Consider the following 56,391-nt stretch of genomic DNA (forward strand, 5'->3'; position numbering starts at 1 on the left):
GAGCGATTATATACTGTCTTGTCCAAATATAATCAGATAAAGTAGCATTCGCTCGTGCATTTTTTAAGTATAAATAGAGTTGTCCAGATATAGAGCTATTTTTGGAAGTTATCTATCTATCAGAGCCGAATATACATATTAATCGCCCAATTCGTAGCACGTACGACCCCTATCTCCTTATCTGGGGCTCGGACGAACCGTAATCCTGGCAACTCTGGCCCAATAGCCGTTGTTATCTGCTATTCAGATCCGGGAACTCGCGGTTGTGATACAGTGCCGACGCTCCATACCGCCCGACACGCTGTGCGGTCCTCAATAACAATCGTACCATCGTTAGTGCACAACAGCAGGGCGAACCGGCCACGTCGCTGTCCGTGTGGACGGTCCGGGACAGGCTCCCGAGAAAGCCTCGCCCGCAAGTCGCGAGCACGGCTCTGTATAGCACTCGCAGCTACGCGAATGCGTGGCGCCCACTGCGAGGACGCCGTATCGGTGCTGCGCCCGTCCTGTGTCGACAGAAAATGATATTCTCGACCAGCGCGACAAGCCGGGCCGACGAGTAGCCGGCGTCGCTGTAGGCGCGTTCGGCAAACTGACCCTGTACCGTTCTCAGCCGGGGAGTTACCCAAAGTGTGCCCGTAGTGCGCTCAGGGACACGTTGATTTATGCTCCGTGACTGCTTCTGTACTAGCATGGACCGCGATACCGTGGAGCCGCGTGTCGATAGCCTTCCTGGCCCACAGAGCAGCGAGTGGGTCGAATACCACCACGAGACCGCCGCACCGAGCACCTACGTGTACGATTTCGTCTGGGACATCACTGCAGACGCAATCGGTCCCTTCTGTACGGACGCGGACGGAAACGTCCTGCTTGATTTCACCAGCCACGTGGCCTCGTCGCCGCTCGGGTACAACAACCCGAAAGTGCTCGACCGTGCCGACGAGTTCGACATGGTCGACCCGCTGAAAATCGCCGGCCAGGACTTCTATGTTAGCACCGGCGGTTCGCCCGACGAGACGTCGCTGCCGGGGCCTTCCCACCTGATGGACAGACTCACCGAGATTACCAGCCAGTACGGCTTCGACACCGTCTTCCTCTCGAACTCCGGCGCAGAGGCCGTCGAAAACGCGATGAAGATCTGCTACGACTACTGTGAGACACCCAAGTACGGCATTACCTTCGACGGCGCGTTCCACGGTCGGACCCTGGGTGCACTCTCGCTGAACCGCTCGAAGTCCGTCTACCGCCGGAAGTTCCCCGAGCTCAGCGGGATCCACGATGTCGAGTACTCGGTGGCCGGCGTCGAGCGCCTCCGGGCGAAGCTCGACGCGGACACCGGCCACATCCCGCCCGAGGAAGTCGCGTTCCTGATTCTGGAGCCGATACAGGGCGAAGGCGGCTATCACATTCCGAGCCCGGAGTTCCTCTCGGCCGTCGACGACCTCTGCCGGGAGCACGACATCCCGATCATCGCCGACGAGATCCAGTCCGGGGTCGGCCGGACGGGCGAGATGTGGGCCGTCGACCACTACGACATCGAACCGGACGTCATCACGAGCGCCAAAGCGCTCCGGGTCGGCGCGACCGTCTCGCGGTCCGAGATTTTCCCGTCCGAGACGTCGCGGCTCTCCTCGACGTGGGGTGCTGGCGACATCCTCGGCTCGATGCGCGGTGCCCTGACCCTCGCCGCTATCGAGGACCACAATCTGCTGGACAACGCCGCCAAGAGGGGGACGTACTTCATCGACGGGCTCCGGGACGTTTCGGCGGACCGACAGATGGTCGAGGACGTGCGTGGCCTCGGTCTGATGACTGCCCTGGAGTTCGATACGGTAGAGCGCCGTGACGCCGTAATGGACACCGCGTTACAGCACGGCCTCCTCACACTCGGCTGTGGCCAGAAATCCCTCCGATTCCTCCCGCCGCTTGACGTCACCGAGCGCGAACTGGAACTCTGTCTCGACATTCTCGATTCGGTGTTTACCGAGGTGACGGAGGTTGGGGCGTCCGTCTGAGGAAGGCGGTGTTATCAGTCGATGCCACCAGTAGCCGCCCGAATTTCGGTTCGTGAACACGTCCCTGAGATACCTCGAAAACACCAGTCCTCGAACAGCTCCGACGACTGAACCGCAACTCATCGACTCCGAGTGTGCCTGGTGGGACTTACTGCCCTATCGAGCCCAATTCAGGTGCACGAATTCACACCTGTTCGATACCCCAGCGAGCGGTCTGTCACCGTCATTATACCAGTGTTCCAGTACTGTTATCTGTCGTCCTTCCGATGTACGCTCATGAGATTCTACGAAGACATCACCGTCGGTGACCGGCGGGAGTTCGGCGAGTTCCGGATCACGAAAGACGAGATCATCGAGTTCGCCCGGAAGTACGACCCGCAACCGTTCCACCTCGACGAGGAGGCCGCGGAGGGTTCGATGTTCGGTGGACTCGTCGCGTCAGGCTGGCAGACGGCCGCCATCTGTATGCGGCTGACGGTGGAGAACATCACCGACGTTGCGACGCTCGGCGGCCTCGGCGTCGACAACCTCCGATGGCACACGCCGCTGCGACCGGGCGATACGGTCCACCTCCGAACCGAAGTCCTCGACAAACGACCCTCGGAAAGCCGTGACGACCGGGGGTACGTCACCAGGCAGGTCGAGGGGGTAACCGACGACGGGACCCGAGTCATCTCGTACGAAGGTATCGAAATCGTCCGTCGGGACATCGGCGCTGATTCGGAAACGCGCCCTAATTCTGTATAGCAGCATATGATTTATCAGTCCGGTAGCCACCATCATCGAAACTGTTGATAGTACAACTATTGGGGACCGTGCTACAGCAGCGAGTAGATTTCAGCTTCGTACACATCCCTGACCCGGGTCCCCCATTCGTGGGTGTACGTATCGATGACGTCCTGTGCCACGTCGCCTCTGAGGTACTTGACGACGCCGCGGTCGCCGGTTCGGTCCCGGAGGTGTGTCGTGAAGAAGTGCCGGAAGTAGTGTGGTGTGACGTTCTCCTCGGCACCCCCGCCGTCCGTGTACCAGCCGAACTCGCGGGCATGCGATTCGACGACGTGATGCACCATGTTCGGCGTGAGGCGCTGTCCCCAGCTGTCGCTTGTCGACACAAACAGCGGCTCCGCCGGCGACTGCGTGTCCGGTCGGATTGCGAGCCAGCGCCGCAGCACGGATGCCAGCTCCGGATCGACCGGGATCGTCGTCTCGCGCTTTCGTTTGTTGGATGCCGTCCGCGCTTCACCGTTGCTCTCCTCGCCACGAGCCGGAGCCGTCGCGACGAACAACGAGTCCGGCCGCCCCTCAAGCCCCGCTCGCACCGGAATCGCCGGTCTGGGACCGGGGGCTTCGAGGTTGAGGTCCCGGACATCGAGGTTACACAGTTCGCCGGCTCGCATGCCCGTCTTCAGCAGGGTCACGACGACAGCCCGCTCTAGCGGGTGCGAGACGGTGTCCACGAACGCACGCATCGACTGAAGGCCTATCTCTCGGCGGGTCGGGTCGGTGTTGATGGACTCGTCCATCTCCTCCATGACCAGTGTCATCGGGTTCGATTCGAACACTCCCACCTGCGTCATGTACGCGAAAAACCGGTGCAGATAGGACGCATACGTCGCGACAGTGCTTTCCTCGACGTTTCCACGTAGACTGTGAACATATGCCATACAGTCTCGGTGTGACGCCTCTCGAACGGGAAGCGGTTGGTGGCCGTCAGCCAGGTAGGATTCGAAGTCCCGGAGGACGCGCTCGTAGGACGCGCGGGTCCGGTCGCTCTTTCCGTGGTATGTGATATCGTCGAGGAAATACCCGACGGGGTCCGATTCGGCGTCCGGCGTGGCTGTATCGGTGCTCATTCGTCTCGAACGTACCCCCCGTGTCGCCCGCTGTACCGCACTTCGTTGTTAGTCTGCAGTTCCCCCAGCGCGTCCTCGAGACGCTCCTCGATATCGTCGGTCAGTTCGGCAAGCAGGTCGTCCCACTCGTAGTAGTCCCCATCAGCAAGGATCTCCTGGACCCTGTCTTTCAGCCCGTCACCCCCAGGGGTAGCGTCCGGAGAATGGGGTTCCTCACTGTCGCTCTCAGGGGCGTCTGACTCGGCAGCTTCGGATGCTGTTGGCTCGAACCCGCTTCGACCCGCCTGGACCATCGACCGGACGAACTCGCTTTGGCTCATATCCAGTTCCTCGGCGTGGGCCTGCCACTGTTCCTTCTGGTAGGCCGGAATATACGTCCGAACCGTCGTTCGCTCGCTGTCACTGGACATACCACACCCTCGGACGCCGGGAACTTCAATGTAGTCCCACACTCAGAGATAAACACACTTATTTGGGTGTATGACCCCCTATTTTACCTCGTTTCCCACCGAAATTGACAACCGAATTTCATCACAGCGACAGACAAGCCCAAGTTCACAAATATAAATCAGGCGCGGATTGCCGTCCCTCATCTGATTGATCCACTCGTCCAGTCAAAGCGAGTGGTACGGTAGCAAAGCACGTGATTGGTCGACAACAGCCGATCCCCCGTTTTGCTCTATCGGGAAACGACTGTGATGGATTCCACTCCCCGTGCCTCGTCTCGTTGCTCCCCGGAGGTCAGCCGAGTGAGACCGACGTTCCGTCACAGTCGCTCAGGTGTCGCTGATTCGGTTCCCTGCATAGCACCTGGAGTCTCCCACAGATCGCACCTGCACCCAGGACACCTCCGCTGCATCGCGCACGTCACTTCCGGGAGCACGCCGATTGCGTTGCCGAACGGAGCGGTCGTCTGCATTCTGAGGTGCTCGCCGCTTCACAGCGTTTTTACGGTGGTCCAGCGCCATCGTGGCCAACCGAATAATGTACCCGCGCCGGCAGCGTCCTATCTTGGAATCAGCACCCTCATCAGATGTCGTCTCCATTTGTCAACCCTGGCAACCGTCGATGTTGCGGTATCAGTCTTGGCGACCGTTGCTATCGGAGCCTTTCAAAAATAGCACTGGCACCGCTCTGTGACGTGGTCGGTCAAACGCAGATAGCCGTTTGAAATCCCCTATCGAGTTGTTCCGTGTTTAGATCAGGAAAAGCCCGCAGTGACGCCCTGTGCTCCCGGCGATATTGCGCCTTCCCGGCCGTTCATATTCGAGATGGCCGCCCCTGACTGTGCGGGATGGACCGACTGCCATCGTCGTAACCGACCCGTCGCTCAGTTCAGCGTGTAAGATGCCGCCAGCAAACAAGTCGTCCCCTCACCGGCCCTGTCACTCCTCTTCGGCACATACCAGCGACAGTGCCACTCTGTGGAGGCCACCTGTGAACACGAGCCCCATGGAGTCTTGGACCGAAACCCTACTGCATTAGCGCCTCCAGTCTGAAGCTATCGGTATGCGCCCTGGACGACACGTACCCTCTCAGGCGGGTGGGTCCGATGGCTAACGACGCTCTCGTCTTCCTGTTCATGATTGCAATCGTGCTCCTGGTCATGGCAGTCGGCCTTATCGGTGGGTTCTATCTGGTGAAATATCTCGTCGAGCGGACGTTCAACTCGTAAGCTCGGTTCCCGGAGTACTCTCTGGCCGCCGATAGTCTGTGGGGCTGACTGGCTGGGGTTTCCGGCCGGGGTTCAAATCTAATTACCGTAGGTAATCATCACGTTACAGCTACTTTGACCCGCCTGGAACGCATAAATCGTATATTGCTATACTAAATCGGAGGTGTCGCTCGCCTATCCGGTACAGGGGTCAGGCAACTCGATTAGCACCAGCCCACAGACTTCGCGCTGGCACGTCGACCGGTTCTTGAGGAGGCTGGGCCGAGCCACGCCTGGCACTCACGGAGACAGTCTCTGCCCGCGAGCCACTCGACCGTCAACACTGGCTCATCGCGAAAACGACGGCTGTCACCAGAAGCCGGCGCTGTATCGCAACCGGCCCGTGGTCCGGTTCTCCCCTGTGAAATCCCTCAATCCCCGTCGTCTCCGGTCGCCACGCCCAGAATCGTCGTCTCGCTGTCGAAATACGTCGGTGCATCGGCGTCGATTTCGAACTCCAGTACCGTCTCGAGGTCACCGGAACCGTCAGCGAGTCGTTCGGCAAGGTCCGTGTACCCCTCCGCGAGCGTTCGGTACTCGTCGATCTCCGCCTGTTTCGCCTGTGCTCGCTCCTGCTTGGCCTCGATGTCGGCGACAGTCGCCTCCGCATCGGTGTCCGGACGGTCGGGATTCCCGGTCAGTGCCGTGCGAGCGTCGGCAGTGTCCTGTTCGATTTCCTCGAGCAGTTCGGAAAGCTCCGCACTGAGCCGGTCCAGATGACCCGCGAGAATCCCGGCCTGGGTCCGACAGTACTCGGCGAGTTCCGCCTGGGAGATATCGCCTGCCTCGTCGCTCATTGAAACAGGTACGTCTCCAGCGCGAAAGTCGGTTTCGGTGACCGCAGCGCCAGCGGGTTACTGTTTTCCTCTTCGCCCAGACTCTGTGATGGCCCACCCGAGAAGACGAACTCGTGTTCGGCTTCAGTCTCGAAGCGGTTCGGGACCTCTCCAAGCGGGTTCGCGTAGCGTCCGGGCACTCGCTGCATCGCCTGGTGGTCACAGGCCGGAGTCTGAGGTCCGAAGCCCGCGTCGTACTCGTGTCCTTCGGGTTCCCCGATAACCGCGCTCGGTTCGAACGCTCCCGCAGGCCCTACGGCACTGGCGTACTGGAGCGTCTGGGCGTATGGGATATGTGCCGCCCCTGACGAAGGGATATGGATACTGTCTCCTTTCGGAACCTCCCGGAACGCCCTGAGACCGTTCACCGCATCGAGACCACGGAGATCGAGCACGGTTACGTCGAAGTCGGCCGGCGCGATATCTGTAGCATATGGGGTGTAGTCGCTCGGTCCGGCCTGTGCGGTGTATTCCCAGACTGGCGACCCGCCCGGACGCACCGATTGCGCGGAGTAGGTTCCACCTAAAAAACCCGGTCCTACATTGCTCCTCCCTAGATTCATACTGCCAACTGTAACCACTCTCGCACAGGTGCCCTCCTAGAGGCCCGACACCGCCAGTTATCGACGCCGAGCTACCAGGTCACGATGTACCGCTGAGTAGGTGGTTATTAACAGGTCCTGCAAGCGACTGGTTCTCCGGGATTTATACATACCCAGCGAGGAACGTCGGATATGACGGAGTTAGTTACGTTCGGTGAGACGATGTTGCGGCTATCGCCGCCCGACGACGAGCGACTGGAGACGGCGAACCAGTACACGGTTCGGGCGGCCGGCGCGGAATCAAACGTCGCCGTCGCCGCGCAGCGGCTCGGGCTCGACGCGGTGTGGGCCTCGAAACTTCCGGATTCACCGGTCGGTCGCCGGGTCACCGGTGAGCTTCAACACCACGGTGTGTCGACCGCCATCGCATGGGACGGTTCGGACAGCGCCCGACAGGGGACCTACTACCTCGAACAGGGTAGCCCGCCGCGGGGCAACGAAGTCATATACGACCGCGGGAACGCCAGTATCACGACCGCCACGCCGTCAGAGCTTCCCACGGATACCATCGCGGACGCTACGGGATTCCACACCTCGGGTATCACACCGGCGCTCTCGGAGACGCTCGAATCGACGACTGCCGACCTCCTCTCGCTCGCACAGGACGCGGGCACGACAACGAGCTTCGACCTGAACTACCGCTCGAAACTCTGGACACCAGCGAAAGCCCGGTCGGTCCTGACCGAACTGTTTCCGGTTGTCGACGTGCTTGTGGTCGCTGAACGCGACGCGAACGTCGTGTTAGACCGGACCGGAGACCCAGAAACGATCGCTCGGGACCTCGCCGCCGAGTACGGGTTCGAAACGACAGTCATCACCCGCGGCAGCGACGGTGCGCTCGCGGTCGCCGACGGGACCGTAACGGAGCAGCCGACGTTCGCATCGACGGACGCGCATCCGGTCGGGACCGGCGACTCCTTCGTCGGCGGCTTTCTCTCGCGGTACCTCTCCGGCGGTACCGTCTCGGACGGACTCGCCTGGGGCGCCGCCACGGCGGCGCTCAAACGGACGATTCCCGGCGACATTGCCGTCGTTTCGCCCGACGAAGTCAGTTCGATTCTCAGCGGCGACACGGAAGCGATTTCACGATAGTTCCGCCGTCCAGCAAGGTTCTTATCCCCTCGCGGGGAACGCCAGAGTATGATTAACTATGAACGCTGTAAATTGCGGATCGCCGGAGATAGAGGGTACGATGCGTAGCGCGAAGATCGTCTGCACTCTCGGTCCCGCCTCGGACTCGGTCGACGACATCGCGTCGCTGGCGACGGCCGGAATGTCCGTTGCCAGACTGAACGCGAGCCACGGCTCGCCGGAACACCGCCGTGAGATGATCGACCGCATCCGTGAGGTAGACGAGGCGGTCGAGGAGCCCGTCGCGGCGATGCTCGACATGCCGGGGCCGGAGGTCCGGACCGCAGCAATCGACGCGCCGATCCAGCTCGCGGAGGGGTCCACGATCCGGTACGTCGTCAGCGACGACGCGACACCGGAGGAAGTCGGCCTCTCACAGTCGATCGCGTCAGTCGAGCCGGGCGACCGGGTGTTGCTCGACGACGGCCGCATCGAGACGACCGTCGAGCGCGTCGAGGGGGAAACAGTGTTTGCGACCGTCGAGAACGGCGGCGAACTGGCCGCCCGCAAGGGCGTCAACGTCCCCGGCGTCGAACTCGGCTTGCCGACGATTACGGAAAACGACGAGCAGGAACTCGACGTGGCCGCCGAGAAGGAACCCGATTTCGTGGCCGCGTCGTTCGTCCGTGACGGCGAGGACATCTACGAGATCAACCAGGCGCTCGAGGAACGCGGCGTCGACATCCCGGTCATCGCCAAGATCGAACGGGCAGGGGCCGTCGAGAACCTCGACTCGATTATCGACGAGGCCTACGGCGTGATGGTCGCCCGCGGCGACCTCGGTGTGGAGTGCCCGCTGGAGGACGTACCGATCATCCAGAAGCGCATCATTCGGCGGTGTCACGAGGCCGGCGTCCCGGTCATCACGGCGACCGAGATGCTGGACTCGATGGTCCACTCCCGGCGGCCGACCCGCGCGGAGGCCTCCGACGTGGCAAACGCAGTCCTTGACGGGACCGATGCCGTGATGCTCTCCGGCGAGACGGCCATCGGTGACCATCCGACTCGCGTCGTCGAGACGATGGACCGGATCATCCGCGACGTGGAAGCAAGCGAGGAGTACGCCGAGTCCCGCGAACAGCGCGTGCCAAACGCCGGCGACACCCGGACGGACGCGCTCGCGCGCTCCGGGCGGTTCCTGGCCCGTGACATCGGCGCGTCGGCTATCGTCGCCGCATCCGAATCCGGCTACACCGCCCTGAAATCGGCCAAGTACCGGCCGTCGATTCCCATCGTCGCGTCGACGCCGAGCGAGCGGGTCCGGCGGAAGCTCGCGCTCTCCTGGGGTATCAGGCCGGTGACGACCAAGTACACCACCGACGGGGCCGATGCAATCATCCAGACGGCGGTCCAGGCGGCCCTCGACACCGAGGCCGCCGAAAGCGGCGATACGGTTGTCGTGCTCTCCGGGATGATGACCGAACTGGACGGAATGAACACCGCGAACATGCTGAAAGTCCACGTCGCCGCGGAGACGGTCGCCAGCGGCCGGTCTATCGTCGACGGCCTGGTGACCGGCCCAGTGCACCGCGTCTCGACGGCCCCACCCCGCGAGTCACCGGGCGACCTGTCGAACGTTCCAGACGGGGCGATACTGGCGGTGCCGGAGGGGTTCGACGGCGAGTTCGTCGGCGACACCAGCCGAATCGGCGGCATCATCGACGCCCACGAGGGCGTCACGAGCTACGCCGCGATCATCGCCCGGGAGCTCTCGATTCCGATGATCTCGAACGCGGACCTCCCCGAGACCGTCTCCGACGGGTCCACCGTCACGCTGGATTCGGAGCGCGGCGTCGTCTACGAGGAGGCCGTCGGCCGGGAGGACATCTCGGGTTCGGAGCGGGACTACTAACCGCAGTAGAATCTGTGTAGTTAAGTATCGGTGGGGCAACCGTTCGACCAGCATGGGCGCTTACGCAGGGGTCGACCTCGGAGCGACACATATTCGGGCTGTTATCGGTGACGAGACAGGTTCGATAGTCACGTCACACAAAACTGAGACACCGCGTGGACCGTCAGGTATCGCGGTCACGGAGTCGGTCCTCGAGGCGATCCGGCAGGCCTGTGACGCCGCCGACATCGCCCCGACGGACGTGGTTGCCGCCGGTATCGGTTCCTTCGGCCCGATGGACCTGGCCGAAGGCGTCGTCGAAAACCCCGCGAACCTCCCCGACTCCATCGACCGGATTCCGCTGACCGGTCCGGTCGAGAATCTCATCGGCAGCGACCGGGTGTGGCTTCACAACGACGCCAACGCCGGCGTCATCGGCGAGCGGTTCTACTCGGACCGAAGCCCCGACGACATGGTGTATCTCACTATCTCCTCCGGGGTCGGCGCCGGGGTCGCCGTCGACGGGAACATCCTGTCGGGCTGGGACGGCAACGCCGGGGAGGTCGGCCACTTGACGATTGACCCCCACGGGTTCATGACCTGTGGCTGCGGGCACGACGGCCACTGGGAAGCGTACTGCTCGGGCGAGAACATCCCGCGGTATGCCACGCAACTGCACCGCGAGGACCCCGTCGACACGGCACTCCCCATCGAGACGGAGGAGTTCTCGGCGGCGGACGTCTTCGAGTACGCCGGCGAAGACGAGTTCGCGTCCCACGTCCTCGACCAGATCTGTCACTGGAACGCTATCGGCGTCGCAAACATGGTCCACGCCTACGCGCCCCTCGTCGTCTACGTCGGCGGGGCCGTTGCGCTCAACAACCCCGAGCAGGTGTTAGACCCGATTCGAGACCGACTCGACGAGATGGTGATGTCGAACATTCCGGACATCCAGTTGACGCAGTTCGGCGACGACGTCGTGGTCCGCGGCGCACTGGCGTCGGCGCTGACCGGCGGAACGGGCGACCCATCACAGCGCAGTTGAAAGGCGTCGAACCGACCGCGCAACGCCGGACTACTGTTTCAGGTCGTACAGCCGCCGGAAGGCCGTCGGCGGGAACCGCGGTTCGACACGGCTCGGCGGGCGTCCCTGGCCGTTGGTGGTCGTCGCCTCGACGCGGTCGACAATGCCGGACTCAGCCATCTCATAGAGGAACCGTTTGACGGTCCCCGCCGAGAGATCGACTGACTGGGCGGACGCGATCGCCTCCGTCGTCGCCGTTACCGAGGAGCGTTCGCTCTCCTCCAGATCGATGAGTTCCCTGAGGACGATCTGCCGGTTCGTCGGCAGGGAGAGGACGATGCCAAGCGAAATACAGGGAACGGGCACCTCCGCGATGGCCGCGTCGACGTTCGCCTGCGTGATGCGGTCCTGGCCACGTTCCTCGGCCATCTCCGCCGCGATAAACAGCGCGGCGAGAGCGTCGTGGGCGTTCCCGTCCGCCCAGTCGGCGATCTGTCTCGCCAGACTGTGGTCGAGTCCCTGCTGGGCCAGCCCGCTCGAAGTTCTGGTCATCAACACGTCGACGAGCATCTGGCGCTGGTAGCGGTCGATGCTGATCGATTCGGCGGTGTACCGCGTCAGCTCGGTCGTCGACGGGTCCTCGCGCCCGATAGCGAGCCAGCTGACGTTGCTCGGCAGGCCGGCAAACAGGTCGACCAGGGCCGGGGCCTGGATGCTCTCCGGCTCGCCGATGTGGTCGACTGCGATGACGATGCCCGTGCGCTGCTCTCGCACCAGTTCGTGGAGGCGAGACCTGAGCGTCTCCGTCCCGATACCGTGTTCCGGCACCGACTCCTCCACGAGCGAATCCAGGACCGCGTGATAAAACGCGAACTCGCTTGCGGTCTCCCGGGCGTTCACGTAGACGAACGACGGAGAGGTCGGCGGCTGTGCACGGGTCGTCGTGTGGATGATCGCCTGTTGTTCTGTCGGGAGCTGTTCCAGATTGGCGAAAAGCGCCGTGATAACCGCGGACTTCCCCGAGCCGTGGGGGCCGTACACGTACGCGTTCGGTGGCAGCTGACCGTCGAACACCGGATCGAGATGGTCCAGGAGCCGTTCGAGAACCGGACCGCGGTCGGCCGGCTCCTCTATGTGGACGACCGGTGAGATGGCCTCGTAGTCCTGAATGAGACGTGGCTCACCGTTCCGGCGTTGCCGACGTTTGATTCTCGCTTCAATATCCATCGTTCAGGGAGATATGTGTACTAGGTTTGGAATCGGAAATATAGAGCTACTGCTTTAGACTAGTCCCAGAGTGGGAACCCAGGAGGAGCCGTCGAAGACACCGACAATCGCCAGGATGGCGATGGTCAGCGTCGCGACGACGATAGCGGCCGCGGGCGGGTCGAAGTGCGTGTCCGAGTGCGCATAGAAGACACGCTGGATGACTTCGCCAGCGATGGCACCGTAGGCGCCGAAGAGGCCGCCGACGATGAGGGCGATGACAGCCGTCATCGTTCCGGTTTCGGGCGTGCCGCCGAAGACGGCCAATGCGGCCGTGCTCGCAGGCAGTGTCATGTGGTGGGTGACCGGAATCTTCTCGACGCCCAGGTTCAGGAACGTCAGGAGCGCGGCGGAGATGCCGAACCCGAGGAACGGACTCCCGGTCTGGATGGCGATCCAGCCACCCAGCAGCCCCGTGACCAGGCCGATCATCGCGACGTTGGCCCACTTGTACTGGTGGGGCAGCCACGGCTCGACCGCCAGACGGTACGACTTGGCCGTTCCCCCGTCGGTCTGGACGTCGCCGCCGTCCGTGGCCATGCGTTTCTCGCCACTTTCGAACGGCGACATGTCGAGAATGTTCCGGCTGCCGGCACCGATAATCGGGTAACCGAAGACGATGCGGTGGGCGAAAGCCGACAGGACGACGCCCATCGCAATCGGGTCCCACGGGAGCGCGAGCCCGCCGGATACCTGACGGACGACCATGCCGAAGATACCGAACAGGCCACCGACCGCGAGGATGTCCGGACGGGTGCCCAGCGCGTAGGCGATGTCCTTCGCCGGGTGGTAGTCGCCGTCGTCGGGCTCGTACATCCCATCACTCTTGGCGGCATACGCCGCTGCCGCAGCACCGCCGGCGAAGGAGACGTGTGGGCCGAACACCGGACCGAACGCGACCGCACCGGTCACGCCGGTCGCGAGGGCCCCGGCTCCGAGCTCGCCGAGCTCGCCAACGATGCTGCCACGGAGAATCGCCACGGCCTGGCCGGCGATGACCATGAAGCCGGTGAAACAGAACGCCGGGAGCGCCCCCAGCGCCGCACCGAACGCACCGCCGGCGAAGGCGGCGATTATCAACAGCAGGAGGTCCGCAACCCCCATACCGAAGACCGGAATCTGCAGGGGAAGACTCTCTATCATGGGTTACTCCTCCTGTGCCCAGTCGCGGGAGCGGTCGACGGCGTCGTCCCAGCGCGAGTACATCTTGTCAGCCTTCTCGGCGTCCATCTCCGGTGAGAACTCCCGGTCGACCTGCCAGTTATCGCGGAGTTCGTCGACGGTGTCCCAGTAGCCGACGGCGAGGCCGGCCGCGTACGCCGACCCAAGGGCGGTGGTCTCGTCGACCTCCGGCCGGGCGATGTCGGTCTGGATGATATCCGACTGGAGCTGACAGAGGAAGTTGTTCTTGACGGCGCCGCCGTCGACCCGCAGCGTCGTCATCTCGACGCCGGAGTCTTCCTCCATCGCTTCCGCGAGGTCGCGGGTCTGGTACGCGATGGATTCCAGGGTCGCACGCACGATGTGCTCTTTGCGGGTGCCGCGGGTCATCCCGACGATGGTCCCGCGTGCGCGGCCGTCCCAGTGGGGCGCGCCCAGCCCGGTGAAGGCCGGCACCATGTACACGCCGTCGGTGGATTCGACTGAGCGGGCCAGTTCCGCCGTCTGTGCGGCGTTGTTGATGAGGTCGACGTCCTCGAGCCATTCGATGGCCGCGCCGGCGATGAAGATGGAGCCTTCCAGCGCGTACTGGACGGGCTCGCCGGACATCTGGAAGCCGACGGTCGTCAGCAGGCCGTTGTCCGAGGCGACTGCCTCGGAACCAGTGTTCATCAGGTAGAACGCGCCGGTGCCGTACGTGTTCTTCGCGTCACCCTTGTCGAAGCAGGTCTGGCCGAACAGCGCGGCCTGCTGGTCGCCCAGCGCGCCCGCGACGGGAATCTCCGCGCCGAGGAAGCCGTCAGGGTCGGTGTGACCGTACAGGCTCTCGTCGGAGGACGGGCGGACCTCCGGAACCATGGACTCCGGCACGCCGAACTCCTCGAGGAGTTCGTCGTCCCACTCCATGTCGTGGATGTTGTACAGCATCGTCCGGGAGGCGTTCGAGACGTCCGTGATGTGGTTGCCGGTGAGTTTCGTGATGAGCCAGGAGTCGATAGTACCCATCCGGAGTTCCCCGTTCTCGGCCCGGTCGCGGAGGTCCTCGCCGCGCGAGCTCTGCATCTTGAGGGGCTCGGCGTTGTCGAGTATCCACTCGGTCTTGGTCGCCGAGAAGTAGGCGTCACATTCCAGCCCGGTCTTCTCGCGGATCCACTCGACCTTGTCCGCTTCCTGGATCTCCTCGACGCGGTCGGTGGTGCGGCGGTCCTGCCAGACCAAGGCGTTGTGTACAGGCCTGCCGGTCTCCTCGTCCCAGACGATCGTCGTTTCACGCTGGTTCGTGATGCCGATCGCTTCCAACTGTTCGGCTTCGAGGCCTGCGTCGGCCAGCCCCTGCGTGACGACTTCCTGCGTGTTCTCCCAGATTTCGACGGGGTCGTGTTCGACCCAGCCCGGTTCGGGATAGATCTGTTCGTGTTTCTCGTAGGCGTTCGCAACGACCTGGCCGCTGTGGTCGAATACCATGAAGCGGGTGCCGGTCGTTCCCTGGTCGATCGAGCCAACGTATGTGTCTGCCATTGTTGTGTTCTCCGTGGCGGAGGTAGCTTGTTTATCAAAGCTACCACCTTGACAGTAAACAACATATTGAACCATTATAAAGATTACTAATGGTGATGTTTAGATAGTAAAGAAGGGATGGAACGGCGCTACCGGCCGGAACCGTAGCGTTCGGACTGTCTTCCGACCCGTTCGTCGAGCCGTTCGAGCGGGGTGGGGACCGAATCGGGGCCGTCCATACTGTCGACGGCGTCCCCGATGACTGTCCGAGCCGCGTCGAACGAGCCGACCTGCGCGCCCCGAGTTGCCGTGGTGTCCCGTGTCTGCATAAGTCGGTCGAACGCCGTCCGTAGTGGGGGTTCCGCTCGAACCAGTCGTCGGCCCGGAGTCGTGGAGTCGTCTCCCCGTGGACCGGGAGATACCCGGTCTTCCGGTGTCACCGCGCTGCTGGGCCGATTCGGTGTGAGGAATTCGGCGATAGCGTCGTGAACCTCCCCGGACATCCTGACCGACCCAGAGCGACGCGCCACGAGTAGTTCACGGACGTGATTCAGCATCCACACCACTTCCGTCGACGAGCTGTTCAGCCCCACTCCGCACGCCAGCGAGGGTTTCCGGGGGCGAATCGGGGACGAGTCCAGCCTCCCTGAACGCGTCGCGGTTGTAGGTCATCACCGGGTTCGCGGCGTTGAACGGCAGCGAGTGGAGTGCCGTCGAAGCGGTAGTAGTCCGTCACCGGGTCGAGCAGCGAGTCGATGTGGGCTGCCGGGAGGAGTTCCCCGACGGAGCATGAAAATGCCCATTCGCGCGCACGCGCGGCGTCGTCCGAATATCTGGGCGATCGCAGGCGGGTCGCCGTTCTCGGCCGCGTTCAGCGTCGCGTCGAGAGTTCCGCGGTAGCTCCCTTTCGACCGCAACGCGAGACTGATACCGTCAGTCTGTGATTCGAACTCGCGGACGGGTTCCGCCAACAGGAGCGCCTTCCCGCCGCCCATCGCGTGCCAGAACTCGACGACGGTTCCGTTCGTGTCAGGGGCCGTCGTTCCGGTCGTGAGTTTGAAGGAATCGAGTGACGCTTCGAGCGACTCGGCCCGCTCGGACAGCGTCGGGGCCTCCGCGAGTTCCGTCGTCTGTTCGGCCGCGGCGGCGGCGACGGCCGTCCGGGCGCTTGTCCCCTCGACGTCGTCGACCATCGAAACGACCTCCTGTGTGGAGTCGACCTGCGTGTCCGTCGCCTCGTCGATCTCCTGAACGCTCGTACCGACCTCTTCGACCATCGAGACGACCGAATCCAGTTCGTCTCGGTTGTGAGCGATTTGACCTCCTCGGCGACGACGGCGGACCCGTCACCGGAGTCCCCCGCTCGGACCGCTTCGACGTTGGCGTTCAGCGCAGCATGTTGGTCTGGTCCGCGATGTCCGTGATGAACCCCACAATCTCCTCGATGTCCGAAAGCAGGTCGTTCAGTTGCCCGACCTTCTCGACGGTCGCTTCGGCGCTGTCGGTCAGCGGTCGAGGGTCGTCGTGGCCGAGGACGCCGACTCCAGGGCGGATTCCGCCGCCAGTTGCTCACACCGAGCTTTCAGCTCCGACCCTTCGGCGTCGCGTCCCGCCTGACCGGCCGCTGGCTATTTCCGGGGTGCCGACGGCGTTTCGCTCTCCGACCCGAGTCTGTCCCGCTCCTCTGTGACGCCGCCGTCGGTGTGTCTTCCGTCGGACCGGTCGTCCTCCGAATCAAGTGGGTTCGATTTACTCATTGTCGCTCCCGTTGGCCGAACGGCCAACGCGTTCTCCGGGAGATTCAACTATCAAAATATATAATAGTTACTGTCGACACGGCACCATTGGTAACTTTCAATTGGTGCAGGATTTCATGCAGTCAGTGGAATAAATATATAATATTTTGGATTTGACCGTATATTTCCGCAGATAGTCAGTTATGTGCAAATCCCAATATGACTTTTCCGCGAGTGATAATGTGTTCCACGTTCACAAGCAACAGCGGGAGTTGCCGGTATTCTTCATGATTACATAGAAAATTTACTGTCCAATCACAATCAACGGTAAAGTGAAGTGTGTGCGCTTCAAACTCACGGAAAGATAGATGGGACCGACACCACACATCGCCGTCATCGGTGGCGGCTCGACTGGGGCGGGCATCGCGCGGGACCTCGCGATGCGCGGGCTCGACGTGACCCTCGTAGAACAGGGGAATCTGACCCACGGGACCACCGGTCGGATGCACGGACTGCTCCACAGCGGCGGGCGGTACGCCGTCTCGGACCAGGCCAGCGCGACCGAGTGTATCGAGGAGAACCGTGTGCTGCGGGACATCGCCAGTCACTGCGTCGAAATGACCGGCGGCCTGTTCGTCAAGCGACCGGAGGACTCAGAGGAGTACTTCCAGAAGAAGCTCAGCGGCTGTGAGGAGTGTGACATTCCGGCCGAGGTCGTCTCGGGTGAGGAAGCCCGCGCGATGGAGCCACACCTGGCGAAAGACATCGACAAGGCCATCAGCCTCCCCGACGGGGCCATCGACCCGTTCCGGCTGGTGGTCGCAAACGCCGCGAGCGCACAGGAGCACGGTGCCCGCATCGAGACACACAGCAAGGTGACCGACCTCCTCGTCGAGGACGGCGAAGTTGTCGGTCTCGAGGTCGAACACGACTCCGGCCCCGGGAAACGCGTCCACGGCACGGCGGGCGGAACCGAACAGATCCGCGCCGATTACGTCGTGAACGCGACCGGGGCCTGGGCCGGTCGCATCGGCGACATGGCCGGACTGGACATCGAGGTCCGCCCCTCCAAGGGCGTCATGACCATCATGAACATCCGCCAGGTCGACACCGTCATCAACCGCTGTCGGCCGAAAGGCGACGCCGACATCGTCGTGCCCCACGAGACGACCGCGATTCTGGGCACGACCGACGAGGAGGTCGAGGACCCCGAGGACTACCCCGAGGAGCAGTGGGAGGTCGACATGATGATCGACACCCTCTCGGAGCTGATTCCCATGCTCGAAGAGGCCCGCACCATCCGTTCGTTCTGGGGCGTCCGTCCGCTGTACGAACCGCCGGACGTCGGCAGTGACGACCCGACGGACATCACGCGGGACTTCTTCCTGCTCGACCACGACGAGCGCGACGACCTGCCCGGCATGACCAGCATCGTCGGCGGGAAGTTCACCACCTACCGGATGATGGGCGAGCAGATCGCAGACCACGTCTGCGGGAAGTTCGGCATCGACGCCGACTGCCGGACCGCCGACGTGCCCCTCCCGGGCAGCGAGGACTTCTCGGTGCTCCGGGACTACATGGAGGAGTTCGGGCTTCGCTCGCCGATCGGCCGCCGGAGCGTCGAGCGGCTCGGCTCCCGGGCCGACGAGGTCCTCAAGACCGACGGGCCGAACCCGACGGTCTGCGAGTGCGAGGGCGTCACCCGCGCCGAGATCCACGACGCCATCGAGGGCTCGGGCTCGGACCTGAACGCCGTCCGCATCCGGACCCGCGCATCGATGGGCAACTGTCAGGGCGGCTTCTGTTGTCACCGGATGGCGAGCGAGCTCCACTCGGAGTACGACGAACCGGTCGTCCGCGAGGCCTGGGACGAACTGCTCCAGGAGCGCTGGAAGGGCCAGCGACACGCCCTCTGGGGCGAGCAGCTCTCCCAGGCGGCGCTGAACTACGCGCTGCATGCCACCACGCAGAACCGCGACCAGGACCCGGCGGACGGCGACCCGGTCGACTTCTCGGCGTTCGACACCGGCCACAGCCAGGCGGGTGGCGTCGGCAGCGCGGACGTAGCGGCCGACGGAGGGACGGATGGCTATTGAGTCGGAGGTGCTCGTCATCGGCGGCGGCCTCGCCGGACTGACCAGCGCGCTGTCCGCCGCCCGCGACGGGGCCGACGTGCGACTGGTCTCGTACAAACAGAGCACGCTCCGGCAGGCGTCGGGCCTGGTGGACGTGCTCGGCTACACACCCGACGGGGACGGTCCGCTGACCGACCCGTACGAGGCGATTCCGTCGCTGCCAGCGGACCATCCGTACCGGAAAGTCGGCGTCGAAACGGTCCGGGACGCCCTGTCGCTGTTCGACGACGCGGTCCCGACCTACGAGGGCGAGCACACGGACACGAACGCGCTCCTGCCGACCCACGGCGGAACTATCAAACCGACCGCCCGCTACCCGGCCGGGGCCAGCGCCGGCCTCGCCAGCGATACGCGGGACACGCTGCTTGTCGGCATCGAGGAGATGGTCGACTTCGACGCCCCGCACGTCGCCGCCCATCTCGACGCTGCGGGCGTCCCCTTTGCCGTCCGCGGCGAGACCATCCGGTTCCCGGGCGACCTGCGCGCGGACGCGAAGGTCACGCGGTACGCCAAACTGCTCGACACCGACAGCGAGGTGGCGGTTCGCGGACGCATGGTTCCGGCCCGCGAGGCCCTCGCCCAGCGCGTGAACCCGCTGCTCGAAGGCGAACAGCGGGTCGGCTTCCCGGCGATTCTCGGCGACGACAACCCCGGCGCTATCCGTGACGCGCTGGGCGAGCACCTCGGGGTCGATGTGTTCGAGGTCCCGATGGGGCCGCCGTCGCTGCCCGGTCTCCGCCTCGAAGACAGGCTGTTCGCGGCGCTGGACGAGGCCGGGGCCAGCATCGAAACCGGCAACCCGGTGGTCGATTTCGAGGGCGAGGACCGTATCGAGCAGGTGTACATCGAGAAGAACGGCGCGAAGATACCAAACAGCGCCGACCAGTACGTCCTCGCGACCGGCGGCTTCGTCGGCAAGGGCGTCGAATCCGACCGCGACGGGGTGTACGAACCGGTGTTCGACTGCCACGTCCCCCACGCCGAGGACCGCTACGACTGGTTCGAGGGCGAACTGTTCGGCGACCACGAGTTCGCCCGCTACGGTGTGGCGACCGACGACGACCTCCGGCCCCTCGACGCGAGCGAGCACAGCGAGTTCGAGAACCTGCGGGCCGCCGGGTCGGTGCTTGGCGGCTACGACTTCGGCGCCGAGAAATCCGGCAGCGGGGTCTCGATCGCAACAGGCTACGCGGCGGGCCAGCGCGCCGCACAGGAGGCACGATGAGTGACGCTGAATCCCCAACAGAGACAGAGTTTGACCCGGTAGGACCGAACACAGGCGAGGAGTTCGAACCAGTCGACGTCTTCCCCGGCAGCGACGACTTCGACCTCCGTCCCGGCGCGGACTCCTGTTACAAATGCTCGACCTGTGACACGAACTGTCCCGTCGCAGAGGTCGACGACGACTTCCCCGGCCCGAAGTTCCAGGGGCCGGAACAGTGGCGGCTCAAGCAGTCTGACGACGACCACGACATCGACGACTCGGTGATGGACTGCTCGAACTGCATGCGCTGTGACAACGCCTGCCCGTCGGGCGTCCCGCTCAGCCAGATGCACAACACCGCTCGCGGGGAGTACGTCAGCGAACAGATGGACAAACTCTCCGTCGAGTACGTCCGCAACCGCATCCTCGCGAACTACCGCACCTCCGCGTTCTTCGCGAGCAAGGTCCCGCGACTGGCCAACTTCGCCATGAACTTCGGGCCGGCCCGCTGGGTCATGGAAAAGACGCTCGGTGTCACCAGCGAGCGCGACTTCCCCGAGTTCGCAACGCGGACCTTCCGGGAGTGGTGGGCCGACCGCGGCGGTCAGGTCCAGTCCAGAGAGAACGCGAGAGCCGCCCGAAAGCGACGTGGCCTCCCCGAGGACGCCGACAAGAAGGTCGCGTACTTCCACGGCTGTTACTCAAACTACAACACGCCGGAGGTCGGCAAGGCCATGGTCCGCGTCTACGAGGACTTCGGCTACGAGGTCGTCGCACCCGAACAGAAGTGCTCGGGGACGCCGATGTTCGCCAACGGCATGCTCGACGACGCCCGCCGCCACGCCGAGACGAACGTCTCGTCGATGTCCGAACTCGTCGACGAGGGGTACCACGCCATCGCCTCCTGTACCTCCTGCTCGATGGCGCTGCGACAGGAGTACCCCGAGCTGTTCGACATCGACGGCATCGACAAGGTCGCCGAGAACACCTTCGAGGCCGTCGAGTATCTGCGCATCCACGAGGACCTCAAGGGCGAGGTGCAGGCGGCCGACGTGGACGGCGAGCTGGCCGAGGAGTTCGCCTACCACGCCCCGTGTCACTCACGGAATCAGGGACTGGACCGCCAGGCCGTCGAGCTGTTCCGCGACCTCGACGGCGTCGAAGTCGAGGACGTGGGCGACTCCTGTTCGGGCATCTCGGGGACCTACGGCTGGAAGGAAGAGAAATACGAGAAATCGATGAAGATCGGCGAGGAGATGTTCGAGCACATGGACCACGCCGAGGGCGAGACCGGCATGACCGAGTGCCCGACCTGCGCGATGCAGATGGAACACGGCAGCGGCTACGAGATCCGACATCCGCTCGAACTGCTGGAAGCCGCGCTGGTGGAGTAACGCTGTCCTACTCGCCGCCGCGGACGAACGTGACCGGACACGGCGCGTTCAGCATGACTTCCTGTGCGGTGGAGCCGAAGACGGCCTTCCCGGTCGGCGAGCGCTTGCGGCCGCCGACGACGACGAGGTCAGCCGCGGTCGTCTCCGCGAGGTCGACGATCTGTTCGCCGTGGTTGCCCACAGCACCGCGGACCTCCGTCGTCAGGCCGGCATCGTCGAACCGGGAGATGAGTTCCCGGACGGTCGTGTGGCGGTCGGCGACCTCGTTCGGGTCGGCTTCGCCGGTCGATTCGAACTCGAGCCTGTCGACGACGCCGTCGTACTGGTCATCGGTGAATACGTGGGCAACGACGACTGTCGCGTCGGCCGGGCCCGCGATATCGAGAACCGCGTCCGCGAGTTCGTCGATTCGGTCGGCGTCGTTCGGTCCAACTGCTAGAAGAACTGTTTCTAGTGCCATACTGGCCCCTCTCCTGGCGGAAGGGTAAATCCTTCGGAAGGTACTACGAGTGTTGTAAGTCGTTTACAACGCCCGGCTATCCGGTGTTTTTCATCCCGGCCGCGATGCCCTGGACGGTCAGCCGCAGGGTCCGGCGCTCGGTTTCGGTCCGGTGGGACTGCTGGAGCAGGCGGACCTGCAACAGGTTCAGCGGGTCGACGTACGGGTTCCGGCGCTCCAGGTTCTCCTCCAGCCAGTCACGCGAGAGCAGGCCGTCCTGGCCGGTGATCTCGAGCACCTTCTCTACCGTCTCCTCGTACTCCTCGACGATGCGCGGGAAGATGCGCTCCCGGAGGTCGGGGTCGGCGAGGTCGGCGTACTCCTCGGCGATCTCGAGGTCGGTTCGGGCGAGCGCCAGCGACGCGTTGTCGAGTTTCGTCCGGAAGAACGGCCAGTTCTCGTACATCTCCTGTAAGGTCTCCATGTCGCCGCCGTCTTCGAGGTAGGCGTCAAGTCCGGTCGAGATGGAGTACCAGCCGGGGATGATACAGCGGGCCTGCGTCCAGGAGAACACCCACGGGATGGCCCGTAGGTCATCGACGCTGCGGTCCTCGCTCCGCGAGGCGGGTCGGGACCCCATGTTGAGGTTCTCGATGACGGTGATCGGCGTCGCCTGGTCGAAGAACTCGACGAAGCCGTCGGTCTCGAGCAGGTCCTGATACTCGGTGCGGGCGGCGTCGGCCGCCGTCTCCATGGCCGCCTCCCACTCCTCGGGAATCTCCTCGACGGGCTCCTCGATGGCGTTTTTCCGCGCCCGGATCTGGGCGTTGAGCATCTGTTCGAGGTTGCGCTCGGCGATGTCGTGGTTGGCGTACTTCTCGGCGATGGCCTCACCCTGCTCGGTGAACTTGATCTGACCGGTCACCGTCTCGTTTGGCAGGGCCAGCATGGCGTCGTTCATCGGGCCGCCACCGCGGGAGATGGAGCCGCCGCGACCGTGGAACAGGCGCATCTCCACGTCGTGGTCGTTCGTAATGTCCGCGAGCCGCTTCTGGTTGTTGTACAGCGACCAGTTGGCGGCGAGGAAGCCGTTCTCCTTGTTCGAGTCGGAGTACCCCAGCATGATCTCCTGGACGTTGTCCCGGGCCTCGAGTGCCTGGGAGTAGGCCTCGTTCTCGAACAGGGTGCCCATGATGCGGCGGGCTCCCGAGAGCGCGTACTCCGATTCCAGCAGCGGGACCACGTCGAACCCGCAGTAGCCGGGCAGGTCGACGATGTCGACCTGGTCGGCCAGGAACAGGACCTCAAGCGCGTGGCTGGGCTCCTCACACCAGGAGATGGCGTAGGTGTCGATGGCGTCGATGCCGAACTCGTTTTGCCAGTCGGCGGCCGCACGGAAGCGGTCGAGGACGCGGGTGGCGTCCTCCGAGAGGCCCTCGGTGTCCTCCATGTCGATGACGGCGTTGTCCTGGAGGATCGCTTCGGTCAGGAACTCGACGCGCTCGTCCTCGTCCATCGCCGCGTAGTCGACGCCCTGCCGGTCGACGGCCTCGGCGATGGCGTCGGTGTGCATCTTCCGGTGGTCGCGCAGGTCCAGGCTGGCGAGGTTGAAGCCGAACGTCTCAACCTTGCGGACCAGCGGGTCGACGTGGGCCTCGGCGATGACCTCGGCGTCGTTCTCCCGGAGGCTGTCGGCGATGACGCGGAGGTCGGTCAACAGTTCCTCCTCGTTTTCGTAGCCGCCCTGCCGGACGTCGCTGACCCGGATGACGGATTCGCGCATCAGCCGGAGCTTCTGACGGTAGGGTTCGTCAGGGTACCGTTCCTCGGCCTCCGTGGCGACGCCGGGGAGCCTGGACTTGTGACGGTCCAGTCGCTCGTTGAACAGCGCGTCGGTCGCGATGTTCGAGGCGTCCTGGCTCAACACGCCGGAGAGCTCCTTGAGCTTGTTGCGGTACAGCGGGAGCACGGTCTCGCGCTGGCGCTCCAGCGTCTCCTCGGTCACCTCGGTGGTGACAAACGGGTTGCCGTCGCGGTCGGACCCGGCCCACGAGCGGAACTCGTAGAGGGTGTCGACGTCGATGTCCTCGTCGTACACGTCTTCGAGGGTGTTTTCGAGCTCGTCGTACACCTCGTCGATGACGTCGAACAGGACGTTCTCCAGGTACCACTGGACGTTCAGCGCCTCGTCGGTGACCTCCGGGCGACGGTCCCGGACCTGCGGGGTCTGCCAGAGGCTCGTCACTTCGGCGTCGAGGTCGCGCTCGATGCGCTTCTGTTCGCGGTCGGTGAGCCGCCGCTCGTCGAGCTTCTCGATGTCGCGGGCGACCGACCGGAGCTTCGCCTTCACTGTCTTCCGGCGGGCTTCGGTGGGATGGGCCGTGAACGTCGGCTGGATGAGGACGTCTTCGAGTACCTGCTCGAACTCCGCCGGGTCCGCTCCCCGGTCGGCCAGGTCCCGGACGGCCTCTTCGACGCTGTCGGCCAGAATCCCCTCCTGGCTGCCCTCCCGGATTTCGCGGACCCGTTCGCGTTCCTCGGCGAGATTGATAAGCTCGAAATACGTCGTAAACGCACGTGCGACAATGTCCTGTGTCTCCGGGTTCAGTCGGTTCAGCGCCCGGTGGACCTCGTCCCGGGTCTCGGCGTCGCCGCGCCGGTAATCGATACACGACGTTCGGATGGTTTCGACCGTTTCGAACGCCTCGGTCGACGTCTGTGCCTCCAGCACTTCGCCCAGGAGTGCACCCAACTCCCGTACGTCCTGGTTAATCTCTCTGGCGTGCAAAGTCATACCAACTTCTCCAGAAGCGAGCCCTAAAACACTATTGAAACGGTGTATCAGGGATAGACGTTCGTGAAAAACCCGGCGGAGAAATAGATATCAGCAATCGTGGGATTCTTTACCGTATCACACGAACGTCACATGACACAGTGGACTGCCAATGATAGATATCGCCCTGGACATGGAGCAGTACGACTGCCCCTTCATCGACACGACGGCAGACCACGACGTGGCCTTCGCGGCGGTACACTGGGACTTCGACCAGCGTGCGCGGGAGCTGGAGACGCGGATGGTCGTCGAGGCCGAGGATGCAGGGGTCCTCGATACGGGGCTAGACCGGTTGCAGGCCCACGAGAACATGAACGACTGCGCGCTGTTGCGCCGCGAGGGCAACGCCGCCCACATCCGGACGACTATCGAGGAGACGGCGGCGATGCAGACCATCAGAGACAACGGCGGCTACATCACCGGGCCGTTCCACATCGAGGCGGGCAGCGAAACCTGGCACGTCGGCTTCGACCGCGGCCGGGACGCCGATACGACGCTCTCGGAACTCGACCGCGACAACGAGTACGACCTGATCGAGCGGACGTCGACGACGCTCCCACAGCTCCAGGACCTCGTGAAAAACGCCGGCGCGGCGATGACGCTCGTGGACGGCTGCCGGGACCTCTCGGACACCGAGCGGGAGACGCTGGAAACCGCCGTCTCCGAGGGCTACTTCGAGTCGCCCCGGGACGCGACGCTGGGGTCGCTGGCCGAGGACTTCGGCGTGTCAAAGCCCGCCGTCTCGAAGAACCTCCGGCGCGGAGAGCGCAAGATGGTCGAGCGCGTCGTCGACGTCTTAGAGGATATCGACGACTGATTCAGCGACCCCAACGGGACACCGGCAGAACGGGTCAGTACCGGGGAGCCCCCTGGCTGTGTCACTGAACCCCTGAATTCCGAGACGAGCGACCTTCGAGAGACAGAGAGGACATTCTGGAGACTGGCTCCAGTAGCCAACCGTGGAGAAACCCGGCCTGATTGACGTTCTCACGCCGCTGGAGTATAGTTCATGTATTTATATCATGATAGTGAATTTACAATTATGCAACAGAGCAAATCGTGGGGCGACTCAGCATCGAACTACGACGTGTGGAGTCGACGGAACTACCTCGTGGCGACGGTGGGCCTAGCTGCATTGAGCGGGTGTGTCGGCGACACGGGTGACGGAGGCGAGGCGACAGAACCCGGCGAGAGAGAAGACGACGACGAGGATGAGGACGACGACGGCGAGGAAGACGAGGAACTTCCAGAGGGAGTCACGGCAGAAGAGTTCGAGAGGGGACCCGTACCCGATGTATACCTGTCTGCGACGTCGCTCGGGAACGAGCAGCGCAACCCGGATGCGTTACACACGAAAGCGGAAGTCAGTTTCTCCGAATACGACGAAGCCCGGGAGAACGAAGCACACACGCCGGGAGCCTGCTGTGCGAACTGTGCTGACTACATTCCGGACATGAACGGCGACAGGTTCGGTGCCTGCGCGGAGGTCGAAGGCTACATCGACGGCGCAGACTGGTGTACAATCTACGAGGCGTTACCCGAACCAGACGTTCCCGAGGGGATGTCCGAAGCGGAACTGGCGACGGCCGAGGTTCCGGAGGAGTACCGGACGGCGAGTTCACAGGTCGGGGAGTCGCGTGACCCGGAGGACCTCTTCAGCCACGAAGAAGTGAACCTGATGGAATCCGTGGACGCGATCGAGGAAGGGATAGCTCCCCCAGGGCAGTCCTGTGGAAACTGTGCCGAGTTCATCCCTGACAAGAACGGCGACACGTGGGGAGCCTGTGCGAAGGTCGAGGGGTTCATCGCAGTCGAAGACTGGTGTGCGGTCTGGGAACACGTCAGCGAAGAACTCTGACTGTCTCTGGCCAAGCGAGGGCGTGATGGACGGGGATAGTAAATTCTATAGTTGTATGGAATTTCGAAATTCACTGAATGTTTGTCTACTAATTAGGTCAAATACATAGGTTATGTGTCGCAAAACAGTTTTATACTGGGCGAATAAACGATAGGCTATGTTGAAGCGTACCAAGCAGTGCACCAAATGCAGAACGCCATACAACTCGCTGGATAATGCAGACTGCCCATACTGTGATTTCGGAATCTCAAGAGAGAAGAGCAGGAGCTAGTTCGAACCGATACTCACTGCATCGGAACACAACAGACCGGTACAGTTGCGTTACGTACAACTGTCTCGGTGACGCTGCCGATAAGGTATCGACTGAGGCCGGATCGGCCGTGCGTTCCCATCACGATGAGGTCAATATCGTGTTCCTCGCTGTAGGAGAGGATTGTGCGTGCAGCCGGCCCGCTTGCGAGACTGCCGGCGAGACTGACATCTGCTGCCCGGGCACGCTCTTTGACCGTCTCAAGCGCCTCCTGTCCGGTTTGCTCGAGCGACCCGTGAATCTCTGTCCCCTCGGCGCTTCCGAACCGACTCGTGTCGACAGAATAGACGGTGTGCACCGTTGCGTCGAACAGCCCGGCTAGAGTAATCCCCCAGTCGATTGCGAGTTCTGCCCCCTCGCTCCCGTCGGTCGGCAGAAGAACGTTTTCGTACCGCTGCTCGCCGACTTCGACGATGTCCGCATCCGGAGTTACCGTGATGGTCGGGACAGCTGCGGTCCGGACAGTCCTCTCTGCAACGCTCCCAAGTACAACCCGTTCGAACCCTGTCTGCCCCTGGGTCCCCATAACGACGAGGTCGATGTCGTGCGTATCGACATAGTCGTTGATCGTCTGGAACGGGATGCCAGGCTCGACAGCGGTAGTGATTCGACCAGAGAGGTGAGTCCGGGCGAGTCTCGCGATTGAATCGACCGCCCCTTTTGCCTCCTCTTCGAGGAGCTGCTCCCGTTCGGTCTGCTCATGCGAATCCAGACCTCCTTCGATGTCACGGGTTTCAACGACTGACAACACGTGGAGGTCGGCACCGACTGTGGCGGCGAGGTCGATTCCCCGTCGCGCTCCTATCCGGGCCCCTTCACTGCCGTCGGTCGGGACGAGAACCGAGTCTACTGTCTGGCTCATGCAGACAACTTGACACGCGATTGATTTAACGCTAGTTTCGGTTCGCACCACAATGTGGTCTGTTACCTCTGGGAACCGCTGTCCTCGTCTTGCGTACTCGCCCGGTTTCAACGGATGGGGTCCCACGCTGTTCGATTCTGATAACACTCACATCGGTCAGCGGGCAGACGGTACCAACAGACAACCCGGCGAAGGGGGGCGGGGAACACCAGTCCCGGTTCCGAGTGGTGTGTCTCTGGTACAACTCTGTTCTCTGTCCCGTCGCGTTAACATGTTAACTCGACACACTATGTGGCCGGCGAGTCTACAATAATCTGTTATGCAGGATACGACCACACGGCGGCGCGTTCTCGGCGCGCTCGGTGTCGGTGTCGTCGGGCTCGGCGGCTGTGTCGGTGACGACTCATCCATGACTGAACAGGACGATTCGGACGGCGGCACGACGGACAGTAGCTCAGACGGCGGATCGACCGGTACCTCGACACAGACGGTCAGCATCGGAGTGTTGCAGCCCCGCGCCGGCGACCTGAAATACTACGGCGACCAGGCGCTGTGGGGCTTCCTGTCCGGGCTGGCGTACAAGGGAGAGACGGACCCGCCGACAGACGCCGGGAGCGGCGAACTGACGATAACCGCCGGCGACACGGAGTACCGGCTCCTGGTCCGGGACACGGAGTTCTCGGCGGACACGGCCCAGACAGCGGCGACGAACCTCGTCGAGAACGAGGACATCGACATGCTCGCCGGCTGTACCTCTTCGGCGGTAGCGAGCCGCGTCGTCACGACGGTCGTCAATCAGGCGCAGGTCCCGATTATGCTCGGGCCGGCCGCGTCGGCCGGCATCACGTCCAACTCGGAGACCTGTAGTGACCTCGTCTACCGGGCGAGCGAGAACACCGCGATGGACGCCCGTTCCGGCGGGAAGTACGTCGCAAACGAGACTGACGTTTCGAGCGTCTACCTGTTCGGTGCGGACTACAGCTTCGGCCGCGCGGTCGTCAACAACTACCGGGACGTGCTGGAAGCCGAAGGCGTCGATATCGTCGGGGAGCGGTTCGTCGAACAGGGGTACGCCGAGTGGGACGGGCTGCTGGACAACGCGGAGGAGGCCGGGGCCGAAGGCGTCGTCGGCGGGTTCACCGTCGCGACGCTCCCGGCGATGTTCAACGCCTTCCTCTCGGGCGAGTACTCCTATCGCGTGTTCGGTGGGTTCGCCACCAGAATCACCAACAACGTCGTCGGCGGGACGATGCAGAGCGTGCTCGGCGAGCCCCTGACCGAGGAGAAGATCAGGGGCTCACAGCTGGGGCCGTTCACGACCCGCTACCACTGGAACCAGTACGACAACCCGATCAACGACGCCTTCGTCGAAAGCTACACCAGCGCGTACGGCGTCGTCCCGGACCTGTTCACGGCGGGGACGTTCACGGGCGCCTCGGCGATTCACCAGGCGATTCAGGAGAGCGGGTCGACCGAGGGCGCGGACATCGCCGACGCCCTGAAGGGGATGACCGTCACCGACACGCCGAAAGGCGAGAACGGCTACACCTTCCAGGAGTACAACAACCAGGCGCGGTCGGCGATGACCGTCGCGAACCCTATTCCGACGACCGACGAGTGGGCCGACAACTGGGGCGCGGCCATCATGCCCGGCGAGCCGCTGGCCCGCATCAGCGCCGAGGAGACCACTATCCCCGAGGACAGCGACCAGATGGGCTGTTCACTGTAGGCATGCTCAGAACACAGGGGCTGACAAAGCAGTTCGGCGGGCTCAAGGCCGTCGACGGCGTCGACTTCGAACTCGACGCCGAACTCTGCTCGCTCATCGGCCCGAACGGGGCCGGCAAGACGACGTTTTTCAATCTGTTGACCGGGAGCCTCTCGCCAACCGCGGGGACGGTCGAACTCCGGCGGAACGGCGCCTGGGAGGACATCACCGACGCCTCGCCACACGAGACGGCCAGCAAGGGCATCCACCGGTCCTACCAGGTGACGAACGTCTTCCCCGACAGCACGGTGCTCGAGAACGTCCGGGTCGCGGAACAGGCCCACAGCGACAACGCCACGACGTTCTGGCGCAACGTCGACTACTACGACGAGTTCACCGAGCGTGCCCACGGGATTCTGGACCGGGTGGGGCTCTCCCACCGGGCCGGGGACCTCGCGAGCACGCTGAGCCACGGGGCAAAGCGCAAGCTGGAAGTCGCTATCGCGCTGGCCGGCGACCCCGCGGTGCTCCTGCTGGACGAGCCAAATGCCGGCGTCTCCTCGGAGAGCGTCGACGAGATACGGGACCTCATCGAAGCGGTCGCCGAGGACTACCCGGTCCTGCTGGTCGAGCACAACATGGACATCGTGATGGGCGTCTCCGACCGCGTCGTCGTTCTGCATCAGGGCGCGGTCATCGCCGACGGGCCGCCTGCGGAGGTGCGAGCCAACCCCGACGTGCAGTCGGCGTATCTCGGCGGCTACGAACCGGGCACTCTGGACGATAGTACGGCGGGGTCCGACCCGGACCCGGAGGAGGGGACGGCGTGAGCCTGCTCGAACTCGACGGCGTCCACACCTACTACGGGGACAGCCACATCCTCGAAGGGGTCGACCTCTCGGTCGAGGAAGGGGAAGTGGTCGCGCTTGCCGGGCGCAACGGCGTCGGCAAGACGACTACGCTCCGAACGATTCTGCAGCTGACGCCGCCCCGCGAGGGGTCGATTACGTTCCGCGACGAGTCGCTGGTCGGGCTGGAGACACACGAGGTCGCCGAGCGCGGGCTGGGCTGGATTCCGGAGGACCGCCGGATATTCGGCCAGCTCACCGTCGAGGAGAACCTCCGGGCGGCGATACCGGACCCCGACGGCGTGGGCGAGGGCCTCCGCCTGGCCTTCGATTCGTTCCCCATCCTCGAAGAGCGACGGGGCCAGGACGCAGGCACGCTGTCGGGCGGCCAACAGCAGATGCTCGCCATCGCCCGCGGGCTGGTCGGCGACAACGACCTGCTGCTGGTCGACGAACCCAGCGAAGGGCTGGCCCCACAGATCGTCGCCGACGTGGCCGAGGCGCTGTCGAACGCGAGCGAGGACGTGACGATGTTGCTGGTCGAGCAGAACCTCCCGCTGGCGCTGGACCTGGCCGACCGGTTCTACATCCTCGACAAGGGCCGCGTCGTCGACGACGGCGAGACGGCAGCGGTGACGGCCGACGACGAGCGGTTCAGGAGGTACCTGTCGGCATGATACTCGAAGCGCTCGCGGAGTTTCTCACGCTCGGGGAACTCGGCGGGGTCGTCGTCAACGGGCTCGCCAAGTCGGCGCTGTACGTGATGATAGCAAGCGGTCTCACGCTGATTTTCGGGCTGATGGGCGTGTTGAACTTCGCCCACGGGTCGCTGACGATGGTCGGGGCGTACCTGGGCGGCCTCCTGATGGTCGTGACGGTCACCGGCGGGACAGCGCCGCTGACCCGCCTCGGCCTGTTTTTCGTCGCCATCGTCGTCGTGTTCGCGCTGTTGACGGTGCTTGGCGGGGCCATCGAGACGACCATCATCCGGCCGCTGTACGACCGGCCCCCGATATACCAGATACTGCTGACCTTCGGGCTGACGCTGGTCATCGAGGAGGTCGTCCGCATCGTGCTGGGCGTCTACGACCTCCAGCCGCTGTCTGACTGGCAGGCCGCCCTGGCGACCAAGCCGCAGTTCCTCCGGGAACCGGTCGCGCTCGGCCCCGTCAGCGCCGGCTGGATGTCGCTGTTCCAGATACTCCTGGGAACTATCACCGTCGTCGGCATCTGGGCGTTCCTCACGCGGACCCGCTACGGCCTGTACATCCGGGCCGGGAGCGAGGACGCGGAGATGGCGTCGGCACTCGGCATCGACGTTCGCCAGGTGTTTACCGTCGTGTTCGCGCTGGGTATCGGCCTGGCCGGCGCGGCCGGCACGCTACTGATGTGGGACCCGACGTGGGGCGCGAGCGTGCCGCTCGCGGCCGAGACGCTGCTGCCGGCGTTCATCGTCGTCATCGTCGGCGGTCTCGGGACGTTCCGCGGCACCGTCGTCGCCGCCCTCGTGGTGGGGATGGCCGACGCGGTGACGACCTGGTGGTTCCAGAACGCCATCGAGTTCACGGGCCTGCCGGAACTCGTCCTGTTTCTGGTGCTCGTGGTGACGCTCATCGTCCGCCCGCAGGGCCTGTTCGGCGTCGAGGAGGTGGGGGGCCATTAGCGCCGAACCCGAGGCCGACGCCGAGGCGGCGTCGGCGCCAGCGACGACTGTCGAGACGGGGTGGCCCCGGGAGTACCTGCGAGACCACACCGCCCACGTACTCGTCATTGCCCTGCTGGCGCTGTACCCGCCGGTGTATCACACGCTGTTGAACTCGCCGGTGGGCGCCGAGACGCAGATGCTCCTGCCGACGGTGGAGACGATGGTCGGCGTGCTGTACTTCGGGCTCTTCGCCATCTCCTTTGACTTCATCAGCGGCTACACCGGCTACCTCTCTTTCGGCCACGCGGTGTTCTACGGCACCGGCGCGTACACAGTCATCCTCATCGCCAACGGGCGGGTCCCGCTGCTCGGCCCCGGGACGCCGTTCATGCTGTCGCTCGTGGTCGGCGGCCTCATCGCCGTCGTGCTGGCGATCCTGGTCGGACTGGTGTCGTTCCGGCTGTCGGGCGTCTACTTCGCGATGATCACGCTCGGCTTCGCGCAGGTGCTGTACGTGTTCGTCCGCGGCTGGGACTACGTGGCGACCAACCCCCGCGACGGCCCGGCGGTCGGGCCGAGCCACGCCGAGGGGTTCCAGATCGGTGTCCCCGGCATCGACCAGCTCTCGCTGTCTATCGGCGTGCTGACCGGCGACGAGGTGGCGCTGCTCGGGTCGACGCTGTCCGGGACGGAGGTGTCCTACTACATGATCGGCCTGGTCGTCCTCGTCTGCTACTTCGCCATGCAGCGCGTCATCCACTCCCCCTTCGGGCGGGTGCTGATCGCCATCCGCGAAAACGAGGAGCGGGCCGTCGCCATCGGCTACAACACCTACCTGTACAAGCTCGGGGCCTTCGCCATCAGCGGCTTCTTCGCCGCCGTCGCCGGCGGACTGTTCGCCGGGTTCAAGCGCTCGGCCAGCCCGGAGAACTCCTTTTATTTCCTGGTGACCGGCGACGCCCTGCTCGCGAGCATCATCGGCGGCTTCGGCACGCTCGCCGGCTCGCTGTACGGCCACCTGTTCGACGAGACGGTGCGGGAGTTCCTCTCGAAGGCCGGACAGGGCGGCGGCCTGTTGCCGTATCTCCGGGCGCTGCTTGGCCAGGAAACGCTGGACGCGACGCTCGTCGGAGAGACGACCATCGGCGGCCTCATCGACCTGCTGTTGAACGGCCACGCGAGCCTCTACGTCGGGCTCGTGTTCGTGCTGTTCGTCCTCTACGTCCCCGACGGACTGCTGGGGACGCTTCGGGCGCGTCTCGGCGGGACGTTCGCCGAGGCGCTGCCAGCAAAGCTCCGGGGTGACTCGGAATGACCAACGCTGTGCAAACGACCGCCGGACCGCCTGACCGACCGAAAGTGGAGGCGGTAGCGCAATGAGCGCAGAACCGGACCACTTGAAGGACATTCAACAAGAACCAGGGAGTATGCAATACGCCACCAACGACGGCGTCGACATCGCCTACGAACGCGACGGACCGCCGGACGCCGAGACTGTCGTCTTCGTCGAAGGTATCGGCTACGGCCGCTGGATGTGGCTGTGGCAACAGGAGGCGCTGGTCGAGGAGTACCAGACTATCGTGTGGGACAACCGCGGCACCGGCGACTCGGACGAACCCGACGGCCCGTACACGATGGGCCAGATGGCTGGCGACCTGGAGGTCGTTCTCGACGATGCCGGCGTCGAGCAGGCCCACGTCGTCGGGGCCAGCATGGGCGGGATGATAGCCCAGCAGTACGCTCTGGAGTACGACCGGGCACAGTCGCTGACGCTCATGTGTACGTCGCCGGGCGGCCCCGAAGCGGCTCCCGTCCCCGAGGAGACACAGCAGCGGATGTTCGACGTGCCCGAGGACCTCGACGAGCGTGAACTCCGGCGGTACAAGATGCAGCCGGCGCTCTCGGAGTCGTTCATGCAAGCCCACGAGGACCTCATCGAGCGCATCGTCGACTGGCGCATCGACAGCGACGCCAGCGACCAGGCGCTCGACTGGCAGGGCGCAGCCGTTCAGGCGTTCGACGCGTCGGACCGGCTCGGTGAAATCACGGAGCCGTGTCTGGTCATCCACGGGACCGCCGACGAGGTGGTCCCCTACGAGAACGGGGAACTGCTGGCCCGTGGCCTCCCGAACGCCGACTTCGTCACCGTTCGCGGCGGCCCGCACCTCCTGTTCATCGAGGAGTACGAGCGCGTCAACACACAGATCCGGGAGTTCATCGACGATGTCTGAGCCCGGTCCCGGCACCCCACAGGAGTGGGTCGGTGCCTGGAGCGAACGCCGGGCCGCGCTCACGCCGGACCGCGAGGGGCTGGTGGACGCGACGACCGGCCGGCGGTTCACCTACGCCGAACTGGACCGGCGCGCGAACCGGACTGCTCGCCTCCTCCGGCAGCACGGCGTCGGCGCTGCCAGTGATGCCGCCGGGACCGTCGCCGTCGTCTCGCGGAACCGGCCCGCCGTCGTCGACCTGTTTTTCGCCACCGGCAAGACCGGGAACCGGCTGGCTCCGCTGTCCCATCGGCTCGCGCCCCCCGAACTCGCTGCGCTGCTCGACCGTGTGGACCCGGAGATACTCGTCGTCGAAGCCCCCTTCGCCGACACTGTCTCGGTCGCCCTGGAGACAGCCGACGCGGCCGCTCCACGCATCCTCCACCTCGCAACTGCAAGTGACGGCGCGTCCTCGGTCTCTACGCTCGACAGCACGCCCTACGCTTCGGCCCTCCCCGAGGACGACGTGCCCGTCGAGACGGCGACGCCGGCCCCCGGCGACACGCACCTCCTCCTGCATACCGGCGGGTCGACGGGGACGCCAAAGGAGACGAAACTAACCCACCGCGGCATCGTCTGGAACTCCCTGAACACGATTACGGCCTGGGGGCTGCGGGCCGACGACGTGACGCCGATGGTGTTCCCGCTGTTTCACACCGGCGGCTGGAACGTCCTCACCGTCCCGCTGTGGCACATGGGCGGGACGGTCGTCATCGCTCGCGAGTTCGACCCCGGCGACGTGTTAGAGACAATCGACGAAGAGGGCGGGACCGTCCTCGTCGCCGTCCCCGCAGTGCTCCGGATGATGACGGACCACGACCGCTGGACGGAGACGGACCTCTCGACGCTCCGCTTTGCCAAGTCCGGCGGCGGCCCCTGCCACAAGAGCGTGATGGAGTCGTGGTGGGACCGCGGCGTCGACCTCTCGCAGGGCTATGGCCTCACCGAGTGCGGCCCGAACAACTTCGCGATGCCGGAGGGTTGGCCCCGCGAGAAGGCCGATTCGGTCGGTAAGCCGGTGATGCACGTCGACGCCAGGGTCGTCGAACCCGAAGGCAGCGGTGACGACGACGGTTCCTCTGACCCGCCCGAGACAGTCGCCCCCGGCACCGTCGGCGAACTCCAGTTGCGCTCGCCCCACGCCGCGACGGGCTATCTCGACAATCCCGAGGCCACCGCCGACACGTTCGGCGACGGCTGGGTGTCGACCGGCGACCTCGCCCGCGTCGACGCGGACGGCTACTACTACATCGAGGGCCGCACGAAACACATGTTCGTCAGCGGCGGCGAGAACGTCTACCCCGCGGAGGTCGAGGACGCTATCGCCGACCACCCATCGGTCGCTGACGTCGTCGTGATTCCAATACCCGACGACAGGTGGGGACAGGTCGGGAAGGCCGTCATCGAACCCGCGCCCGGCGTCACGACGGACGACGCGGATGCGCTGACACTCGACGAGCTTCGGGAATTCCTCGACGACCGCCTGGCGCGGTACAAACACCCCCGCGAGATAGCCTTTGTCGAGTCAATGCCGACCAGCGGCCCGGACAAGATCGACCGGGGTGCGATTTCGGACCGGTTCGGTCCCTGATGCAGTAATCCAGGCGTATCTTCAAGAGGGGAGATGCAGTTCTATTTACACAATGGCTGACACATATGCGACGGCGGAGTCGATACACGTGTTGCAGGTAGGCGACGCCCCGCTACTCGACGGGGCTGTCGGGGACCCGGACACACCGGAGCCGGACTCGCTCACAGTAACGACGACCGAACGGGCCGATAGTGCGCTCGACCGCTTCGAAGCGAACGCCGCCGACGCCATCGTCACCGCGGACGAGCTCCCCGACCGGTCCATCTGGGAATTCGTCGATGCGGTTCGCGAGAGGGACGACGACGTCCCGATTCTCCTGCTGACCGAGTCGGCATCCGTCGCCAGTGACGCCGTCTCGCGGGGGGTCACCGACGCTTTCAGCAGAGGCGCACACGCCGGAGGCGGCGACCTCCTCGAAAACCGGATTCGGCTGCTCGTCGAGGGTCGCCGGGCGACCCGAACCGCGGTCCGGACCAGACAGCGACTCACAGAACTGGCAGAGCAGTCCAGCGAACTGCTGTGGGTGTTCTCCGGGGACTGGACCGAGATACAGTTCGTCAACTCGGCGTACGAACGGCTCTACGGGCGTTCCGTCGACTCACTGCAAGCCAACCCCGCGGAGTTCATGACGGCGATTCACCCGACAGACCAGGACAGGGTCATCCAGGCGATGCAGCGCGTCTCGGCGGGCGAGTCCGTCGACCTCGAGTTTCGCATCACCCGGCCGGACGACGAACAGCGCTGGATACGGGCCGAGGCGAAACCGGTTATCGAGGACGGCACAGTCACCAGAATCGTCGGTGCCTCGCGCGATATCACCGAGCGGAAGCGACGCGAGTCGAGATTCGATTCGGTCGAGCGGGGACACGCCTCCATCGGACAGCACACCGAGGACCGCCTGACGCTGGCCCGGAACGGCGAAGCAACGCTTTACACCGAGCCGGTGCCGCTACAGACGGTCGTCGAGCAGTGCTGGCAAACCGTCGAGACTGGCGACGCGACGCTCGAGATACAGACCGCTGCCGTGGTCCGGGCGGACCCGAGCCGACTCCGACAACTGTTCGAGAACCTCATCCGCAACAGCGTAGAGCACGGGCAAGCGCCACGCACCGAGAGACGGGCAGATACCGGCGAGCAACACAGGACGACCCCGCTGTCACAGTCACAGGGGACGGCCGCCGACCTGACGCTCACCGTCGGCGAACTGGACGACGGCTTCTACGTGGCCGACGACGGCGCCGAAAGTCCGACGGACGAGGGCGAGACCGTGTTCGAGGGGGGTTCGGGACACGGGGTCAGGCTCCGAATCGTCGCAGCAATCGCCGAGGCGCACGGCTGGTCGATGACGGCTACGGAAAGCGACGACGGCGGAACTCGCTTCGGAGTCACCGGCGTCGAGTTCGGGTCGGCGTAACCGCGTCGCCGTGATCTCGAGTGTCCCGACAGGAACACCCAGTGCCGCCCCAGCCAACACCAAACGGCGGGTCTGAACGTTACGCCTCGTCGAAGACGGTGTCGCCCTCGACGACGTGCTCTTCGACGGCGTCGAGATCAAGCGTCAGGCCGAGGCCGGGTTCTTCCGGAATCTCGATGTACCCGTCCTCGATGACCGTCTCCTCGACCAGGTCCTCCCACCAGCCCAGTTCGTAGGAGTGGTACTCGACGGCCAGGGAGTTCGGGACCGCGGCCCCGACGTGGGCGCTCGCCATCGTCGCAATCGGCGAGGAGACGTTGTGCATCGCGACCGGGATGTAGTACTGGTTCGCCACGTCGGCGACCTTTCGCGTCTCGCGCATGCCGCCGACTTTCGGCATGTCCGGCGCGATCATGTCGACGGCCTGGTTCTCGATGAGCCGGCGTTCCTCGGTGACGCGGTAGCGGTTCTCGCCGACGGTGATCGGCGTGGTCGTGGACTTGGTGACCTCCTCCTGCACTTCGAGGTTCTCCGGCGGGACGGGGTCTTCGAGCCACCAGACGTCGTACTCCTCAATGGCCTCCGCGAGGCGCTTGCCCGAGCTCCCCGAGAACGTCCAGTGACAGTCGAAGGCCACGTCGGCCTCGTCTTTGACCTCCTCGGTGACCTTCTCGACGATTTCGGCCTTGTGGCGGATTTCGCCCGGGCGGAGGTGGCGGTTCGCGCGGTCCTTCTCCAGCCCGCTGGGCACGTCGAGGTCGAACTTCAGGGCGTCGTAGCCCAGCTCGTCGACGACGCGACGCGCCTCCTCGGCGCAGGCGTCGGCGTCGGCCTCCTCCTCGGTGTGACAGTCACAGTACACGCGCATCTCGTCGCGGTACTTGCCACCCAGCAGCTGGTAGGCCGGGACTTCGAGGATTTTGCCCGCGAGGTCGTGCAGCGCGACCTCGATGCCCGCGATGGCCGTCACGGTGACGCCCTCGACGCTCCCCTCGCCGCTCATCTTCTGGATGAGGTGCTCGTAGAGGCGGTCGATGTCGAGCGGGTTCTCGCCGACGACGAACGGTTTCATCCGCTCGATGAGCTCCGGGACGCCCGCGCCCCAGTAGGCCTCGCCCGTGCCGACGATGCCTGCGTCGGTGTAGATGCGGACGAGCGTCCACGGGAAGTTCCCGTCGACCATCGTCGTCTGGACGTCAGTGATCTCCACGTCGCGGCCGCCACCGCGCTTGGCGGTGACACCCATCGTCTCCGCGGAGAGCTCCCGCATCGTGTACTCTGCGTTGGGGTCGTGCAGGTCAGCGTAGTCTACGTCGTTTGCCTTTCCCATACCCCCGCTTGCTAGTCCCGTCACAAAAGTATAGAGGAAATGGTCCCTCACGGTCGACCGTGTCTGATACCGGCGGGGAGCGCCCACGGCGTCCTGTGGACCGCTACATTCCGCCTGTATCCTGTGTGACAATCAGGTCGAAGGGAGTGTCGGCCGGTTCGTCGTCCGGCGAGAGATAGCCCGCCGCGAAGGCCGTGTACACCTGCTCCCCTTCGAGAGTCACGTCGAAGTCGGCCACCACATCGCCGTCGTTGCTCTCCGTGTCACCGCGGACCTGGACGGTGTAGTCGTTGGCCGGCACCTCGACGGAGCCAGACTCCGTGTAGGCGACGCCGTCGAACAGCGCGTCACCGGTCGATTCGGCCGTCACGTCGACAGCCGGGGCATCGGGGGAGACGTGTACCACGCGGAGCCGCGCGGTGTCAGCACCCGGCGCGGTGTTGTCGTCTTCGAGAACGAGCGGCACGAAGGCCTCGTCGGCCTCCTCGCCGATTTCGCCGGCCGCTGTGACGGTGTACGCCTGGCCGCTCTCGACAGTCACGTCGCCCTCGAACACCGACGCCTCCGAGTCGCCGGCAGCGGTAATCTCGACCGTTCGCGCGCCAGCGGGGACGTCGAGATAGTCACTGACTGCGCCGAAGGGCACGTCTTCCAGGGCAACCGAGCCGTCGACGTAGACGTCTACGTTCGGGGCGTTCGGTGACATGTGCGCCACTCGGACGCTCGCCGGTTGGGACTCGGTTTCGGTCTCCGTGTCGCCGTCGCCCGTGTCTTGGGTCACGAGCAGGTCGAAGGGCGTGTCCGCCGGGTCGTCGTCCGGCGTGAGATAGCCCGCGGCGAAGGCGGTGTACACCTCGCCACCGGACAGGCTCACGTCGAACTCCGCGGCGACGTCGCCGTCGTTGTTCTCCGTGTCACCGCGCACCTGCAGCGTGTAGTCGCCGGCGGGCACTTCGACGTAGCCGGAGCCGCCGTACTCGACGCCGTCGTACAGCGCGTCCCCGTTCGACGCGAGGGTCACGTCGACGGCAGGGGCGTCGGGCGAGGCGTGGACCAGGCGGACGCGTGCGGTGTCCCCGCCGGGGTCGCTGTTGTCGTCCTCCAGTACGAGCGGTTCGAACGCCTGGTCGGCGTCGTCGCCGATTTCACCGACTGCGGCGATAGTGTACTCCGTGTCCGCTTCCACTGGAACGGGCCCCGAAAACACCGACGTGTCCGGGTCGCCAGCGGCGGTAATCTCGACCGATCGCTCTCCCGCAGGCACGTCGAGGTACTGGCTCACCGCACCGAAGGGAACGTCTTCGAGGACCACATCACCCTCTACGTAGACGTCCACGTTCGGGGCGTTCGGCGACATATGCGCCACTCGGACCGCTGCAGTCCCCGGATCTGTCTCCGCTTCGGTCTGGGTCTCTGTCTCGGTCTCCATCGGCGTGTCCATACCGCTGTCCGTCTCGGTGTCGGGCCCCTCGGCACCGCCGCCACCGTCCCCGCTACAGCCGGCGATGCCGACTGTCACACCGGTTCCGATACCGAGCAGAATCCGCCGTCGAGTCGTATCTGGTGACATCCATCATCTGCTAGGAGTGTCAGCTAAATAGTACATTTCGTGAGTCTCTCTCAATTCTCCCTCAAATCCATCTAGAGTGTTTGAAACCGCTCTCTGTGGGGGGTCTGCCGAAACTGTTTTATCCACCATTCTCGGAACTGTAACGCATGGAGAGTTGGTTTGGCACGCTGGAGGCGGGGGTGATTCTGTGCCCCGAGCGTGAGCGACGCGCTCTGCGACTCCGAGCCTCCACCGGCGCGTCGTCTCGCCGCCGAGCTGGGCGTGCAGACCGTATGTCGGTGGCTTCTTGCCACCTGGACCGGAAATGCGACCAGAATGGAGACGGTCCTCTGGCAAACGCTTGCAGGCACTCGCGGAGGACCCAACCGTGCCCGCGTGGTTCGCGCGCTGGCCGACCAGCCGCGAAACGCCAACCAGCTCGCCGATGACCTCGACCTGGCGTACAACACAGTCAGGTACCATCTCGACGTGCTCGAAGAGAACGGGGTCATCACCAGCAGCGACGCCGATTACGGCGTTATCTATCTCCCCAGCGAACGAGCGAGGACCCACTGGGATACGGTCGAACGAATCCTCACACAGGTGGACGACTGATATGCACACGACACACCACTGCCAACAACCAACGGGAGCGAACCGACTACAGGAGCCCACAGCATGAGCCTCGTGTTGAACGGGGCCCGTATCGCCGCCGCCGTCAACATCCTGTTGCTGGGCGTCCTTATCACCATCTGGGTGCAGACCTACCGCGAGATCCGCGCCCCGCTGACGCTGGGGTCTATCGTGTTCGCGTCGTTCCTGCTAGCGGAGAACGCCGTTGCCCTGTACTTCTATTTCACAGCCCCGGCGATGCCCGCGATAGCCGTCCAAGTGATGATGATTCTCCAGATGCTCGAAACAATCGGTATCGGCGTTCTGACGTACTTCACCTGGAAGTGACGCCGGGCATCTCTCTCGCCGATTGCCCGTTTGAACGACCCCGTCTCGGTCGCTCCCGCTGACAGTCCTCTCGCATCTCACAACGAACTCTCTCTGTCGACGTGCAGGTGCGAGGGCACGGACGATTCGCGGGAGACGGCGACTCCTGTGGCCGAACGGGCGCGTGGGTCCGTCGAACGACTGCGCTGGTCGGTTCTGGTACCTCGTTTCGCTTCGTGAAAAGTGGGACCGCCGAGATTCGAACTCAGGTCCGACGCACCCCATGCGCCGAGGATACCGCTACCCCACGGTCCCGCACTCTGGGAGAGGAGGGTGGTTTAATTAAGAGCTTCGTTTTCTCGACGGCCGGGCGGGATGAAAGCAGTGACGGCGGCGGGGCCAGACCTGTGAGTCTCAGTCGGCGACCTCGACGCCGGGACTGTCGATGGTGACGTCGTCGAGCGACCAGCCCTCGCTCGCGGACCGCGCGTCGATACCGATAGCGTTCCGGTCCGCAGTCACGGCGATGGTCGAACTGGTGACAGTCCACGACGCGTTCGTCTTGACCGCGTGGATGCCCTGTTGCCGGCTTTCGATGGTCGCGTTCTGGATCGACCACGCGCCGGTCGTTCGAGCGGCGAAGACACCGACGTCCCGGGTCTCGAGGGTGGCATCGGCGAGCGTCCACGCGCCGCCGGAGAAGGCGGTCACGAGGCCGGTGTCGCTTCGGCGGACCGTCAGGTCGGTCACCGTCCAGTCGCCCTCGCTGCCGATAGCTTTGACGCCGGTGTCGCTCCGGCGGACCTCCGTGTTCCGGACCGTCCAGTCGCCGGTTGTCCCGGACGCGTCGACGCCGTCCGCGCCGGACCGGTCGACGACCACCGCTTCGACCGTCCAGTCGCCGGTGGACCCGCGGACGTCGGCGCCGTCGCCGCCGACATCGACGAAGCGGGTGTCGCGAATCGTCCAGTCACCACCGGTCTCGCGGGCGAACACGCCGCTGTAGGTCGTGCTGGCGACGGCGGCGTCCTCGATGGTCCAGTTCCCGGTCGCGTTCGGTGCATACACGCCGACGTCGGCAGCGATTACAGTCGTGTCAGTGACCGTCCAGTCGCCGCTGGTTCCGTTCGCGACGACGCCAACGCGGAAGTTCCGCACAGTGAACCCGTTGACGGTCGGCTCGGCGGTGCCGGCCACCGTTACGCCGGTCCCGTTGACGAACCGCGACCCGTCCAGTATCGCCCGGTCGGGTGCCACGAGGGCGATGCTCTCGTTGAGTCTGACCTGTTCGTAGTAGGTCCCCGGTCGGACCTCGACGGTATCACCGCTGGTGGCGGCGTCCACGGCGGCCTGTATCGACCGGTAGTCGGCACTGCCGTCCTTGTCGACGGTCAGCGTCTCCTGTGTCGTCTGTGTTCCGGCCACGCTCGCCGGGAGCACGGCGAGGGTCAGCACGACCGACAACAGCAGGGCGAGCAGTGTCGTGTACGTGTCGTCCATACTAGATACGATGGGCGCGAGCGAACGTAAACGGTACTGATATTTCACCCCGCGAAAGCGTTATCGGCCGGACCGACGAACCCCGGAGTGTGCTGGAGTTGACGTACGAGTCGGGAACCGTTCGCGTGGCGGGAGACCCGCCGTCGGACCTGCCAGGGGTCGAGTACGACCGGCGGACGGGGACGGGGCGAGCGCCGGCCTACCGGTACGCCGACCTCCGGGCCGCGCTCGAGGACCGTGGGATGGCGTACGAAGACGCCGTCTCCACCCTTCCGACGCTGTCGCTCTCGACGGCGTACGACCTCCGGGCGTACCAGCAGACGGCGCTGGACGCCTGGCGAGCGGCCGACGACAGGGGGTGTCTGGAACTGCCGACGGGGAGCGGCAAGACCGTCATCGGTATCGCGGCGATGGTCGCGCTGGGGACGCCGACGCTGGTCGTGGTCCCGACCGTCGACCTGCTGGAGCAGTGGCAGCGCGAGCTACAGCGGGAGTTCGACCGGCCGGTCGGCCGCATGGGCGGGGGCGAGCAGCGCGTCGAGGACATCACGGTGTCGACGTACGACTCGGCGTACCTGCGGGCCGACGAACTCGGCGACCGGTTCGGACTCGTGGTCTTCGACGAGGTCCATCACCTCGGCGGCGAGGGGTATCGGGACATCGCTCGACTGCTCGCTGCGCCGGCACGGCTCGGCCTGACAGCGACGTTCGAGCGGCCGGACGGGGCCCACGAGGTCATCGAGGACCTCGTCGGGCCGCTCGTCCGGCGAGTCGCCGTCGACGACCTGGCCGGTGAGCACCTCGCGGACTACGACATCAAGCGCATCGAGGTTTCGCTCACGCCCGACGAGCGGGACCGCTACGAGGAGCACCAGGGGACCTTCACCGACTACCTCAAGCAGTCCACCATCCAGCTCCGGTCGGGCAGCGACTACCAGGAACTCGTCAAGCGGTCCGGTACCGACCCGGCGGCCCGCGAGGCGCTGCTGGCGAAACAGCGTGCCCGCGAGGTGATGATGAACGCCCAGCGGAAGGTCGACCGGCTGGCGACGATTCTTGACCGCCACCGAGCGGACCGAATCATCGTCTTCACCGCCCACACCGACCTCGTGTACCGCCTCTCCGAGCGGTTCCTCATCCCCGCGATAACACACGAGACCGGCGCGAGCGAGCGCCGGGAGATCTTAGAGCGGTTCCGCGACGGGACCTACTCCCGGGTCGTGACGGCGAACGTCCTCGATGAGGGGGTCGACGTGCCCGACGCGAACGTCGCCGTCGTCCTCTCGGGGAGCGGGTCAGAGCGGGAGTTCACCCAGCGACTCGGCCGGGTGCTCCGACCGAAAGCCGACGGCGGACGGGCGCTACTGTACGAACTCGTCACCGAGGAGACCGCCGAAGAACGGGTCGCCAGACGGCGTAGATAGCGAGCAGTACGTGGTCGGCTGGGTGTTCCCCCACGCTCCCAGTCTTACCTCCTCGATAACTATGACCCCGTCCGGCGAGACGCAGACAGATGCGCGATGCCACAGAGTGATTCCGAGTGCGGTTGATACACATCCGCGTGCCGGACGCCGCCCTCGACAGCGTCCGCGGCGTCCTCGACGACCGGGACATCAGCTACGTCCGGACCGAGGAGGCGAGCGACGACGAGACGGCGTGGCTGTTGCAGTTTCCGCTCCCGCCGGAGGCCGTCGACGAGGTGCTCGAAGCGCTCGAAGCGACCGGCCTCGACGCCGACCGGTACACCGTCGTCGGGAACGCCGAGACCGCCCGGCCGGACCAGTCGGACTCGGCCCGTCGCCACGAGGACCGCATCTCGCACGACGAACTCCGCGGCCGCGCGGTCGGCATGAACCCCGGACAGGGGACCTACTACGGGATGACGGTCCTGAGCGCAGTCGTCGCGACGGCGGGCCTGCTCCTCGATTCCCCGGCTATCGTGGTCGGCTCGATGGTCATCGCGCCGCAGGTCGGCTCCGCGCTCATCGCCAGCGTCGGAACGACGCTCAGCGACCGGCGGCTCATCGCCGAGGGGGTCCGGGACCAGCTGCTCGGACTCGCCGTCGCTATCGGGAGCGCGTCCCTCTTTGGCCTGTTCATCCGCCACAGCGGGTTCGTCCCCGGCCAGCTCCGCGTCACGACGGTCCAGCAGATCGCCCAGCGCATCTCGCCGGGCTTCCTCTCGCTCGCGGTCGGCCTCTGTGCGGGGGCCGCCGGGGCGTTCGGGCTGGCGACGGCGCTGCCGGTCTCGCTCGTCGGAGTCATGATCGCCGCCGCGCTCATCCCCGCCGCCGCGGCCGTCGGGGTCGGTATCGCCTGGGGACTGCCGGCCGTCGCGCTCGGCGCGAGCATCCTCCTGCTGGTCAACGTCGCGTCCATCAACCTCACCGGCTTTCTCGTCCTCTGGGGACTCGGGTTCCGCCCGGTCGACTGGGCGGCCGACCGCTCACCGGGCGAGACGGTTCGGACGTACGCACCGACCGTCGTCGCCACCCTGGCGCTGCTTGTCGCCTTTGCCGGCGCCGGGACGGTCACCGCCCAGCAGATGCAGGTCGAAACATCCGTGAACGACGCCGTCACCGAGGTGCTGTCCGAGGAATCCTACGAGCGGCTCCGGTTACAGTCGGTCCAGACTCGGTTCGGCGGCGTCTCGGTCTACCGGCTGGACCGGGAGGTCACCGTCACGGTCAGCCGGCCCGCCGACCGGGCGTATCCGGACCTGGTCTCTGACCTCGAAGGCGCCGTCGGCCGGTCGATAGAGGGCGAGGCCGCCGTCGAAGTCACGTTCGTGGACAGACATCCGGCAGGGTGACGCCAGGCGTCGGCTGGCGGCCGCGTTGGTCGCCGTGACTCCTCGTTTTTTGTCGCTCCGTGGCGGAGGGACGCCTGTGCTGACGAAAGACCTCCTGCGGGTCTCTCGCGCCGGCGGCGGCTATCACCTGCAGTTCGCCGACGCCGACGCGGAGCGACTGGCGGCCCGCGTGCTCGGCGTCTACCAGGGTCACGTCGGCGAGTCCCGCGCGACGCTGGAGACCGCACTCGCGGACCTAGAGCGGGAGGCCGACGACTTCAAGCTCGTCCGCGGGCTGGCGAAACTCGTCGAACGGGAGGCCACGTTCGAGACGCAGGCCCCGGTCGACCCTGTCCGCGCCCGCCGACGGGTGTTCGAAGCCGCCGCCGACATCGGCGTCGTGAGCGAGGCCGAGCGCGAGCGGGCACTCGCCGAGGCGGCCGACCACTTCGGGACGGACGCCGCGGCGCTGGCCGACGCGCTGTACGCGGACCGGGACGCGCGACAGGTCCTCACCGACGTCGACTCGCGCTGGGGGCCGGCCGAACTGCGGACCCAGTACAACCTCTCGCTGGCGCAGACGGCGCTGTTCGACGCGACCGAGGTGCGGGTCCGCTCGTCGGACCCGAAGGCGCTCGTCTCGGCGGTCAAACGCCTCCGGCTGATGTACGAGATTCGCCGGACGGGGAACGGTCGGGAGGTCGTCGTCACGGGCCCCGACGCGCTGTTCTCGAACACGCGACGGTACGGCACCCGCTTCGCTCTCCTCCTGCGAACGGTCGCTACCGCCAGCGAGTGGGAACTGACAGCGACCATCGACGACCGGGGCACCGAGCGGGAACTCACCCTTTCGGACGGTGACGTCACCGTTCCCGGCGTCGAGCCCGTGACCGAGGTCAGCTACGACAGCGGCGTCGAGGCCGACTTCGCCGGCCGGTTCGGTGCGCTGGACCTCGACTGGGACCTCGTCCGCGAGCCCGAGCCCCTGGCGGCGGGCGAACACGTCGTCATCCCGGACTTCGCCTTCGAGTGGCGACCCGGCGCTGACACCGGGGTTCGAGACACGGGGCGTGGGGTGGGGACCGACGGCGACGCACCGTTCCGCGTCTTCTTCGAGATTATGGGGTTCTGGACGCCGGAGTACGTCGAGAAGAAGCTCGCTCGCCTCGACGCGCTGGAGGACGTGGAGATGCTGGTCGCCGTCGACGAGTCCCTCGGCGTCGGCGACGAAATCGAGGCCACTGACAACCGTGCGATTCCGTACTCCGGGACGGTCAGCGTGAAAGACGTCCGGGACGCGCTGCGGCCCTACGAGGAGCGACTGGTGCGCGAGAGCGCCGCGGAGATACCCAGCGAACTCCGACCGGACGCCGCGGTGGTCTCCCTCGCCGACCTCGCCGCGGAGTACGGCGTCAGCGAAGACGCGCTGGACGACGCGGCCTTTCCGGCCCACGAACGGGTCGGGCGCACGCTCGTCGCCCCCGACGTGCTGGACGAACTGGCCGAGCAGATCGAGCCCGGGATGGCCTACGAGACGGCGAGCGAGCGACTGGCGGCGTACGGTATCGCGGACGACAGCGCCGCCCTCGCCCGACTGGGCTACCGCGTCGCCTGGGAGGGGCTGGGGGGCGGGACTATCGAACCGCGCGAGTGAGAAGCGCAGCGAACCGCGGGAGCGGGGCTATCGAACCGCGCAGGACGTGTAGCGAACCGCGGGACCGGGGCTATCGGACCGCGCGGGACGCGTATCGAACCGCGCCCGCCGGTCAGAGCTCTCGGCGGCGGCCCTTCGGTACCTGGGACCTGAGTTCGCCGTACACGTACAGGCCGACGCCGACCGGTTCGGCCCCGCCGGCGAGGTCGTGGGTGACGACGAGATAGCCCCAGTCGCCGTCCCAGTCGAGTTCCCGGTCCTCACCGGCCACGAACCCCCGGGCGGCGTCTTCTTCGAGGTGGATGACATTCTCGCTGGCGTGCTCGCCGAACCGCTGGACGGCCTCCAGTGTCGGCTTCCAGTGTTCCTGGCGCGTCCGCAGGAACGTCATCCCCAGCCCCTCGATGTCGACCGGCGACGGCGGGCTGCCGCGATACAGCCACAGCTTGCCGGCACCCCGTTCCCAGAAGGTGTACCCCTCGAAGGTCTCCGGCGGGACGCCGAAGCGCTCGGCCCAGAAATCAAGCACCTCCTGGCGGGTCGCCCGCTCGGGGTCCTCGCGCGTTTCGCCCGTTTCGGGGAGCCGGGTGAACTCCGTGCTCTGGTCGCTCATTCGCCGCGCACCTCCAGTTTCGCACAGAAGAACCCGCCCGTGTCGTTGTGATGGGGGTAGATGCGCTTGGCGTTGGTCACGCCGGGGTCGAAGCGCTCGTCCTGCCACTCGGTGATGCCGGGGGCATGGTCGAGTGGCAGGTCGTACTCGACGATTTCACAGGCCGCCTCGTCGAGCACGTAGTCCAGCACGGCCTCGTTCTCTTCGGGGGCGAACGTACAGGTGGAGTAGACGACGGTGCCGCCCGGCTCGGTCACTTCGACGGCCCGCTTGAGGATACCCTTCTGCACGCCGGAGATACCTTCCACGTGGGAGAGCGTCCAGTCCTCCAGCGTATCCGGGTTCTTGCGTATCGTCCCCTCACAGGAGCAGGGGACGTCGACGAGCGCCCGGTCGTACCCCTCGCCGCCGAAGGGCTTGAGCGAGTGGTTGCGGCCGTCCTCGTGGGTGACCGCGACTGTCGTCGCGCCCAGCCGCTCGGTGTTGGTCCGCAGCGCCGAGATGCGCCCGAGGTTGTTGTCCGTCGCGACAACCTCGCCGGTGTCGGCCATCAGCGCGGCGAGCTGTGTCGTCTTGCTCCCCGGTGCCGCACAGGCGTCCCAGACTCGCTCGCCGGGCTGGGGGTCGAGTACCGTCGCGGGCAGTACCGACACCTCCTCCTGGCCGTGAATCCAGCCGTGGAAGTACGGCCAGTTCGCGCCGGGGGAGTCCTCGGGCAGGACGAACAGGCCGTCGTGCCAGTCGACGGGGTCGTAGGCTATGTCCGCCTCCGCAAGCGCCGTCCGGACCCGCTCGACGGTGGCTTTGATGGTGTTGACCCTGACGGCCGACGGCAGCGGGCGTTCACACGCGTCGAGGAACGCCTCGAAGTCGTCGACGATGGGGCGGTAGCGGTCGAGTGGTTCCATTGTCCGGCGTTCGCTGGCGGTCGGTTTGTGGGTTTCGAACGGCACCGGCCCATGGCTTTCAAGCCGCCGGCGGCCGATACCTGAGGTATGGCACACGTACAGGTCCACCGAGACGACATCTCGCTCGACTCGCCGACACTGATCGAAGGGCTCCCCGGGGTCGGACTCGTCGGCAAGATCGCCGCCGACCACCTCGTCGACGTCTACGACATGGAGTACTACGCTTCGGCCCACTGCGAGGGGTTGCCGGAGATAGCCGTGTACGGGACGGACGACCCGGAGATCCGCCCGCCGGTCCGGCTGTACGCGGACGAGGACCGCGACCTGCTCGTCCTCCAGAGCGACGCACCCATCTCGCCCTCGGGCGCAAAGGATTTCGCCGGGTGTATGGTGCGCTGGTTCGAGGCCAACGACGCGATGCCGATTTACCTCAGCGGCCGCCCTGCCGAGAGAGACGGCGTTCCGAACGTCTACGGCGTCTCGACGGGTGACGGGGCCGCAATGCTCAAAGACGCGGACGTGGCCCCGCCCTCGGAGAACGGCGCCATGACCGGGCCGACCGGCGCGCTGGTCCATGAATCACAGCGGGTCGGCCTAACCGGCATCGGGCTCATCGTCGAAGCTGACCAGCAGTTCCCCGACCCGGAAGCGGCGCGGGCGCTCCTCCAGGCGGGAATCGGCCCGCTGATCGGTTCCGAGGTCGACACCGATGCGCTGGTCGAGCAGGCCGAAGAGATCGGTCAGGCCAAGGCCCAGCTCGCACAGCAGCTCCAGGAGAACCAGGAGGAGAGCACGAGCGCCCGACCACTCGGGATGTATCAGTAATGGCGGGCGCAGACGACATCGCCCGTGGGGCACTGGTCGCGGTCGTCGGCATCGCCGCAGCGATAGCGGCGTGGTACCTGTTCGTTGTGGTCCCGGACGACCTGGCGGAGCTGCTTGGCGTCCTGTTACTGCTGGTCGTCGTCATCGTCGCGTTACGTATCGGCGGCAAGGTCGCCGGGTCGCTGCTGCCGGCACATAACGTCGCGGAGGTCGCCGTCGAAGGGCCGATTACCCGGGACGGCGGCGGCGGCATCACCAGTCCGCCTGTCGGTGCGTCGGCCGACGACATCGTCGAACAGATCGAACGCGCCGACAGCGACCGCGGCTCGGCGGCGCTGCTCCTGAAGCTGAACACGCCGGGCGGCCAGATCGTCCCCAGCGAGGACATCCGCATCGCCGCTCAGGAGTTCGAGGGCCCGACCATCGCCTACGCGACGGATGTCTGTGCCAGCGGCGGCTACGACATCGCCGCCGGCTGTGACGAACTGTGGGCGCGTGAGGGCTCTATCGTCGGCTCCATCGGCGTCGTCGGCTCGCGGGTCAACGCCAAGGAGCTTGCAGACCGCCTCGGCCTCTCCTACGAGCAGTTCACGGCCGGCGAGTACAAGGACGCCGGCGTCCCGCTGAAGGAGATGAGCGAAGACGAGCGAGCGTACCTCCAGGGCATCGTCGACGACTACTACGACCAGTTCGTCGACACCGTGGCCGAGGGCCGCGAGATGGACGCCGAGACGCTCAGGGACACCGAAGCGCGCATCTTCCTCGGCGAGGAGGCGGAGACGCGGGGCCTCGTCGACCGGCTCGGGACGCGAGACGAGGTCGAGGCGAGTCTGGAGCAGCGGCTTGGCGAGTCAGTGACGGTCAAGGAGTACGAGCCGGAGCGCGGACTGGCAGGGAAGCTCCGCGGGGGCGCACAGCGGGTCGCGTTCGCGCTGGGTGCGGGTATCGCCGGCGTCGCCGACGGCGACATCGAAGGACTCTCCTTCCGGCGATAGCTCGGGAGGTTTTTTATTCGGGGACCGCCTTCGCCGTAGTGTGACTACGCTGGTGGTGTGTATCGACAGGGACAGCCCGGCCACAGCGGCGTGTCCCGTCGTCGGCCGCGACGCCGTCGAGTCCCTCATCACGCAGACGGGGGTCGTGGACCCGGAAGACAGCCGGGTCAACTGCCTCCTCGAAGGGCTCGCCGTCGCGGACGAACTCGAATCCGAGGGGTCCTCACCGGTGCTTGCCGTCGTCGGCGGCGGGAGCGACAGCGTCGGTTCGGACCGGGAGATCGCCGCCCAGATCGACGACCTGGTCGCCGAGCACGACCCCGATTCAGCGGTCGTCGTCGTCGACAGCGCCGACGACGAGCGGCTGGTTCCCATCATCGAGAGCCGCGTCCGGGTCGACGCCGTCGACCGGGTTGTCGTCCGCCAGGCCCGCGACATCGAGTCGACGTACTACCTGCTCAAGCAGTTTCTGGCCGACGAGGAACTCCGCAAGACGGTACTGGTCCCCGTCGGGGTTATCATGCTCGCGTTCCCGCTGTTGCTCGTCGTCACCAGCCCGACAATCGCTGTCGGCGCTATCGCGGCCGCCGTCGGCGTGTTCCTCATCTACAAGGGGCTGGGTATCGATACGTACCTCTCGCGACTGCCCGGCCAGACCCGGGAGGCCCTGTACTCGGGACAGGTGTCGCTCGTGACCTACGTCGTCGCCGCCGGCCTCTCGCTCGTCGGAATCTTCGCCGGCGTGCTGGACGTCTCTGCGGTCGGTGATACCAGTCCCTTCCTGCTTGCGAACCGCTTTGCCTTCGCGTCTGTGCCGTGGCTGACCGGTGCGGCGCTGGCCGCCTCGCTCGGTCGCCTGCTGGACGAACTCATTCAAAAAGAAGGGGTCCGGAGCGCGTACGTGAACCTCCCGTTCGGTGCGGTCGCTGTCGGTCTCGTCGTTCGCGGCTTTTCTGCCTACTTCCTCGAACGCGGCGGCGTGTTCGAACCGTTTCAGGTTCCGGAGACCAACCTCGGCATCGTTCAGATACAGGGGTTCACGCTGGAGGCCGGGACCCGCCTCGGGCTGTTTATCCTCACAGGCATCCTCATCAGCCTCGTCGGCGTCCGGGTGGCGACCTACGTCAGCCACACCGATATCGAGGACGAACTGGCGGAATAGACAGCGATTTACGCCGCCGACGGCTACCGGCGGCTATGACAGACGGCGCGTGGGTTTCGCTGTTCTCCGGCGGCAAAGACTCCTCGTGGGCGCTGTACCGGGCACTGGAACGGGACTACCCCGTCGAGCGCCTGGTGACGGTCCACCCGGAAGGCGATTCCTACATGTACCACGTTCCGGCTACTCGGCTCGCTCGCCTGGCCGCCGAGAGCATCGGGATTCCACTCGTCGAGGTCGAGCCCGAGGATTTCGAGGCCGAGGACGTGCCCGACGCGGGCGCCCAGGGCGACGCCGAACTCGAACCGCTGGAGGCCGCGCTACGCGACCTCGACGCCGAACTCGACGGCGGTATCGGCGGCGTCACCGCCGGCGCTGTCGAGAGCGAGTACCAGACGACCCGCATCGAATCGATGGCCGAGCGCCTCGAAGCCAACGTGTTCGCGCCGCTGTGGCAGGAGAACCCCCGCGACCTCGCGGATGCGATGCTGGACGCCGGCTTCGAGATACGGATCATCCGTGTGGCAGCCTACGGCCTCGACGAGTCTTGGCTGGGTCGCACGCTCGATGCCGACGCCCTCGACGAGCTGGAGGCGCTCAACGAGGAGTACGGCGTCCACATCCTCGGGGAAGGCGGCGAGTTCGAGACGCTCGTCACCGACGGACCACACATGGACCGCCGGATCGAACTGGAGTACGAGACGGAGTGGGACGGGAGTCGCGGGACCCTACAGATCGAAGACGCGTGGCTGGCGTAATCGGGAGCAGCGAAGCAACTGGGCGAGTCAGTCGCCGTCGGGCGACTGCGTGTGCGCGCCGGCCAGCTCCGGACTTTCGACCTGCGAGTCACGGTCGATTATCGACTGGACCGCGGCACTTATCGGTGCCCCGGAGTATCACCCCGTATGACTGACGGCGCCGACGACCCGGGGGCCGGGGAGACGAACCTCACGGAGAGGATCAACCAGACGAACGTCGAACAGCGTATTTCGAGTCTGGAAGCCGCCTACGACGAGGTCCCGGTCAGCGAGGAGACCTTCGAGCTGTCGCCCGAGGAATACGCCGACGTGTTCGCCGCGACACGCGGGACCGGCTACTCCGGGAACAGCGTCGTGTTCGTCACCCGTGACGGAACCGATTTCCCGGAGCTGAGCGACCAGATACCCGAGCAGGCGGCCGACGACACCCGCGACCGCGTCCTGCTGGTGCTGGGCCGGGGCGCTGACGTGTGGGCGCTGCCGGGCGGCGGCAAAGGGGACGAATACGAGTCGGTACAGGGGACCGCCGTCCGCCGCGTCAACGAGCAAACCGGCATTCGCTGTACAGTCACCGGCGTCGCGGAGGTGGTCCATTCGAAGTACTATCCGGACACCGACGCACAGGGGTCCGTGCACACGCTGGATACCTACCTCCGGGCGGAGTACAGGAAGGGGGCACTCGACGTTGACGAGTCGGAACTCGTCGGGGCGGCGTGGTTCGCTGAGCCGCCCGAGCGCCTGACCCCCGGCGCCGAAGAGCGGTTCGGGGCCTTTCTCGACAGCGAGTGAGTCCGGGACCGGACAGGGGGGCTCAGTGTTCGACTAGCTCCACGAGCACGCCACCGGTCGTCCTCGGATGGAGAAACGCCACGTCGTGTCCCCACGCGCCCGGCCGCGGCTTCTCGTCTATCAGTTCGATACCACAGTCGGTGACCGTCTCCAGCGCGGCTTCGATGTCGTCGGTCTCCAGTGCCACGTGGTGGATGCCCGGCCCGTTGCTGTCGAGGTATTTGGGAATCGCGCCATCGGTATCGGGCACCGGCTCCAGCAGTTCGAAGTAGCCGTTGTCCAGTTCCAGGAACGTCACGTGCAGGCCGTCGAACGTCTCCTCGTGGACGACCGGTGTCCCGAAGGCGTCGGCGAACAGTTCCGCGAGCGGGTCGGCGTCGGCCGTTGCGATGCCGGCGTGGTCGAATCGCATGGACGGACATTGGCCGCCCCGACATATAGTTGGGAAGCCATCGGGCTAAGGCAGTCCGCCCGATAGGCAGCGATTCACTGCCGGAGGGAGACGAGGAGAACGAGGAACCCGAGCCCGATGGCGACGGACTCGACGATGTGGACTATTTCGAGGTCGAATCCGGCCACCTCGAAGAGGACGCCCTCGATCAGGACACCGAAAGTCATGATGGCAAAGCCGATGGCGGCGCTCCGGAGGTATTGGGCTCCGGTCCGGCGGTACGCCGCGACGCTGTAGTACGTGATGGTCACGCCGAGCAGCAACACCGCGAGGCGTGCACCGACGAGTACCAGCGTGGTCACAGCGGTCATTCGTCTGCCCCTGGTCGGTCCAGTTCCCTGTTTCCGCCGTAGAGGGCATAGAGGATGAACAGCATCCCCAGGGCGACGACAGCGGTCTGTATCGTCCCGGCATCGAAGATGCTGAGACCGACGACATCGAAGAGGATACCCTCGAGGACGGCTCCGATGCTGATGAACACGAATCCGACGGCGACGTACCGGAGCGGGGCGCTGTCGGTACGCCGGTATCCACGGTACGCCTGGTACGCGATGGCGATACCGAGCACGGCGGTGACTATCTTGGCGATGACAAGTTCGATGTGCATGGTCAGTCGTTACGCATTTCGTTCCAGATGCGGGCAAAGCGGTCCGCGGCGTCTTCCTCAACCTCGACGCGGATGTCGAATCCCGTCTCCTGTTTCAGTCTGACATCGACCCGGTCCAGGACGGCCTCGTACTCGCTGTAGTGGTGGCCGTCCGGGTCGACGTGGGTTCGTTCCGTGATGAACCCACGGTCGAGGAGTTCGTTGACCCGTCGAGAGACGGTCGCCCGCGACATCTCGCACTCCTCGCTGAGTTCCCTCCCTGACTTCGGGCCCCGACGGGTCGCCTCGAGTATGGCCCGCGAGTACTCGTCATCGAGAACGGAGAACACCTCCGTCGCGGCATGGTCGGAGCTCACGTATAGAGGTACAGCCAGCCGGATATATAAACGGCCATCGGTTTGCTGGCTCAGCAAATCGGCTTTCCGGACTTTATGAGTGGAGGGGGTACGTTCACCTGTGATGACGACCACCAACCCTACTCGCCGACGGATGGTACAGCTTGTCGCCGGGGCCGCAGCCGCCGGACTCGCCGGCTGTTCCAGCTCCGGCGGTCAACCGGGCGGCGGGACGGAGAGCGGTCACGAGGAGACGGAAACCGGGCACCACGAGGGGACGGAGAGCGAGCACGGCCACGAGGAGACGGAAACCGGGCACCACGAAGAGACGGAGGACGAGCACCACGAGGAGACAGAGAGCGGTCACGGGCACGAGGACGGCGGTCACGATGAAATAGGCGAACCGACCGACCACGCCGAGGTCAAGATGATAACGAAGGACGGCGAATACCACTTCGCGCCCCACGTCGCCCGCGTGAACGTCGGCGGAACCGTCACCTTCCACAACGAGAGCGGGAGCCACTCTGCGGCGGCGTATCACCCCGACAACGACAAGCCCCAGCTCGCTCCCGACGGGGCGGCATCCTGGGACAGCGGTCTGTTGACCGAGCAGGGGGCGACGTTCAAGCACACCTTCGAGACCGAGGGCGTCTACCACTACTACTGTGAACCCCACGAGAGCCTGGGGATGATCGGGAGTGTCATCGTCGGCGAACCCGACGCCCACGGCCAGCCCGCGCTGGAGGACCCGCCCGCGGAACTCGGCGAGACGCAACGAACCAAGATCAAAGAGCTCAACGAGCGCGTCAACGAGACGCTCGGCCACACCCACTGATTCGCCCGCCACGGAGTACCACGCAGCTCTCGTCATCGCCCCGTATCTGGTCGCAGGGTAGCATTTTACTCGTTATCAACGCTAGCCGATGCCCGACACCGAGTTCGGCTATATCACTCCAGCGCCCGTGTCGCTGTTCGCCGACGGGTTTAGCTGCCGGTGACAGGAGGCACTCCGCCCACGAGCACAACTCCACTGCCACGTTCGGCCGTTTTTGATGGGTTCCTGCCGACCCACGGTCACACCATCGTCGCCGACCCTGCGAGGGCGGCCCACTCCGTCGAGTCGCTGCTGGACCGATCCGGCAGACGGAGCTGGTCGAGACGGCCTCATTACCGGGGTCCTGGGGCCCCATCGCGGCCAAGCCTACCTGGACCTGGACGGTATCGCCCGGAACGGCGTCGTGCAGACGCTCGTCAGCTTCGGCTTGCGGCGTGTCCAGAGGCCGACGGGCCGGATGAACGTGGTCCGGGTCAGCTAGCCGGCGGCTGGCGTTTCAATCCAGCCGTCATTCGGGACAAAGACCAAGCCGACCGGAATCTTTGGAACCGAAAGCGTGGCGTTACATCGACGAGCCGGGCTGGTACTCGCCGAACACGTCCCGGAGCACGTCACACACTTCGCCGGTCGTGGCGTACACCTTCACGGCGTCGATGATGTAGGGCATGACGTTCTCGTCGCCCTCGGCGGCCCCCCGGAGCGCGTCGAGTTTCGCCGCGACGGCCTCCTCGTCGCGCTCCTCCCGGACGGTGGCGACGTTGTCCTGCTGGGCCTGCTCGACCGCTTCGTCGACCTCTTCGATGTCCTGTTCGCCCTCTTCCTCGACCTGGTACTCGTTGACGCCGACGATGACCCGCTCGCCCGCCTCCTGTTCGCGCTGGCGCTCGAAGGCGACGTCCTGAATCTGGCGCTGGACCCACTGCTCCTCGATGGAGCGGCGCATCCCGCCCCGGTCGTCGACCTCATCGATGAGGTCGCGGGCCTCGGCTTCGAGTTCGTCGGTCAGCGACTCGACGTAGTAGCTCCCCGCCAGCGGGTCGATGGTGTCGGCGGCCCCGGACTCGTGGGCGAGTATCTGCTGGGTTCGCAGCGCAGTCCGCACAGACTGCTCGGTCGGGAGGCCGATGGCCTCGTCCTTGCCGTTGGTGTGAAGGCTCTGGGTCCCACCGAGGA

General features: G+C 65.3%; 53 protein-coding genes, 1 tRNA gene and 1 pseudogene (1 of these 55 only partly in view). 30 read left to right on the forward strand and 25 right to left on the reverse strand.

Annotated elements, in window-relative coordinates; genetic code table 11:
• Window positions 1-692: 692 nt before the first annotated feature.
• Window positions 693-2,015, forward strand: a complete 1,323-nt coding sequence (locus KZ498_RS09420) for an aspartate aminotransferase family protein (RefSeq protein ID WP_312618432.1) — start codon at window positions 693-695, stop codon at window positions 2,013-2,015.
• Between the two features lie 276 nt (window positions 2,016-2,291).
• Window positions 2,292-2,762 carry a MaoC family dehydratase gene (locus tag KZ498_RS09425; RefSeq protein ID WP_312618433.1) on the forward strand — a complete coding sequence of 157 codons (471 nt, stop codon included), beginning with the start codon at window positions 2,292-2,294 and terminating at the stop codon, window positions 2,760-2,762.
• A gap of 71 nt (window positions 2,763-2,833) precedes the next feature.
• Here the strand turns inward: KZ498_RS09425 and KZ498_RS09430 are convergent, their stop codons facing one another.
• Together KZ498_RS09430 and KZ498_RS09435 are read right to left on the reverse strand one after the other, a co-directional pair.
• On the reverse strand, window positions 2,834-3,871 hold the full coding sequence (locus KZ498_RS09430) for a tyrosine-type recombinase/integrase (RefSeq protein ID WP_312618434.1): 1,038 nt from the start codon (window positions 3,869-3,871) through the stop codon (window positions 2,834-2,836).
• A complete protein-coding gene (locus KZ498_RS09435) occupies window positions 3,868-4,281 on the reverse strand; it encodes a DUF5805 domain-containing protein (protein ID WP_312618435.1) in 414 nt (137 codons plus the stop codon). Before KZ498_RS09435 ends, KZ498_RS09430 begins: the two co-directional genes overlap by 4 nt.
• Window positions 4,282-5,423: 1,142 nt before the next feature.
• On the opposite strand from KZ498_RS09435, the gene KZ498_RS09440 reads away from it, so the two are divergent.
• A complete protein-coding gene (locus tag KZ498_RS09440; protein ID WP_312618436.1) occupies window positions 5,424-5,546 on the forward strand; it encodes a hypothetical protein in 123 nt (40 codons plus the stop codon).
• 410 nt (window positions 5,547-5,956) lie between these two features.
• Here KZ498_RS09440 and KZ498_RS09445 read toward each other — a convergent pair whose 3' ends face one another.
• Both KZ498_RS09445 and KZ498_RS09450 read right to left on the reverse strand, forming a co-directional pair.
• Window positions 5,957-6,382, reverse strand: coding sequence for a hypothetical protein (locus KZ498_RS09445; protein ID WP_312618437.1), 426 nt, complete (start codon window positions 6,380-6,382; stop codon window positions 5,957-5,959).
• A complete protein-coding gene (locus KZ498_RS09450) occupies window positions 6,379-6,921 on the reverse strand; it encodes a hypothetical protein (protein WP_312618438.1) in 543 nt (180 codons plus the stop codon). Before KZ498_RS09450 ends, KZ498_RS09445 begins: the two co-directional genes overlap by 4 nt.
• Window positions 6,922-7,155: 234 nt before the next feature.
• Between KZ498_RS09450 and kdgK1 the strand changes: the two genes are divergently transcribed.
• The 3 genes from kdgK1 (at window position 7,156) to KZ498_RS09465 (ending at window position 11,030) form a co-directional block, all read left to right on the forward strand.
• Window positions 7,156-8,115 carry a bifunctional 2-dehydro-3-deoxygluconokinase/2-dehydro-3-deoxygalactonokinase gene (gene kdgK1, locus KZ498_RS09455; protein WP_312618439.1) on the forward strand — a complete coding sequence of 320 codons (960 nt, stop codon included), beginning with the start codon at window positions 7,156-7,158 and terminating at the stop codon, window positions 8,113-8,115.
• A 100-nt stretch (window positions 8,116-8,215) separates the two neighbouring features.
• Window positions 8,216-10,006, forward strand: coding sequence for a pyruvate kinase (gene pyk, locus KZ498_RS09460; RefSeq protein ID WP_312618440.1), 1,791 nt, complete (start codon window positions 8,216-8,218; stop codon window positions 10,004-10,006).
• Window positions 10,007-10,058: 52 nt separating this feature from the next.
• Window positions 10,059-11,030, forward strand: a complete 972-nt coding sequence (locus tag KZ498_RS09465; RefSeq protein ID WP_312618441.1) for an ROK family protein — start codon at window positions 10,059-10,061, stop codon at window positions 11,028-11,030.
• Between the two features lie 30 nt (window positions 11,031-11,060).
• Here the strand turns inward: KZ498_RS09465 and KZ498_RS09470 are convergent, their stop codons facing one another.
• The 7 genes and pseudogenes from KZ498_RS09470 to KZ498_RS09500 all read right to left on the reverse strand — a co-directional run bounded on the left by KZ498_RS09470 (window position 11,061) and on the right by KZ498_RS09500 (window position 16,690).
• Window positions 11,061-12,236 carry an AAA family ATPase gene (locus KZ498_RS09470; protein WP_312618442.1) on the reverse strand — a complete coding sequence of 392 codons (1,176 nt, stop codon included), beginning with the start codon at window positions 12,234-12,236 and terminating at the stop codon, window positions 11,061-11,063.
• Window positions 12,237-12,290: 54 nt separating this feature from the next.
• Window positions 12,291-13,418, reverse strand: coding sequence for a hypothetical protein (locus KZ498_RS09475; protein ID WP_312618443.1), 1,128 nt, complete (start codon window positions 13,416-13,418; stop codon window positions 12,291-12,293).
• Window positions 13,419-13,421: 3 nt separating this feature from the next.
• A complete protein-coding gene (glpK, locus tag KZ498_RS09480; RefSeq protein WP_312618444.1) occupies window positions 13,422-14,954 on the reverse strand; it encodes a glycerol kinase GlpK in 1,533 nt (510 codons plus the stop codon).
• A gap of 128 nt (window positions 14,955-15,082) precedes the next feature.
• Window positions 15,083-15,262 carry a hypothetical protein gene (locus KZ498_RS09485; protein ID WP_312618445.1) on the reverse strand — a complete coding sequence of 60 codons (180 nt, stop codon included), beginning with the start codon at window positions 15,260-15,262 and terminating at the stop codon, window positions 15,083-15,085.
• Window positions 15,263-15,604: 342 nt separating this feature from the next.
• Window positions 15,605-16,210: a hypothetical protein gene (locus KZ498_RS09490; RefSeq protein ID WP_312618446.1), complete on the reverse strand. Its 606-nt coding sequence runs from the start codon at window positions 16,208-16,210 to the stop codon at window positions 15,605-15,607.
• 65 nt (window positions 16,211-16,275) lie between these two features.
• A pseudogene (locus KZ498_RS09495) lies at window positions 16,276-16,506 on the reverse strand (hypothetical protein); the annotation flags it as partial.
• A 55-nt stretch (window positions 16,507-16,561) separates the two neighbouring features.
• A complete protein-coding gene (locus tag KZ498_RS09500) occupies window positions 16,562-16,690 on the reverse strand; it encodes a hypothetical protein (RefSeq protein WP_312618447.1) in 129 nt (42 codons plus the stop codon).
• Between the two features lie 347 nt (window positions 16,691-17,037).
• Between KZ498_RS09500 and glpA the strand changes: the two genes are divergently transcribed.
• From glpA to KZ498_RS09515, 3 genes are read left to right on the forward strand one after another with little or no spacing between them, the layout of a single operon-like run.
• Window positions 17,038-18,765, forward strand: coding sequence for an anaerobic glycerol-3-phosphate dehydrogenase subunit GlpA (gene glpA, locus KZ498_RS09505; RefSeq protein WP_312618448.1), 1,728 nt, complete (start codon window positions 17,038-17,040; stop codon window positions 18,763-18,765).
• Window positions 18,755-20,029 (forward strand): glycerol-3-phosphate dehydrogenase subunit GlpB, encoded by a 1,275-nt coding sequence (gene glpB, locus KZ498_RS09510; protein WP_312618449.1) that lies wholly within the window; start codon window positions 18,755-18,757, stop codon window positions 20,027-20,029. Before glpA ends, glpB begins: the two co-directional genes overlap by 11 nt.
• The gene (locus KZ498_RS09515) at window positions 20,026-21,402 is read left to right on the forward strand and encodes an anaerobic glycerol-3-phosphate dehydrogenase subunit C (protein WP_312618450.1); all 1,377 of its coding nucleotides are present in this window, start codon (window positions 20,026-20,028) and stop codon (window positions 21,400-21,402) included. The genes glpB and KZ498_RS09515 overlap by 4 nt, the downstream gene beginning before the upstream one ends.
• A 7-nt stretch (window positions 21,403-21,409) precedes the next feature.
• Here KZ498_RS09515 and KZ498_RS09520 read toward each other — a convergent pair whose 3' ends face one another.
• Both KZ498_RS09520 and ppc read right to left on the reverse strand, forming a co-directional pair.
• Window positions 21,410-21,862, reverse strand: a complete 453-nt coding sequence (locus KZ498_RS09520; RefSeq protein ID WP_312618451.1) for a universal stress protein — start codon at window positions 21,860-21,862, stop codon at window positions 21,410-21,412.
• A gap of 76 nt (window positions 21,863-21,938) precedes the next feature.
• Window positions 21,939-24,635, reverse strand: coding sequence for a phosphoenolpyruvate carboxylase (gene ppc / locus KZ498_RS09525; RefSeq protein WP_312618452.1), 2,697 nt, complete (start codon window positions 24,633-24,635; stop codon window positions 21,939-21,941).
• Window positions 24,636-24,786: 151 nt separating this feature from the next.
• Here ppc and KZ498_RS09530 point away from each other — a divergent pair, with 151 nt between their 5' ends.
• Together KZ498_RS09530 and KZ498_RS09535 are read left to right on the forward strand one after the other, a co-directional pair.
• Window positions 24,787-25,491: a helix-turn-helix domain-containing protein gene (locus tag KZ498_RS09530; protein WP_312618453.1), complete on the forward strand. Its 705-nt coding sequence runs from the start codon at window positions 24,787-24,789 to the stop codon at window positions 25,489-25,491.
• Between the two features lie 225 nt (window positions 25,492-25,716).
• Window positions 25,717-26,532 carry a high-potential iron-sulfur protein gene (locus KZ498_RS09535; RefSeq protein ID WP_312618454.1) on the forward strand — a complete coding sequence of 272 codons (816 nt, stop codon included), beginning with the start codon at window positions 25,717-25,719 and terminating at the stop codon, window positions 26,530-26,532.
• Window positions 26,533-26,816: 284 nt separating this feature from the next.
• Here the strand turns inward: KZ498_RS09535 and KZ498_RS09540 are convergent, their stop codons facing one another.
• Entirely contained in the window at window positions 26,817-27,704 is an 888-nt protein-coding gene (locus KZ498_RS09540; protein WP_312618455.1) for a universal stress protein, read from the reverse strand.
• A gap of 319 nt (window positions 27,705-28,023) precedes the next feature.
• Here KZ498_RS09540 and KZ498_RS09545 point away from each other — a divergent pair, with 319 nt between their 5' ends.
• From KZ498_RS09545 to KZ498_RS09580, 8 genes are all read left to right on the forward strand, one after another.
• Window positions 28,024-29,433, forward strand: a complete 1,410-nt coding sequence (locus KZ498_RS09545) for an ABC transporter substrate-binding protein (protein ID WP_312618456.1) — start codon at window positions 28,024-28,026, stop codon at window positions 29,431-29,433.
• Window positions 29,434-29,435: 2 nt separating this feature from the next.
• Window positions 29,436-30,242 (forward strand): ABC transporter ATP-binding protein, encoded by an 807-nt coding sequence (locus KZ498_RS09550; RefSeq protein WP_312618457.1) that lies wholly within the window; start codon window positions 29,436-29,438, stop codon window positions 30,240-30,242.
• Window positions 30,239-30,937, forward strand: a complete 699-nt coding sequence (locus tag KZ498_RS09555) for an ABC transporter ATP-binding protein (protein WP_312618458.1) — start codon at window positions 30,239-30,241, stop codon at window positions 30,935-30,937. The genes KZ498_RS09550 and KZ498_RS09555 overlap by 4 nt, the downstream gene beginning before the upstream one ends.
• The gene (locus KZ498_RS09560) at window positions 30,934-31,923 is read left to right on the forward strand and encodes a branched-chain amino acid ABC transporter permease (RefSeq protein WP_312618459.1); all 990 of its coding nucleotides are present in this window, start codon (window positions 30,934-30,936) and stop codon (window positions 31,921-31,923) included. The genes KZ498_RS09555 and KZ498_RS09560 overlap by 4 nt, the downstream gene beginning before the upstream one ends.
• Window positions 31,924-32,056: 133 nt before the next feature.
• Window positions 32,057-33,220, forward strand: a complete 1,164-nt coding sequence (locus tag KZ498_RS09565; RefSeq protein WP_312618460.1) for a branched-chain amino acid ABC transporter permease — start codon at window positions 32,057-32,059, stop codon at window positions 33,218-33,220.
• A 61-nt stretch (window positions 33,221-33,281) separates the two neighbouring features.
• Window positions 33,282-34,136 (forward strand): alpha/beta hydrolase, encoded by an 855-nt coding sequence (locus KZ498_RS09570; protein WP_312618461.1) that lies wholly within the window; start codon window positions 33,282-33,284, stop codon window positions 34,134-34,136.
• Complete coding sequence (locus tag KZ498_RS09575) at window positions 34,129-35,766, forward strand: AMP-binding protein (RefSeq protein WP_312618462.1); 1,638 nt, start codon at window positions 34,129-34,131, stop codon at window positions 35,764-35,766. The genes KZ498_RS09570 and KZ498_RS09575 overlap by 8 nt, the downstream gene beginning before the upstream one ends.
• A gap of 52 nt (window positions 35,767-35,818) precedes the next feature.
• A complete protein-coding gene (locus tag KZ498_RS09580; protein ID WP_312618463.1) occupies window positions 35,819-37,180 on the forward strand; it encodes a PAS domain-containing protein in 1,362 nt (453 codons plus the stop codon).
• 79 nt (window positions 37,181-37,259) lie between these two features.
• Here KZ498_RS09580 and KZ498_RS09585 read toward each other — a convergent pair whose 3' ends face one another.
• Entirely contained in the window at window positions 37,260-38,510 is a 1,251-nt protein-coding gene (locus KZ498_RS09585) for a mandelate racemase/muconate lactonizing enzyme family protein (protein ID WP_312618464.1), read from the reverse strand.
• Window positions 38,511-38,613: 103 nt separating this feature from the next.
• Window positions 38,614-40,080, reverse strand: a complete 1,467-nt coding sequence (locus KZ498_RS09590; protein ID WP_312618465.1) for a DUF4397 domain-containing protein — start codon at window positions 40,078-40,080, stop codon at window positions 38,614-38,616.
• Between the two features lie 315 nt (window positions 40,081-40,395).
• Between KZ498_RS09590 and KZ498_RS09595 the strand changes: the two genes are divergently transcribed.
• Both KZ498_RS09595 and KZ498_RS09600 read left to right on the forward strand, forming a co-directional pair.
• Window positions 40,396-40,674 carry a winged helix-turn-helix domain-containing protein gene (locus tag KZ498_RS09595; RefSeq protein WP_312618466.1) on the forward strand — a complete coding sequence of 93 codons (279 nt, stop codon included), beginning with the start codon at window positions 40,396-40,398 and terminating at the stop codon, window positions 40,672-40,674.
• 63 nt (window positions 40,675-40,737) lie between these two features.
• Window positions 40,738-41,019: a hypothetical protein gene (locus tag KZ498_RS09600; RefSeq protein WP_312618467.1), complete on the forward strand. Its 282-nt coding sequence runs from the start codon at window positions 40,738-40,740 to the stop codon at window positions 41,017-41,019.
• A 223-nt stretch (window positions 41,020-41,242) separates the two neighbouring features.
• Here the strand turns inward: KZ498_RS09600 and KZ498_RS09605 are convergent.
• Window positions 41,243-41,313, reverse strand: a tRNA-Pro gene (locus KZ498_RS09605).
• Between the two features lie 99 nt (window positions 41,314-41,412).
• Window positions 41,413-42,498 carry a right-handed parallel beta-helix repeat-containing protein gene (locus KZ498_RS09610; RefSeq protein WP_312618468.1) on the reverse strand — a complete coding sequence of 362 codons (1,086 nt, stop codon included), beginning with the start codon at window positions 42,496-42,498 and terminating at the stop codon, window positions 41,413-41,415.
• 89 nt (window positions 42,499-42,587) lie between these two features.
• Here KZ498_RS09610 and KZ498_RS09615 point away from each other — a divergent pair, with 89 nt between their 5' ends.
• The 3 genes from KZ498_RS09615 (at window position 42,588) to KZ498_RS09625 (ending at window position 46,943) form a co-directional block, all read left to right on the forward strand.
• A complete protein-coding gene (locus tag KZ498_RS09615) occupies window positions 42,588-43,922 on the forward strand; it encodes a DEAD/DEAH box helicase family protein (protein ID WP_312618469.1) in 1,335 nt (444 codons plus the stop codon).
• A gap of 116 nt (window positions 43,923-44,038) precedes the next feature.
• Window positions 44,039-45,310, forward strand: a complete 1,272-nt coding sequence (locus KZ498_RS09620) for a TIGR00341 family protein (protein WP_312618470.1) — start codon at window positions 44,039-44,041, stop codon at window positions 45,308-45,310.
• Between the two features lie 76 nt (window positions 45,311-45,386).
• Window positions 45,387-46,943, forward strand: a complete 1,557-nt coding sequence (locus KZ498_RS09625; protein WP_312618471.1) for a DUF790 family protein — start codon at window positions 45,387-45,389, stop codon at window positions 46,941-46,943.
• A gap of 112 nt (window positions 46,944-47,055) precedes the next feature.
• Here KZ498_RS09625 and KZ498_RS09630 read toward each other — a convergent pair whose 3' ends face one another.
• The gene (locus KZ498_RS09630) at window positions 47,056-47,556 is read right to left on the reverse strand and encodes a hypothetical protein (protein WP_312618472.1); all 501 of its coding nucleotides are present in this window, start codon (window positions 47,554-47,556) and stop codon (window positions 47,056-47,058) included.
• Window positions 47,553-48,464, reverse strand: coding sequence for an RsmB/NOP family class I SAM-dependent RNA methyltransferase (locus KZ498_RS09635; RefSeq protein ID WP_312618473.1), 912 nt, complete (start codon window positions 48,462-48,464; stop codon window positions 47,553-47,555). Before KZ498_RS09635 ends, KZ498_RS09630 begins: the two co-directional genes overlap by 4 nt.
• A gap of 87 nt (window positions 48,465-48,551) precedes the next feature.
• Between KZ498_RS09635 and KZ498_RS09640 the strand changes: the two genes are divergently transcribed.
• The 5 genes from KZ498_RS09640 (at window position 48,552) to KZ498_RS09660 (ending at window position 52,990) form a co-directional block, all read left to right on the forward strand.
• On the forward strand, window positions 48,552-49,289 hold the full coding sequence (locus tag KZ498_RS09640) for a PAC2 family protein (protein WP_312618474.1): 738 nt from the start codon (window positions 48,552-48,554) through the stop codon (window positions 49,287-49,289).
• Window positions 49,289-50,284: a signal peptide peptidase SppA gene (sppA, locus tag KZ498_RS09645; RefSeq protein ID WP_312618475.1), complete on the forward strand. Its 996-nt coding sequence runs from the start codon at window positions 49,289-49,291 to the stop codon at window positions 50,282-50,284. The genes KZ498_RS09640 and sppA overlap by 1 nt, the downstream gene beginning before the upstream one ends.
• Before the next feature lie 40 nt (window positions 50,285-50,324).
• Window positions 50,325-51,446, forward strand: a complete 1,122-nt coding sequence (locus tag KZ498_RS09650) for a DUF373 family protein (RefSeq protein ID WP_312618476.1) — start codon at window positions 50,325-50,327, stop codon at window positions 51,444-51,446.
• A 35-nt stretch (window positions 51,447-51,481) separates the two neighbouring features.
• Window positions 51,482-52,201 carry a diphthine--ammonia ligase gene (locus tag KZ498_RS09655; protein WP_312618477.1) on the forward strand — a complete coding sequence of 240 codons (720 nt, stop codon included), beginning with the start codon at window positions 51,482-51,484 and terminating at the stop codon, window positions 52,199-52,201.
• 147 nt (window positions 52,202-52,348) lie between these two features.
• Window positions 52,349-52,990, forward strand: a complete 642-nt coding sequence (locus KZ498_RS09660) for an NUDIX domain-containing protein (RefSeq protein WP_312618478.1) — start codon at window positions 52,349-52,351, stop codon at window positions 52,988-52,990.
• 22 nt (window positions 52,991-53,012) lie between these two features.
• Here KZ498_RS09660 and mce read toward each other — a convergent pair whose 3' ends face one another.
• The 4 genes from mce to KZ498_RS09680 form a co-directional block, all read right to left on the reverse strand.
• Complete coding sequence (gene mce, locus KZ498_RS09665; protein WP_312618479.1) at window positions 53,013-53,402, reverse strand: methylmalonyl-CoA epimerase; 390 nt, start codon at window positions 53,400-53,402, stop codon at window positions 53,013-53,015.
• Between the two features lie 74 nt (window positions 53,403-53,476).
• On the reverse strand, window positions 53,477-53,752 hold the full coding sequence (locus KZ498_RS09670) for a hypothetical protein (protein WP_312618480.1): 276 nt from the start codon (window positions 53,750-53,752) through the stop codon (window positions 53,477-53,479).
• A complete protein-coding gene (locus KZ498_RS09675) occupies window positions 53,749-54,048 on the reverse strand; it encodes a hypothetical protein (protein WP_312618481.1) in 300 nt (99 codons plus the stop codon). The genes KZ498_RS09670 and KZ498_RS09675 overlap by 4 nt, the downstream gene beginning before the upstream one ends.
• 2 nt (window positions 54,049-54,050) lie before the next feature.
• Window positions 54,051-54,404 carry a winged helix-turn-helix domain-containing protein gene (locus KZ498_RS09680; protein ID WP_312618482.1) on the reverse strand — a complete coding sequence of 118 codons (354 nt, stop codon included), beginning with the start codon at window positions 54,402-54,404 and terminating at the stop codon, window positions 54,051-54,053.
• Window positions 54,405-54,507: 103 nt separating this feature from the next.
• On the opposite strand from KZ498_RS09680, the gene KZ498_RS09685 reads away from it, so the two are divergent.
• Window positions 54,508-55,218 (forward strand): plastocyanin/azurin family copper-binding protein, encoded by a 711-nt coding sequence (locus tag KZ498_RS09685; protein WP_312618483.1) that lies wholly within the window; start codon window positions 54,508-54,510, stop codon window positions 55,216-55,218.
• 562 nt (window positions 55,219-55,780) lie between these two features.
• Here KZ498_RS09685 and KZ498_RS09690 read toward each other — a convergent pair.
• Window positions 55,781-56,391: the final stretch of a methylmalonyl-CoA mutase family protein gene (locus KZ498_RS09690; RefSeq protein ID WP_312618484.1), read on the reverse strand. 1,072 nt of this gene lie beyond the right edge of the window; 611 of the gene's 1,683 nt are visible here — the last part of the coding sequence; its start codon lies beyond the right edge, outside the window — the gene reads right to left on this strand; the stop codon is at window positions 55,781-55,783.

Origin of the sequence: Haloarcula sp. 1CSR25-25 (assembly GCF_032027985.1) — an archaeon.
In the GTDB taxonomy this organism is placed as follows: domain Archaea; phylum Halobacteriota; class Halobacteria; order Halobacteriales; family Haloarculaceae; genus Haloarcula.

What these genes read in the sequence shown, in the direction of transcription:
- KZ498_RS09575 (WP_312618462.1), top strand. Translation starts at nt 34,129, where the DNA reads ATGTCTGAGCCCGGTCCCGGCACCCCACAGGAGTGGGTCGGTGCCTGG.
- KZ498_RS09490 (WP_312618446.1), bottom strand. Translation starts at nt 16,210, where the DNA reads ATGGTCGAAGAGGTCGGTACGAGCGTTCAGGAGATCGACGAGGCGACG.
- KZ498_RS09500 (WP_312618447.1), bottom strand. Translation starts at nt 16,690, where the DNA reads ATGAGTAAATCGAACCCACTTGATTCGGAGGACGACCGGTCCGACGGA.
- KZ498_RS09470 (WP_312618442.1), bottom strand. Translation starts at nt 12,236, where the DNA reads ATGGATATTGAAGCGAGAATCAAACGTCGGCAACGCCGGAACGGTGAG.
- glpK (WP_312618444.1), bottom strand. Translation starts at nt 14,954, where the DNA reads ATGGCAGACACATACGTTGGCTCGATCGACCAGGGAACGACCGGCACC.
- KZ498_RS09440 (WP_312618436.1), top strand. Translation starts at nt 5,424, where the DNA reads ATGGCTAACGACGCTCTCGTCTTCCTGTTCATGATTGCAATCGTGCTC.
- KZ498_RS09685 (WP_312618483.1), top strand. Translation starts at nt 54,508, where the DNA reads ATGACGACCACCAACCCTACTCGCCGACGGATGGTACAGCTTGTCGCC.
- KZ498_RS09420 (WP_312618432.1), top strand. Translation starts at nt 693, where the DNA reads ATGGACCGCGATACCGTGGAGCCGCGTGTCGATAGCCTTCCTGGCCCA.
- KZ498_RS09530 (WP_312618453.1), top strand. Translation starts at nt 24,787, where the DNA reads ATGATAGATATCGCCCTGGACATGGAGCAGTACGACTGCCCCTTCATC.
- KZ498_RS09635 (WP_312618473.1), bottom strand. Translation starts at nt 48,464, where the DNA reads ATGGAACCACTCGACCGCTACCGCCCCATCGTCGACGACTTCGAGGCG.
- KZ498_RS09520 (WP_312618451.1), bottom strand. Translation starts at nt 21,862, where the DNA reads ATGGCACTAGAAACAGTTCTTCTAGCAGTTGGACCGAACGACGCCGAC.
- KZ498_RS09535 (WP_312618454.1), top strand. Translation starts at nt 25,717, where the DNA reads ATGCAACAGAGCAAATCGTGGGGCGACTCAGCATCGAACTACGACGTG.
- ppc (WP_312618452.1), bottom strand. Translation starts at nt 24,635, where the DNA reads ATGACTTTGCACGCCAGAGAGATTAACCAGGACGTACGGGAGTTGGGT.
- KZ498_RS09430 (WP_312618434.1), bottom strand. Translation starts at nt 3,871, where the DNA reads ATGAGCACCGATACAGCCACGCCGGACGCCGAATCGGACCCCGTCGGG.
- KZ498_RS09640 (WP_312618474.1), top strand. Translation starts at nt 48,552, where the DNA reads ATGGCACACGTACAGGTCCACCGAGACGACATCTCGCTCGACTCGCCG.
- KZ498_RS09540 (WP_312618455.1), bottom strand. Translation starts at nt 27,704, where the DNA reads ATGAGCCAGACAGTAGACTCGGTTCTCGTCCCGACCGACGGCAGTGAA.
- KZ498_RS09465 (WP_312618441.1), top strand. Translation starts at nt 10,059, where the DNA reads ATGGGCGCTTACGCAGGGGTCGACCTCGGAGCGACACATATTCGGGCT.
- KZ498_RS09425 (WP_312618433.1), top strand. Translation starts at nt 2,292, where the DNA reads ATGAGATTCTACGAAGACATCACCGTCGGTGACCGGCGGGAGTTCGGC.
- KZ498_RS09600 (WP_312618467.1), top strand. Translation starts at nt 40,738, where the DNA reads ATGAGCCTCGTGTTGAACGGGGCCCGTATCGCCGCCGCCGTCAACATC.
- KZ498_RS09580 (WP_312618463.1), top strand. Translation starts at nt 35,819, where the DNA reads ATGGCTGACACATATGCGACGGCGGAGTCGATACACGTGTTGCAGGTA.
- pyk (WP_312618440.1), top strand. Translation starts at nt 8,216, where the DNA reads ATGCGTAGCGCGAAGATCGTCTGCACTCTCGGTCCCGCCTCGGACTCG.
- KZ498_RS09560 (WP_312618459.1), top strand. Translation starts at nt 30,934, where the DNA reads ATGATACTCGAAGCGCTCGCGGAGTTTCTCACGCTCGGGGAACTCGGC.
- KZ498_RS09515 (WP_312618450.1), top strand. Translation starts at nt 20,026, where the DNA reads ATGAGTGACGCTGAATCCCCAACAGAGACAGAGTTTGACCCGGTAGGA.
- KZ498_RS09595 (WP_312618466.1), top strand. Translation starts at nt 40,396, where the DNA reads ATGGAGACGGTCCTCTGGCAAACGCTTGCAGGCACTCGCGGAGGACCC.
- KZ498_RS09445 (WP_312618437.1), bottom strand. Translation starts at nt 6,382, where the DNA reads ATGAGCGACGAGGCAGGCGATATCTCCCAGGCGGAACTCGCCGAGTAC.
- KZ498_RS09590 (WP_312618465.1), bottom strand. Translation starts at nt 40,080, where the DNA reads ATGTCACCAGATACGACTCGACGGCGGATTCTGCTCGGTATCGGAACC.
- KZ498_RS09675 (WP_312618481.1), bottom strand. Translation starts at nt 54,048, where the DNA reads ATGCACATCGAACTTGTCATCGCCAAGATAGTCACCGCCGTGCTCGGT.
- kdgK1 (WP_312618439.1), top strand. Translation starts at nt 7,156, where the DNA reads ATGACGGAGTTAGTTACGTTCGGTGAGACGATGTTGCGGCTATCGCCG.
- KZ498_RS09570 (WP_312618461.1), top strand. Translation starts at nt 33,282, where the DNA reads ATGAGCGCAGAACCGGACCACTTGAAGGACATTCAACAAGAACCAGGG.
- KZ498_RS09670 (WP_312618480.1), bottom strand. Translation starts at nt 53,752, where the DNA reads ATGACCGCTGTGACCACGCTGGTACTCGTCGGTGCACGCCTCGCGGTG.
- KZ498_RS09550 (WP_312618457.1), top strand. Translation starts at nt 29,436, where the DNA reads ATGCTCAGAACACAGGGGCTGACAAAGCAGTTCGGCGGGCTCAAGGCC.
- KZ498_RS09610 (WP_312618468.1), bottom strand. Translation starts at nt 42,498, where the DNA reads ATGGACGACACGTACACGACACTGCTCGCCCTGCTGTTGTCGGTCGTG.
- KZ498_RS09655 (WP_312618477.1), top strand. Translation starts at nt 51,482, where the DNA reads ATGACAGACGGCGCGTGGGTTTCGCTGTTCTCCGGCGGCAAAGACTCC.
- KZ498_RS09485 (WP_312618445.1), bottom strand. Translation starts at nt 15,262, where the DNA reads ATGCAGACACGGGACACCACGGCAACTCGGGGCGCGCAGGTCGGCTCG.
- glpA (WP_312618448.1), top strand. Translation starts at nt 17,038, where the DNA reads ATGGGACCGACACCACACATCGCCGTCATCGGTGGCGGCTCGACTGGG.
- sppA (WP_312618475.1), top strand. Translation starts at nt 49,289, where the DNA reads ATGGCGGGCGCAGACGACATCGCCCGTGGGGCACTGGTCGCGGTCGTC.
- mce (WP_312618479.1), bottom strand. Translation starts at nt 53,402, where the DNA reads ATGCGATTCGACCACGCCGGCATCGCAACGGCCGACGCCGACCCGCTC.
- KZ498_RS09545 (WP_312618456.1), top strand. Translation starts at nt 28,024, where the DNA reads ATGCAGGATACGACCACACGGCGGCGCGTTCTCGGCGCGCTCGGTGTC.
- KZ498_RS09630 (WP_312618472.1), bottom strand. Translation starts at nt 47,556, where the DNA reads ATGAGCGACCAGAGCACGGAGTTCACCCGGCTCCCCGAAACGGGCGAA.
- KZ498_RS09660 (WP_312618478.1), top strand. Translation starts at nt 52,349, where the DNA reads ATGACTGACGGCGCCGACGACCCGGGGGCCGGGGAGACGAACCTCACG.
- KZ498_RS09585 (WP_312618464.1), bottom strand. Translation starts at nt 38,510, where the DNA reads ATGGGAAAGGCAAACGACGTAGACTACGCTGACCTGCACGACCCCAAC.
- KZ498_RS09475 (WP_312618443.1), bottom strand. Translation starts at nt 13,418, where the DNA reads ATGATAGAGAGTCTTCCCCTGCAGATTCCGGTCTTCGGTATGGGGGTT.
- KZ498_RS09435 (WP_312618435.1), bottom strand. Translation starts at nt 4,281, where the DNA reads ATGTCCAGTGACAGCGAGCGAACGACGGTTCGGACGTATATTCCGGCC.
- glpB (WP_312618449.1), top strand. Translation starts at nt 18,755, where the DNA reads ATGGCTATTGAGTCGGAGGTGCTCGTCATCGGCGGCGGCCTCGCCGGA.